Below are 56646 nucleotides of genomic sequence, written 5' to 3' on the forward strand. Positions count from 1 at the left end.
GGGCGAACCAGTCGCTGGCCGGCTTCTCCTCCGCCTTCGGCGGCTCCGCCGGAGCGGCCGCCGGGGCAGCGGGTGCCGGCGCCGCGCGCTCCGGTTCCGAGGGCGCCTCCGCGGACGGCGGGGCCGAGGCCCCGGCGTGGGACTCCGCGACCGGCTTGCGGACCACCACGGGCGGGATCGGCCGTGAACCCGGGATGTTGATCCGGATCCGGGTCGTCAGCGTGGTCTCGGTCTTCGGCTCCTCCGGCCGCTGCGGGGCGGGCGCGGCCGCGGTGTCGGCAGCGTCGTCGGTCCCGTCCTGCGTGGGGTGGAGCGACGGATACTGGCGCGTTCCGTACGGCGGTGTACCCGACGGGTACGCGGCTCCACCGCGCCCCTGGGCGCCGGAGGACGAACTGTCAGTCTCTCGACCAGTTTCACGACTCAAAGCAGGTTCTCCCGGTTGGCTCCACCGCCCGCTCTCTTGCTGGTGCTCGTGTACCCGGGCGGCTCGGCGGCGCGCACCACCATACTGTCCGCCGCCGCCACGCACCCGACGGCCGGGGATCGGGCACAGGGCATTCCGGCCGAAGTCCGGGCACCTCTCCGCTCAAGTCGGCCTGCTCACGGGGCCGGTCGCGTCAGCCGCGCCATGGTGGCACACATCACAGCGAGGGCCATACCTCCCAGGAGGTAGAGCATCTCCGCGAATCCACCGCCGAAGACACCGTCACCCTCCGGCCGTCCGAGGCTGAGCAGGATGATGGCGGCGAGCCAGCCGGCTCCGGGGGCCACGATGCCGAGCTGGGTGTCGGTGGCGCGCAGTCCGCCGTAGAAGACGGCCGCGGTGGCGAGCAGGGCGACGGCCAACCCCCCGGGGAACCAGGCGTTCTGGGCGAGCGAGCCCGCCGCTCCGACCAGCGCTCCGAGGACGAGCAGGAGTACGTACCAGACGATCCGGACACTCATGCCGTCACGCCCGCGAAGAGGTCGTTCTCGCGCGCGCCCGCCGGTGCGCCCGGCGTACCGCTGACCAACTGGTAGTACTCCGTGGTGAAGATCGGCTGTCCCAGGTCGTTCGAGAGGGCGAAGAAGGGGCCGTCGACGGCGATTTGCGTGGCGTGGGCGCGCATCGCGGCGGTCTTGCGCGCCGCCCAGACCGTTCCGCCGTCGATCTCGGTGGTGATGAGCGACGCGTCGACCACACCGGGCAGGTCGCCGATCTCCGCGACGCCGGGGAAGTCGGCGCCCTCGGCGCGCAGCCGGGCGAAGCCTGCCTCGGCGACCGGGCGGGGGATCCGGTTCCAGTAGATCTTCGTGAGGGTGTGGGCGGCGCCGAGATCGGGCCGGTAGGCGGCGTCGGCGGCCAGCTCGGCGGCGCGCATGGCGACCCGGTGGGCCTGGATGTGGTCGGGGTGGCCGTATCCGCCGTCGGGGTCGTAGGTGATCAGGACCTGCGGGCGGGTCTCGCGGATCACCTCGACGAGGTGCGGGGCGGCGGCGTCGACGTCCGTGTTCCAGAAGGCGCCCTCACGCCGGTTCTGCTCGGCGCCCATCATTCCGGAGTCGCGGAAGCGGCCGGGGCCGCCGAGGAAGCGGTGGTCGGTGACGCCCAGCTCCTTCATCGCGGCGGCGAGTTCACCGACGCGGTGGTCGCCGAGCCGGTCCTCCCGGTCGGGTGCGAGGTGGGCGAGTTCGGGCGGGATGACCTCGCCCTCCTCGCCGAGCGTGCAGGTCACCAGGGTGACGAGCGCGCCCTCTGCCGCGTACCTGGCCATGGTGGCGCCGTTGTTGATCGACTCGTCGTCGGGGTGCGCGTGCACCAGGAGCAGACGACGGGCTGGGAGATCCGTCATGGCCCCACCCTACGAGGCGGGGCCGGTGACCTGCACGGGGCTCAGAACTTGAGGCCGCCGATCATGCCCGCCACGTTCGTGGTGAGCGTGCTGATGGACGGGGCGATGGAGGAGCTCGCCAGGTAGAACCCGAGGAGCGCGCAGACCGCCGCATGTCCAGCCTTCAGCCCGGATTTCCGGATCAGCAGGAAGACGACGATCGCCAGCAGCACCACCGCCGAAATCGAGAGTGCCACGGCGGTTCACCTCCACACTTCTTCGGTCGGATATTCGGTCGGTCAGTTCGGCGAGCATGTGCCAGGTGTCCCCTACCCACCTAGCGCTACGGATCATAACTATGTGTGGCTCCGCATCGATGGTGTACGGGGGCACAAGGGGGCGCACAGGGCTAGGTTCGGTCGCATGACCTCCAGGCAACAGCGGTCGTTCCCGCTCTCGTTCCCTCGTCAGTACGCCCGGACGCAGCGCTTCACCCTGGGCGTCCCCCGCTCCTTCACCGTCTCCCCCGACGGTGAACGTGTGGTGTTCTTGCGGTCGTCGTCCGGCACGGACCGCTCGCACGCGCTGTGGGTCCTCGAACCGGAGAGCGCGGACGGCGAGGCGCGGGAGCGGATCGCGGCGGATCCGCAGGCGCTGCTCGCGGGCGCCGCCGAGGAGTTGTCGGCCGAGGAGCGGGCCCGGCGGGAGCGGAGCCGGGAGGGCTCGGGCGGGATCGTGGCCTACGCGGTGGACGGGGCCGTGGAGTTGGCGGCGTTCGCGCTGTCGGGGCGGCTGTACGTGGCGGAGCTGCGGGCGGGGACGGCGGGGGAGCTGCCGGTGCCGGGGCCGGTGATCGATCCCCGGCCGTCTCCGGACGGCCGGCACGTCGCGTACGTGGCGCGGGGCGCCCTGCGGGTGACGGGCGCCGACGGGGAGGGCGACCGGGCGCTGGCGGAGCCGGAGGACGGCCACACGACGTACGGTCTGGCGGAGTTCGTGGCGGCCGAGGAGATGGACCGCACGCGGGGCTTCTGGTGGTCGCCGGAGTCGGACCGGCTCCTGGTGGCCCGGGCCGACGACCGGCCGGTGCGGCGCTGGTGGATCGCGGACCCGGCGCATCCGGACCGGGAGCCGCGGATGGTGGCGTACCCGGCGGCGGGCACGCCCAACGCGGACGTGCGGCTGTATCTGGTGGATCTGGCCGGGGAGCGCACGGAGGTCGTGTGGGACCGGGAGCGGTACCCGTATCTGGCGCGGGTGCACTGGTCGCGGGGCGGGGCTCCGCTGATCCTCGTACAGGCTCGTGACCAGCGCACCCAGCTTCATCTGGCGGTGGACACGGTGACCGGGGCGACCCGGACGGTGCATGTGGACGAGGACCCGGTGTGGCTGGAGCTGCTGCCGGGGGTGCCCGCCTGGTCTCCGGAGGGACGCCTGGTGCGGATCGCCGACGAGGGCGGGGCGCGGGTTCTCGCGGTCGGGGACCGGGCGCTGACCGGGGCGCGGCTCCAGGTTCGGGCGGTGCTGGACATCGGGGAGAACGACGTCCTGGTGTCCGCGTCGGCCGGCGAGGAGGCGGCCGAGCCGGAGACCGGCGAGATCCATGTGTACCGGGTCGACGAGCGGGGGGTGGAGCGGGTCTCGTCGGAGACCGGAATTCACTCGGCGGTGCGGTGCGGTGCGGTGACGGTGCTGTCCTCCGCCGTGCCGGACGCGCCGGGGAGCGTGGTGCGGGTGCTGCGGGACGGCGCGGAGATCGCGGTGGTCGCCTCGCACGCGGAGAGGCCGGTGCTGTCCGCGCGGGTGCGTCTACTGGAGGGGGGCGCACGGCGGATTCCGTGCGCCGTCCTGCTCCCCTCGGGGTACGAGGAAGGTGACGGACTTCTTCCCGTCCTCATGGATCCGTACGGCGGGCCCCATGGCCAGCGGGTCCTCGCCGCGCACAATCCGCATCTGACGTCCCAGTGGTTCGCCGAGCAGGGCTTCGCCGTGATCGTGGCGGACGGGCGGGGGTCGCCGGGCCGGTCGCCCGCCTGGGAGAAGGCGATCAAGGACGATCTGACGCCGACCTTGGACGACCAGGTCGAGGCGCTGCACGCGCTCGCCGGGGAGTTCCCGCTCGATCTGGGCCGGGTGGCCATTCGGGGCTGGTCGTACGGCGGTTATCTGGCCGCGCTCGGGGTGCTGCGGCGGCCCGACGTCTTCCATGCCGGGATCGCGGGGGCTCCGCTCTCCGATATGCGGCTGTACGACACCCACTACACGGAGCGGTATCTGGGGATGCCGCAGGAGAGTCCGGAGGTGTACGCGGCGAACTCGCTGGTGACCGACGACGGTCTGTCGGCGCCGGGGAATCCGGCGCGGCCGCTGATGATCATCCATGGTCTGGCGGACGACAATGTCGTCATGGCCCATACGCTGCGGCTGTCCTCGGCGCTGCTGGCGGCGGGCCGGCCCCATGAGGTGCTGCCGTTGACGGGCGTGACGCACATGACGCCGCAGGAGCAGGTGGCGGAGAACCTGCTGCTGCTTCAGGTGGACTTCCTCAAGCGGTCGCTCGGGCTCACCTAAGGGCTCCCGCCGGATCACCACCCGGGTGGAGGCGGGGACGGCGGGGCGGGCGGCCGGGCCGGGGTCCAGGGCGGGGCGGGGGCGGCGGGCTGTTCGCCCCGGCCGGCGAGGACGGCGAGCACCGCGGCTCCGGCGAGCAGGTCGAAGAGCGAGGTGAGAAGGGAGAGCCGCTCGACGCCGTAGAGCCCGGGGAAACGGCCGAGGAGCTCGTACCGGGCGGCCAGGGCGAGGCCCATGACGCCCCAGCCGCACAGCAGCGCCCCGGCGACCAGCCCGAGGGGGCGGGCGTAGGGGGGACGGGCGAAGGCGCTGGCCCCCGCGGTCAGGGCGAGCAGGACCAGGACGGCGGTCAGCCAGCCGGGCGGGGGCGCGAGCAGCGGCGCGAGGACCGAGCGGCCGCCGGTGAACCGGTCGACGGTGATCTCGGCGGGGAGTTCGAGCGCCCAGTGGACCTCCCAGGCCGCCCAGACGAGGCCGGAGAGGAGGAGCAGGACGCCCGCGGCGACGGCGGGTCCCGGGCGGGGACGGGTCGGGAGGGGCTCGTACGCCGAGTCGGCGCTGCGGCGGCCGGCGGCGGCGGTGACGAGGAGCGCGGCGCCGATGGCGAGTTCGAGCAGCGTGGTGACCAGCGCGGCGGAGCCCGTGGCGGCAGCCCAGAGCCCCGGCAGCCGTACGGCGAGGGTGACGGCTCCGGTGGCGGCGAGCGCGGAGGCGGCGACCGGGGAGCGGAGAGCGGCGACGGCCGTGGTCACGTAGACGACGATCAGGACCGGATCGAGCCCGGAGGTGGCGGACCGGCCGCGCAGCGGCAGACGATGGTCCCCGGCCCAGTACCAGGCGAGATCGGCGGGCGAGCCGGTGGTGACGGCGAGGTCCCGGAGGATCCAGCCGACGGCGATCAGGGCGAGCGCGACACAGAGGGCGGCTCCGGTGAGACGTGCTGCGCGAGTCACTGTCACCACACCGATACTCACGGTCGCGGTCTGCCGAAACAAGGCATTCCGCATACGCCCGCGAACGGCCGGCCGGCCGGGACGACATGGCGCGTCCCGGCCGGCCTACGGCACCCGCACGGCCGTACGCTGACGAGCTTGCCTTGTTCGTATATCGGAGCAGGGTCGGTGAAGTTGCCTGTGCGTTAACGAATCTGACGGTCGTTCGCGTGATGCCGCGACCGGTTCCTCTGCGGCTACTTCCCTTCGTCCTCCGTCGGGACCACGTGCTTCTCCTCGGCGAAATGGCAGGCGGAGTCGTGCTTCGCCGGGGAGTCGGTGAGCCGGAAGACGGCGGGGACGGCCAGCGCGGGGACCTCCAGGGCGCAGCGCTCCTGGGCCTTCCAGCAGCGGGTCCGGAAGCGGCAGCCGGAGGGGATGTTGGCCGGGGAGGGCACGTCACCGGTGAGGATGATGCGCTCACGGTGGGCGCGGGCCTCGGGGTCGGGGACGGGGACGGCGGAGAGCAGCGCCTGGGTGTAGGGGTGGGTGGGGTGGTCGTAGATCTCCGCGTCGGTGCCGATCTCGACGATCCGGCCGAGGTACATCACCCCGACCCGGTCGGAGATGTGCCGCACGATCGACAGGTCGTGGGCGATGAAGACGTACGACAGCGAGAACTCGGCCTGGAGATTCTCCAGGAGGTTGACGACCTGCGCCTGGACGGAGACGTCGAGCGCCGAGACCGGCTCGTCGGCGACGATGATCTCCGGCTGGAGCGCCAGGCCGCGGGCGATGCCGATGCGCTGCCGCTGACCGCCGGAGAACTGGTGCGGGTAGCGGTTGATGTATTCGGGGTTGAGGCCCACGACGTCGAGCAGGTCCTGGACCTTCCTGCGGCGCGAGCCCTTGGGGGCGACCTCGGGGTGGATCTCGTACGGCTCTCCGATGATGTCGCCGACGGTCATCCGGGGGTTGAGCGAGGTGTAGGGGTCCTGGAACACCATCTGGATGTTGCGCCGCACCGCGCGCAGGGCCTTCGCGGACATCTTGGTGATGTCCTCGCCCTTGTACGAGATGGAGCCGGCCGTCGGGCGCTCCAGGTTCACCAGCATCTTCGCCACGGTCGACTTGCCGCAGCCGGACTCGCCCACGATGCCGAGGGTCTCGCCGGGCGCGAGGTCGAAGGAGACACCGTCGACCGCCTTGACCGCCCCGACCTGCTTCTTGAACAGGATGCCCTGGGTCAGGGGGTAGTGCTTGTACAGATCCCGGACCTGGAGGATGGCCTCGCGCTGGAGGCTGGCCTCGCCGCGAGCCTCAGCCATGGAGGCACTCCTTCCAGTAGTGGCAGGCGCTCGTGCGCGGCACCGGGGACTCGGTCACCTCGTAGAGCGGCGGTACGTCGGTGCGGCACCGGTCCTGGGCCAGGGGGCAGCGGGGGTTGAAGGCGCAGCCGGGCGGGATGGCGAGGAGGTTCGGCGGCAGGCCCTTGATCGCGTACAGCTCCGAGCCCTTCTGGTCCAGGCGCGGAATCGATTCGAGCAGGCCCTTGGTGTAGGGGTGCGCGGGCGACTTGTAGATCTCGTGGACCGGGGCGTGCTCGACGATCCGGCCGGCGTACATCACGGCGATCTTGTCGGCGACGTCGGCGACCACGCCGAGGTCGTGGGTGATGAGGATGAGGCCCATGTTGAGTTCACGCTGGAGCTCGGCGAGCAGATCCATCACCTGGGCCTGGACGGTGACGTCGAGGGCGGTGGTCGGCTCGTCGGCGATGATCAGGTCGGGTTCGAGCGCGAGCGCCATCGCGATCATGATGCGCTGGCGCATGCCGCCGGAGAACTGGTGCGGGTACTGGCCCACCCGTTCCTTGGCCGCCGGGATGCGGACCCGGTCCATCAGCTCGACGGCCTTGGTGCGGGAGTCCTTCCTCGACATGCCCCGGTGGACCTGGAACATCTCCCCCAGCTGGTCGCCGACGCTGATCACCGGGTTCAGCGAGGAGAGCGCGTCCTGGAAGATCATCGCCATCTTCGCGCCGCGGACCCTGCGCCGCTCCTCCTCCTTGAGTTTCAGCAGGTCCTGCCCCTGGAAGAGGATCTCGCCGCTGGTGATCCTCCCCGGGGGCATGTCGAGGATGCCCATGACGGCCTGGGCGGTGACGGACTTGCCGGAGCCCGACTCGCCGAGCACGGCGAGCGTCTCGCCCTCGTCCACGGAGTAGTCGACACCGTTGACCGCCTTGGCCACCCCGTCCCGGGTGTGGAACTCCACGTGCAGGTCGCGGACTTCGAGCAGCATGGGCGTCTACCTCAGCTTGGGGTCGAGGGCGTCGCGCACCGCGTCGCCGAGCATGATGAAGGCGAGCACGGTGACGGCCAGCGCGCCCGCCGGCCAGAGCAGCATGTGCGGGGCGTTGCGGATGTACTGGGAGGCCGAGGAGATGTCGATGCCCCAGGACACGGTCGGCGGCTTGAGGCCGACGCCGAGGAAGGAGAGGGTCGCCTCCAGGGCGATGTAGGTGCCGAGGGCGATGGTCGCCACGACGATGACGGGCGCGAGCGCGTTCGGTGCGATGTGGCGCAGCAGCATGCGGGAGTTGGAGGCGCCGAGGGCGCGGGCCGCCTGCACGTAGTCGTTCTGTTTGGCGGTGATGACGGAGCCGCGCGCGATGCGGGAGAGCTGTGGCCAGCCGAGCAGGACCATGAAGCCGATGACGGGCCAGACGGTGTTGCTGGTGACGACCGAGAGCAGGACGAGTCCGCCGAGGACGACGGGGATGGCGAAGAAGACGTCGGTGATCCGGGAGAGGATCCCGTCCCAGCCGCCGCCGAAGAAGCCCGCGAGTCCGCCGAGGACGGAGCCGAGGACGGCGACGCCGAGGGTGGCGAGGACGCCGACGGTGACGGAGGTCCTGGCGCCGTAGACCGTACGGGTGTAGACGTCGCAGCCCTGGCCGTTGAAGCCGAAAGGGTGGCCGGGCTGGGAGCCCTCCTGGGCCTTGCCGAGGTCGCAGTCGAGCGGGTCTCCTGAGGCGATCAGGGAGGGCCAGATCGAGATGACGACCAGGAAGAGGATGACGAGCGCGGAGACGATGAAGACGGGGTTGCGGCGCAGGTCGTGCCAGGCGTCGGACCACAGGGAGCGGGGTTTGCCGGCGGGTCCTGTGCCCTGCGGGCCGCCGGGGACCTTCTCCAGGGTCTCGCCCTCGCTCATCGCGAGGTCCACGGCGCCACCGGCGCCGGTGGGCGCGATGGCGGCTCCTTCGTCGTAGTTCGGCTCAGGCATAGCGGATCCTCGGGTCGAGTACGGCGTACAGGAGGTCGACGAGCAGGTTGGCCACCAGGAACACCAGGACGAGGACGGTCACGAAGCCGACCACGGTCTGGGTGTTCTGGCGGACGATGCCCTGGTAGAGCTGGTAACCGACGCCGTGGATGTTGAAGATCCGCTCGGTGACGATGGCACCTCCCATCAGCGCGCCGACATCGGTGCCGATGAAGGTCACCACGGGGATCAGCGAGTTGCGCAGCAGATGGCGGGTGATGACCCGGCGGCGCGGCAGGCCCTTGGCGACGGCGGTACGGACGTAGTCGGCGCGCTTGTTCTCGGCGATCGAGGTCCGGGTGAGCCGGGTGACGTACGCCAGCGAGACGGAGGCGAGGACGAGGCCGGGGACGATGAGCTCGTCGACGGGGGCCTCGGGCGAGACGGCCGGTCTGATCCAGCCCCATTTGACGCCGAGGAGGAGCTGGAGGAGCAGGCCGGTGACGAAGGTCGGGACGGAGATGACGACCAGGGTCAGCAGCAGCACGCCGGTGTCGACGGGGCGGCCGCGGCGCAGACCGGTGACGACGCCGAACGTGATGCCGATGACGATCTCGAAGACGATCGCGACGAGGGTGAGGCGGATGGTGACCGGGAAGGCGTTGCCCATCAGCTCGGTGACGGGCTGGCCGTTGAAGGCGGTGCCGAAGTCGCCGGTGAAGACGTTGCCCATGTAGGTCAGGTATTGCTGCCAGACCGGCTTGTCGAGGCCGAACTCCTTCCTCAGCTGGGCGGCGGTGGCCGGGTCGCAGGCGCGGTCGCCGCAGAGTCCGGCGACGGGGTCGCCCATCACGTTCACCATCAGGAAGATCAGCAGGGTGGCGCCGAAGAAGACCGGGATCATCTGCAGCAGACGCCGGATCACATAACGACCCATGAGGGGCTCCGGGGGTGTGAGGAAGGCGTACGGCCCGGCGCGGGGGGACGCCGGGCCGTGTGCCGCTTCCCTTGCGTCAGTCGACCTTGATCTCGTTGTAGACGGGGACGCTGAACGGGTTCAGGGCCACGTTGGAGACCCGCTCCGAGTAGCCGGCGCTGCCGTTCTGGTACCAGAGCGGAATGGCACCCATGTCGTCCCGCAGGACCTCCTCGGCCTTCTGGAAGGTCTCGATGGCCTTCTTGGTGTCGGGCTCCGCGTTGGCCTGGTCGATGAGCTTGTCGAACTCGGGGTTCGTCCACTTGCCGTCGTTGGAGGAGGCGTTGGTGTAGTACAGCGGCTGGAGGAAGTTCTGGATGAGCGGGTAGTCCATCTGCCAGCCGGCCCGGAACGGCCCGGTCATCTTCTGGGTGGTGACCTGGTTGCGGTAGTCGGCGAAGGTGCCGACGGGGTTGCCGACGCAGGCCCTGTTGTTGCCGAGGGCGTTGTTGATGGAGTTGCAGACGGCGTCCACCCACTCCTTGTGGGAGCCGGTGTCGGCGTTGTAGGAGATCTTCATCGTGCCGCCGGGGATGCCGCCGCCCTCGGCGACCAGCTTCTTCGCCTCGGCCGCGTCGTACTTGCAGAAGTCTCCGCAGATGTCCTTGTAGCCGCCCTCCTCGCCCAGGACCGGGGAGGTCCAGTCGACGGCGGGGGTCCGGGTCTTCTGGAAGATCGTCTCGGTGATCTGCTCGCGGTTGATCGCCCGGGAGATGCCCTTGCGGACCTTGTCCCCCTCGGGGGTGTCCCATGCCTTGTCGTAGAACGGGATGGACAGGGTCTGGATGATGCCGGCGGGGACGTTGATGTACCGATCGCCCAGGTCCGCCTGGACGTTCTTGAGCTGGGAGGCGGGCACGTCGTCGACGAGGTCGAGGTTTCCGGCCGTCAGGTCGGTGTAGGCGGTGTTGTTGTCGGTGTACACCTTGAGGGTCACGCCGCCGTTCTGCGCCTTGTCCTCACCGGGGTAGCCGTCCCACCGCTTCAGGGCCATCTGCGAGCCCTTGGAGTACGAGTCGACGGTGTACGGGCCGTTGCCGACGGGCTTGGAGAGCCAGGCGGCGTGGTCGTCGAAGAACGCCTTGGGCAGCGGGGCGAAAGCGGCGTAGCCGAGCGTCTCGGGCCAGGTGGAGAACTTCTGGGAGAGCTTGACCGTGAAGGTCCTGTCGTCCACGACCTTCAGGCCGGACATGGTCTCGGCCTTGGCCTGGCCCTCCTCCGGGTGGACCTGGTCGTACCCCTCGATCTGGCCGAAGAAGAAGGCGTTCTTCTGGTTGTTCTTCAGATGGGCGCCGTAGTTCCAAGCGTCGACGAAGGACTTGGCGGTCACCTTCTCGCCGTTGGAGAAGGTCCAGCCGTTCTTGAGGGTGATCCTGAAGTTGGTCGAGTCGGTCGTCTCGATCTTCTCGGCGAGCATGTCCTTGGCCTCGCCGGTCTTCGGGTCGTACTGCTTGAGGCCGCGGAAGATCATGGCGAGGACCTTGCCGCCCTGGACCTCGTTGGTGTTCGCCGGCTCCAGCGGGTTCTGCGGATCACCCCAGGAGGAGCTCACGATCCCGTCGGCGCCACTGCCGCCGCTGTCGTCGCCACCGCCGCAAGCGGTCGCCGCGAGGGCGACCGCGACGGCCGTGGCCGCCCACTTGGCGTGCGTGGCTCCGCGCATCAGGTGCCTCCTGAGTGTCCCAACCATGACTGAGAGTTCAATATCACCAGTTATGGGGTGGAATGCACGTCATTGACGCCCGTACGAGTCCGGATTTCCGGCCCGGACACACGGCGAGGGCGCCCGGACCGATGTGGTCCGAGCGCCCTCGTCATCGACAGCGGGGAGAACTACGCCGCGTGGACGACGTCCTTCTCCTCGGCGAAGTGGCACGCCGACTCGTGCGCGGCCGGGGTGTCCTGGCCCTGGAAGCGCTCCGGGATCGCGAGGAGCGGAACCTCGGTGGAGCACTTCTCCTCGGCCTTCCAGCACCGGGTGCGGAAGCGGCAGCCCGACGGCGGGTTGGCCGGCGAGGGGACGTCACCGGTGAGGATGATCCGCTCGCGGCCCTCACGGGCCTCGGGGTCCGGAACCGGGACCGCCGACAGCAGCGCCTGGGTGTAGGGGTGCGTCGGGTGGTCGTAGATCTGCGTGTCCGTACCGATCTCGGCCATCTTGCCGAGGTACATGACGCCGACCCGGTCGGAGATGTGCCGGACGATCGACAGGTCGTGCGCGATGAAGACGTAGGAGAGGTTGAACTCGTCCTGCAGCTTCTCCATCAGGTTGATGACCTGCGCCTGGACGGAGACGTCCAGGGCCGAGACCGGCTCGTCGCAGATGATGATCTCCGGGTTGAGCGCGAGGCCTCGGGCGATGCCGATGCGCTGGCGCTGACCGCCGGAGAACTGGTGCGGGTAGCGGTTGATGTACTCGGGGTTCAGACCGACCACATCGAGCAGCTCCTGCACCTTGCGGCGCCGGTCGCCCTTCGGGGCCACCTCGGGGTGGATGTCGAAGGGCTCGCCGATGATGTCGCCCACCGTCATACGCGGGTTGAGCGAGGTGTACGGGTCCTGGAACACCATCTGGATGTTGCGGCGAACGGCCTTCAGGGCACGGCCGGACAGCCGGGTGATGTCCTGGCCCTTGTAGAAGACCTCGCCCGCGGTCGCCCGCTCCAGGTTCATCAGCAGCTTGGCGACCGTGGACTTGCCACAGCCGGACTCGCCCACGATGCCGAGGGTCTCGCCCTGGTAGAGGTCGAAGGAGACCCCGTCCACGGCCTTGACCGCGCCGACCTGCTTCTTGAACAGGATGCCCTGGGTCAGCGGGAAGTGCTTGACCAGGTTGCGCACCTGGAGGATCGGCTCCCCGCGCTCGACCGGTGCCTCGAGGGCGGCTACGGCCTCCGCCTCGGTGGCCGCTTCGACCGTCTCCACCTCGGTGACGTTCGGAGTCGCGTCCGCGGCCGGGCCCTCGGCCGAAGGTGCAGCCTTGCTGAGCTCAGCCATGGATCGTCTCCTTCCAGAAGTGGCAGGCGCTGCCGCGGCCGGGCAGCTCCGTGCCGTCCTGCTCGGCGACCGGCGCGAGCGCCGGGATCTCCGTGCGGCAGATGTCGTCGGCCTTCGGGCAGCGCGGATTGAAGGCGCAGCCGGTCGGCACCCGGAGCAGGTTGGGCGGCAGACCCTTGATCGCGTACAGCTCCTGGCCCTTCTGGTCCAGGCGCGGGATCGAGTCGAGCAGACCCCGGGTGTACGGGTGGGCCGGGCGCTTGTACAGCTCGTGGACGGGGGCGGTCTCGACGATCCGGCCCGCGTACATGACCGCGATCTTGTCCGCGACGTCGGCGACGACACCGAGGTCGTGGGTGATCAGGATCAGGCCCATGTTGTATTCCTGCTGGAGCTCCGCGAGGAGGTCCATGACCTGGGCCTGGACCGTCACGTCGAGCGCCGTGGTGGGCTCGTCCGCGATGATCAGGTCGGGCTCCAGGGCGAGCGCCATGGCGATCATGATGCGCTGGCGCATACCGCCGGAGAACTGGTGGGGGTAGTCGTCGACCCGGGCCGCGGCGGCCGGGATCTTGACCTTGTCCATCAGCTCGACGGCCTTGAGCTTGGCCTCCTTCTTGGAGAGGCCGTGGTGCACCCGGAACATCTCGCCGAGCTGGTAGCCGACGGTGAGGACCGGGTTGAGGGAGGACAGCGCGTCCTGGAAGATCATCGCGATCTTGCGGCCGCGGATCCTCCGGCGCTCCTCGTAGGACATCTTGAGCATGTCCTCGCCGCGGAAGAAGATCTCGCCCTGCGGGATCTTGCCCGGCGGCATGTCGAGGATGCCCATGATGGCCTGCGCGGTGACGGACTTGCCCGAGCCGGACTCGCCGAGCACGGCGAGCGTCTCCCCCGCGTTCACGCTGTAGTTGACACCGTTGACCGCCTTGGCCACACCGTCTCGGGTGTGGAACTCCACATGCAGGTCACGGACTTCGAGCAGGGGACCGTTGTAGTCGTCGCCGTCGCGCGGCGCGGGAACGGTCGCGGTCTTGTCGATGATGCTCACGTCTTACGCCCTCCTCAGCGCAGCTTGGGGTCGAGGGCGTTGCGGACGGCTTCGCCGAGCATGATGAACGCCAGAACGGTGATGCTCAGCATGATCGACGGGTACAGCAGGATGTGCTGTGCCGTACGGATCTGCTGGACACCGGCGGAGATGTCGACACCCCACGAGATGGTCGGCGCGGAGAGACCCAGACCCAGGTACGACAGGGTCGCCTCGGCCGAGATGTAGCCGCCGAGCGCGATGGTCGCGACGACGATCACCGGGGCCATGGCGTTCGGCAGGATGTGCCGGAAGAGGATCCGGGTCGTGCCGGCGCCGAGCGCCTTCGCCGCGTGGACGTAGTCCGCCTGCTTGACGGTGATCACCGCACCGCGCATGACGCGGGTGATCTGCGTCCAGCCGAGGAACGCGAGGGCGAAGACGACGACCCACACGGTGCGCTCGGTGAAGGACTGCAGGACGACCATGGCGCCGAGCAGGAACGGGATACCGAAGAAGATGTCGGTGACCCGGGAGAGGATCGCGTCCGTGATGCCGCCGAAGTAGCCGGCGATCATGCCCATGATGCCGCCGATGACGGTGACGATCGCGGTGACGCAGATGCCGACGATGACCGAGGCACGGGTGCCGTGGATCAGGCGGGCGTACACGGAGCGGCCCTGGCCGTCGTAACCGAGCCAGCCCTCGGAGCCGATCTTGCCCAGCTCCGGCTGGCCCAGGTAGTGGTGGACCAGGTCGCCGGTGGTGGGCGAGGCCCCCGTGAAGAGGGTGGGGAGCGCGGTGATGACCAGCAGGATGAAGATCAGCACCGACGAGACGAGGAAGTACGGGTTGCGGCGCAGGTCCACCCAGGCGTCGCCCCAGAGGCTGCGAGCCTTTTCCTTCTTCTGCTCCGGAGCTGCGGGCTCCGCCGCGGAGGGGGGCGCGATGGCGTCCTCGACGGCGGTCACGGCGGTCTTGGTCACGTCAGGCATAACGGATCCTCGGGTCCAGGACCGCGTACAGCAGGTCGATGATCAGGCTGGTGGCGAGGTAGACGAGCACCAGGATCGTCACGAGGCCAACCAGTGTGGTGCCCTCGCGGCGGATGATCGACTCGTAGATCAGGCCGCCGACGCCCTTGACGTTGAAGATGCCTTCGGTGACGACCGCACCGCCCATCAGGGCGCCGATGTCGGTACCGAGGAAGGTGACGACGGGGATCATCGAGTTGCGCATCAGGTGGACACCGATGATCCGGCGCTTGGGCAGGCCCTTGGCCACGGCGGTGCGCATGTAGTCGGCGCGCAGGTTCTCCGCCATGGAGGTACGGGTCAGCCGGGCCACGTACGCCAGCGACAGACCACCGAGGACGATGGCGGGCGCGATCATCTCGGACAGCAGCTGATCGTTGCTGACGTTCGGCGCGATCCAGCCGAGCTCGAACGCGAAGACCATCTTGATGATGAAGGCGAGGACGAAGACCGGTACCGAGATGATCAGCAGCGTGAAGATCAGGACCGCGTTGTCGGCCATGCGGCCGGCGCGCAGACCGGCGACGACGCCGAGCGTGATGCCGAAGATCAGCTCGAACGCGAAGGCCAGCGCGGCGAGTTGAAGCGTGACCGGGAACGCGTCGCCCAGGACCTCGGTGACCGGGCGACCGTTGCGGATCTGGTTGCCGAAGTCGAAGTGAGCGATGATGTTCCACATGTAATTGGCGTACTGCTGCAGGATCGGCTGATCCAGCCCCAGTTCGTGTCTGATCTTGGCCACGGTCGCCGGGTTGGCAGCCTTGTCGCCGAACAGACCCGCCACGGGGTCGCCGGGCAGGCTGTAGACCATGAGGAAGATCAGCAGGGTTGTCCCGATGAAGACCGGGATCATCTGGAGCAGTCGTCGTACGACATAGCGCCCCATCATGCCTCCGTTGAGATGTGACAGCCGCAGCGCTATGGGCCCTCCCCCGGCAACCGCGCCCCTGTGGGTACGCGGATGTCGTGGAAGGGCCCCCCAGCCACTGCGTATCGCCTTCGGCGGGGGCCGGCGGACGGTGTGTGGCCGTCGGCCCCTCGCCTTACGGCTAGCGGACTACGCTTGGGTGATTACTTCTTGTTGACCGTGATCTCTTCGAGAACCGGGTCGCCGTCCTGCGCGTAGCGGACGCCGTTGACGTTCTCGGAGTAGCCCGCGTTGACCTTGTAGTACCAGAGCGGGATGGAGGGCATCAGGTTGACGAGCTCCTTCTCCACCTCCTGGTAGGCCTTCACCGACTCCTCGAGGGAGGCCGCGGAGTCGGCCGCCGCGATCTTCGCGTCGAGCGCCGGGTTGGAGAAGTCACCCTGGTTGCCGGACGCGCCCGTCTTGAACAGGTCACGGAGGAAGTTGGCGTTCACCGGGTAGTCGAGCGTCCAGGCCGAGCGGTACAGGGACTTGACCTGCTTCGCCTTGCGGGCGGCCAGGTCGGCCTGGAAGTCGGCCTTGCTGTCACCGACACACTTCACGCCGGTGGACTGGGTGATGCTGTTGCAGACGGCGTCGACCCACTCCTTGTGGCCGCCGTCCGCGTTGAACTGGATGGTGATGGCGTTGTTGGGAACGCCACCGCCGGCCTTGATGAGCTCCTTGGCCTTGGCCGGGTCGAACTTGGTGATGTCGCCCGCGGCGTTCGGCTGGAAGCCGAGGACGCCCTTGGCGACCCAGCCGGTCGCCGGCTCACGCGTACCCTGCAGCACCGTCTTGGTGATGGTGGCGCGGTCGATCGCCATCGAGAGGCCCTGGATGACCTTCGGGTCGACCTTCTTGGGCTTCTTCCACTGGTCGGCGTAGAACGCGACCGCGATGGACTGGATCGCCGACTGGTCGGCGTCCACGGCACGGTCACCGAGGTCCTGGTGGTAGACCGGGAGGTCCTTCGGGCCGACCTGACGGATGACGTCGAGGTTGCCGGACTTCAGGTCCTCGTAGGCGGGCTCGAGGCCGGTGTAGTTCTTGAAGATCACACCGCCGTTCTTCGCCTTGTTCTCACCCTTGTAGGCGTCGTAACGGACGATCTTGATCTGCTTCTTGTGGTCCCACGACTCGAACTTGTAGGGACCGTTGCCGACCGGCTTCTCGCCCGCAGCCTTCGGGTTCTTGTAGAAGGACTCCGGCAGCGGCGAGAAGACCTCGTAGCCGAGCTTGTAGGCGAAGTACGGGACCGCGCCCTTGAGCTCGATGGTGAAGGTCGAGTCGTCGACGATCTTCAGGCCGGTGAGCTTGTCGGCGGTGGGCTTGGCGCCCTCCTTCTCCGGCAGCAGGGCCTCGGAGCCCTTGATGTCGGAGAACCAGGAGGCGTTGCCCTGCTGGTTGTTGACGTTGGCGGCCCAGTTCCACGCGTCCACGTAGGACTTGGCGGTCACCGGGGTGCCGTCGTGGAAGGTCCAGCCCTTCTTGAGCTTGACGGTCCACAGCTTGCTGTCCGTGGTCTCCACCGACTCGGCGTTCACCATGGTGAGCTTGCCGTCGGCGGTGTAGTCCACCAGCTGCGAGAACAGACCGGACAGGACGATCGAGCCGTTGGACTCCATCGTGTCGGCCGGGTGCAGGAGCTTCTCCGGCTCGCCCACCTCGATCGAGAAGATCCCGTTCGGGTCAACCTCACCCTTGGCGTCGCTGCCGCCGCCGTTACCCCCGCCACAGGCGGTCGCTGCCAGGGCGACGACGATCGCGCCCACTACCCACTTGGCGCTCTTGGCACCGCGCATGGGTTCCTCCTCATGAGTCCACTTGTCACTACAAGAGGGGCACTTCGAGTCTGCCGACACCCCTGACGGCGATGCACTCAAGTGCCCCGAGTGTGCTCGTGAGTCGGCACTCCCCACAGTGCGTGACCCATTGACCCGAGCTCAATGGAGCCAACTATTAAGTACGTCCGGGCTGTAAACCACACTTAAGTGGTCTCGTTTTGGCAACATCACCAGGGGCCCTAAAACCGAAATCCGGACAAACTGATCACAGACAGACACCCCCGAAACGGACCGTTAACACACGTTCCGGAGAGCGACGACCGATATCCGGACAGCCCGCCCATGAAATGGATTTGACGAAAGGCCCGGGCCCCCACAGTGACTGTGGGGGCCCGGGCCCTGTCCTGACACTACGTCAGCTCGATGCGGCGGAGATCACCGATCGGCCGCGCGCGAGTGACCTCAGTTGTTCTTGGCGCGCGAGGCCGTACGGCCGCGCTCCTTCTGGTCCAGGACGACCTTGCGGATACGCACGGCCTCCGGGGTCACCTCGACGCACTCGTCGTCGCGGCAGAACTCCAGCGACTGCTCCAGCGACAGCTTGCGCGGCGGGACGATCGCCTCGAAGGAGTCGGCGGAGGAGGAGCGCATGTTGGTGAGCTTCTTCTCCTTGGTGATGTTGACGTCCATGTCGTCGGCGCGGGAGTTCTCGCCGACGATCATGCCCTCGTACACCTCGGTGCCGGGGTCGACGAACAGCACGCCGCGCTCCTGCAGGTTGGTCATCGCGAAACCGGTGACCGCGCCGGCCCGGTCGGCGACCAGGGAGCCGTTGTTACGGGTGGTCAGGGTGCCGAACCACGGCTCGTGACCCTCGTGGATCGAGTGGGCGATGCCCGTACCGCGGGTGTTGGTCAGGAACTCCGTACGGAAGCCGATCAGGCCACGGGACGGGACGACGAACTCCATGCGGACCCAGCCGGAGCCGTGGTTGGACATGTTGTCCATGCGGCCCTTGCGGACACCCATGAGCTGCGTGACCGCGCCCATGTGCTCCTCGGGCACGTCGACCGTCAGACGCTCGACCGGCTCGTGGACCTTGCCGTCGACCTCCTTGGTGACGACCTGCGGCTTGCCGATGGTCAGCTCGAAGCCCTCGCGGCGCATCTGCTCGACCAGGATGGCGAGCGCGAGCTCACCACGGCCCTGGACCTCCCAGGCGTCCGGCCGCTCGGTGTCGAGGACACGCAGCGAGACGTTACCGATGAGCTCGCGGTCCAGGCGGTCCTTCACCTGGCGGGCGGTGACCTTGCGGTCCTTGACCGCGGACTTGGCGTCCGCGCCCTTGCCGGTGCCACCGCGGCCGACGAGCGGCGAGGTGTTCGTACCGATGGTCATCGAGATGGCGGGCTGGTCGACCGTGATCAGCGGCAGCGCGATCGGGTTCTCCGGGTCGGCCAGCGTCTCACCGATCATGATGTCGGGGATACCGGCGACGGCGCAGATGTCACCGGGGCCGGCCACCTCGGCCGGCTTGCGGGTGAGCGCCTCGGTCATCATCAGCTCGGTGATGCGGACGTTGGAGATCGTGCCGTCCCGCTTGATCCACGCGACCGTCTGGCCCTTGCGCAGCTCGCCCTGCTCGACGCGGAGCAGTGCGATACGGCCGAGGAAGTTGTCGGCGTCGAGGTTGGTGACGTGGGCCTGGAGCGGCGCGGCCTCGTCGTACACCGGGGCCGGGACGTGCTCGAGGATGGTGGAGAAGAACGGCTCCAGGTTGGTGGAGTCCGCCGGGACCGTGCCGTCCTCCGGCTTGGTCAGCGAGGCGACGCCGTCACGGCCGCAGGCGTAGACGATCGGGAACTCGATCTGGTCCTCGTCCGCGTCCAGGTCGAGGAAGAGGTCGTAGGTCTCGTTGACGACCTCGTCGATCCGGGAGTCCGGACGGTCGGTCTTGTTGATGCAGAGGATGACGGGCAGGCGCTGCTGGAGCGCCTTGCGGAGCACGAAGCGAGTCTGCGGAAGCGGGCCCTCGGAGGCGTCGACGAGAAGGACGACCGCGTCCACCATCGACAGACCGCGCTCGACCTCGCCACCGAAGTCGGCGTGGCCGGGGGTGTCGATGATGTTGATCGTGATCGGGGCCCCGCCGTCCTTGGGGTGGTACTTCACCGCCGTGTTCTTGGCGAGGATCGTGATGCCCTTCTCACGCTCCAGGTCGTTCGAGTCCATCATGCGGTCGTCGAGGTGCTGGTGGGCGGCGAAGGCACCGGCCTGCTTGAGCATGGCGTCGACGATGGTCGTCTTGCCATGGTCGACGTGGGCGACGATGGCGACGTTACGGATGTCGTGGCGCGTGGGCATGGGTGCTTGCGCTTCTCTCGGATCGTGGGATGCGGCGTCAGTTCCTCTTACGCCCGCCGGGCGGACGCGCCACGGCTACGTCCTATGGTACGGGGCTGCCGCGCAAGGGGCTTCCCCACCCGGATTCGAGAGGGTCTACTGGAGGTTTTGGGATGCCTCGGTGGAGGCTTTGGGATGCCTCGGTGGTGCGATGCGCTGGGGGTCGCGCGGAGAAACCAGCCGGGTCAAGGGGCCGGACGTGATCCTGCCCGCCGGGATCACCGGCGGGCAAGGAACTTGAGCTGCATCTGAGGTTGTGACCTGCTCTTTCCGTTATTTCTCGGTGTTGCGCTCCGCGCCCTTGGCCGTTTCGGGCTTCTTGAACCCGATGTCCTGGTAGCGGGGGGCCGCGAAGCCCCAGGCGCCCGCGTTCACCACTTCGGGCTTGGCGGCCACCAGCTGGGGGCGCTGATAGAGGGGAATCGATCCGGCGGCGGCCCAGATCCGGGCGTCCGCCTGGCGGACGAGATCGCGGGCCTCCTCCTCGTCGAGCGCGACCACCGCCTGTTCGAACAGTTGATCGATACGGTCGGTGCCGACCCGCGAGTAGTTCTGCTCGACCAGGAGGGAGCCGTCCGAGGCCGGCTCGGGCTTGGCGTAGATCGGCCGCGCGTCGGTCGCGGGGAAGGCGGTGGCCGGCCAGGAGTAGAGGGCCAGGTCGTAGTCGCCGGAGGCGATGTGGTCCTTGAAGAAGCTGTCGTCGGCGACCTTGGTGATCTCGGTCTGGATGCCGACCGCGTCGAGCATCCGGACGATCCTGTCCCCGACCGCCCGGAGCGACTCCGAGCCGGGGCCCGAGGGAAGGACGAAGCGCAGGCTGAGCGGCTTGCCGTCCTTGCCCAGGCCCTGGGGGGCGGCGGCCGGGACGGCGGGGGCGGCGGTGCCGCGGGGGGCGTAGGCGCCGGCGACGCCGCGGTCGGACAGGCCCGCGTCCGGGGCCTTGGCCTCCATGGCGGCACCGCGGTCGGTGTCGAGGGAGGCCGCCTGGCGGAGCAGGGCCACGTTCTGGAGCGCGGCGCCGGGGGCCGGGGCGAGGATGGTGGTGCCGCTCTCGGGGCCCGCGGGGCCGATGGCGGGCTCGCCGGCCTTGCCGTCCACGCGGGCGGCGGTACCGCCCGGCTTGTCGTCGCCGACGATGTAGAGGCCGTCGTTCGAGGCGACGTCGGCCTCAGGCTTCCCGGCCTTGTCGGACGTGCCCGCGGGCTTCTTCTCGGCCGTCCCCTTCTTCTCGGCCGTCTCCTTCTTGTCGGCGGCCGTCTCGGCGCCCTGCTTCTCGGCGGCCTTCTTCTCGGCCGCCTCCTTCTCGGCGGCCTGCTTCCCCGCCTCACTGCCGGCCTTCGTCCCGGCCGGCTTCTTGTTCGCGCCGCCCGGCACCCACCCCGCGTCCGCGAGCAGCGCCCGCGCCTCCTCGGTGTCCTGGTCGCCGAGAGCGTCGCTGCTGTCCGCGTACGCCGCCTGTCCGGCCAGCGCCAGATGGCTGCCCGGCGGCTTGGCCGGCAGCCCGAGCGGCTTGAGTACGGATTCGGCCAATTCCTGCCGGTCGATGGCCCGGGCCACCGCCCTGCGCACCCGCTCGTCGGCCAGCGGACCGGACTCTCCGTTGAGCGAGAGCTGGGTGTACGCGGGCTCCAGCGACTTGCGCACCACGAGCCTCCCGAGCCCGCTCTGCTCGGTCGCGTACCGCGCGATGGCCTGCTGGTTCTTCTCCCGGGCGGCCCGGACGACCTCCGCCCGCTCCTCGTCGGACCCGTACGCCAAGGCCCACGACCTGAGCGCCGCCGAGGGGGTGATCGCCGCGCCGGGGCCGTGTGCGAGCGCCTGTCCGCCGCTTTTTCCGGCGCGGGCGTCCCGTACCGCGAGCGCGATGCGCTCCGCGGCGGCCCGGTCGATCTCGGCCAGATCGAGGGTGCCGGCGGCGAGCGCGGCGACCCGGTCGGCGCGAGGCACCGCCCTGAGGACGAGCTCGTCGAGCTTGGCGGGCTGACCCCACCACCGCGGGTTGCGGGCCAGCGTGACGGTGCCGGCCTTGCGATCGGCCGCCTTGAGGAGGAACGGTCCTGCGGTCGACTTCAGCGTGGTGCGCGCGCCGTCGTTGAAGCTGTTCGGGGCCCCCATCACCTCCTTCGGGTAGAGAGGGGTGAAGAGGGACTGCCAGTCGGCGTAGGGCTTGGCGAAGGTGACCCGTACCTCCAGGTCGTTCTTGCCGCGCTCGATCTTCTCGATCCGCTCGTAGCCGGCGTTGCGCGCGGTCCAGTAGGCGGTGTCCCGGCCGTTCAGCGCCCGCCACTGCGCGACGAAGTCGGGGGCGCCGATCTCGCGGCCGTCGCTCCAGACCGCCTGCTGGTTGAGCTTGTAGAGGACGACCTGCTTGGGCTCGGTCTCGACCACCTGGGCGGACTCCAGGTAGTCCGGGTTGCGCTGCGGCCGCCCGCGCCCGTCGAGGGTGTAGAGCGAAGGGAGTACGGCTCCGGCGACGCGGGAGGTGGATCCGTCGGCGTCGGCCTGGAAGGCGTTCAGGGTGGTGGGCATCGCGTCCATCGCCCAGCGCAGCGTGCCGCCGTCGGCGACCCTGTCCCGCGCGGCGGGCGCGTGGTCCGGCCCGGCGGCCGGGGCCTCGTCGGCTCCGTCCGCGGAGCTGCAGCCGGCCAGGACGGAGACGGCGAGCACCGCGCTGGTGAGGGTGGCGGCGGAGCGGAGCGTGCGGGAGCGGGGGCTCCTGGAGCATGTCCTCCCGCGAGGGGCGCCGACCTGGGCCATGACTTGTACCCCTTCGTCCAGTTTTATGGCATATGGCGATGATCACACCTATTGCTCATACACTGAAAAGGAAGAAGCGGGCCCGGCGACGGCGACACGGCGGCACGGCGGAGAAACGCCACCCATGCGGCCGAACCGGCGGACGGCGGGCGCCCCGGACGGGTGGAATCCGTGCACATGGCTTCACAAGCGGGATGTGACGCGCAACACTCTCCCCCAAGGTCGGCTTCGCTCGGCCGAGGGGGACCCCCAGCGCGTGTTCGCCACCCGCAATCGCGGAAGTGAGGGCAATCGATGTCCCTTCAGGACGATCTGGCGGCCGTCAAGCGCTGCCTCGAGGACCTGGTCCGCACGGTCGGACAACTGGAACGCAGCATCACGGCGGAAGGGGGCGTCGTCCCCTCGTCGCCGACCACGAGCCGGCCCGAGAATCTCGTGACGATCCCCGACACGCCCTACGACAGCGGGCTGTGGACCGACACGGATGACGAGGGTCTGGGAGCACGCGACCGGCACGCGCCCTAGGAGACCTCGTTGGCCACAGGAACCGAACCACCCTCCACCGGAAGGGGGGTGTCCGCCTCCGGGGTCCACTCCCCCACCCGTGCGGCCATCGCCCCCCGCCATCTGCGGACCGACCGCTGGTGGCTGGCTCCCGCCGCCACCGCCGCCGGACTGCTCGCCTTCATCGCCTACTCCACCTGGCGCGCCTTCGCCAACAGCGACTATTACGCCGCGCCCTACGTCTCGCCGTTCTACTCGCCGTGCCTGGCGGAGAACTGCGTCCCGATGAAGGACGGGCCCAACTGGGAGATCTTCGGCAGCTGGTGGGGCCTCTCCCCCGCTCTGCTGATCCTGGTCTTCCCGCTCGGCTTCCGGCTGACCTGTTACTACTACCGCAAGGCGTACTACCGCGGCTTCTGGGCCTCGCCCCCGGCCTGCGCGGTCGCCGAACCGCACTCCGCCTACACCGGCGAGACGCGCTTCCCGCTGATCCTGCAGAACCTCCACCGCTACTTCTTCTACGCCGCCCTCCCGGTCGCCGCGATCCTCACCTACGACACGGTGCTTGCGTTCCGGGACGCCTCCTACGCCTGGGGCCACGCGGGGCTCGGCACGGTCGTCTTCCTCGTCAACATCGTGCTGATCTGGGCGTACACCCTCTCCTGCCACTCCTGCCGGCACATCGTCGGCGGCCGGCTGCGGAACTTCTCCCGCCATCCCGTGCGCTACCGGATGTGGAGCCTCGTCGGGCGGCTGAACGCCCGTCATATGCTCCTCGCCTGGTCCTCGTTGATCAGCGTCGCGCTCTGCGACCTGTACGTGTATCTGCTCGCCACCGGTACCTTCGACGACCCGAGGATCTTCTGACATGACGCAGGTCGAACGGCAGCAGTGGGACGTGGTCGTGGTCGGCGCGGGCGGCGCGGGGCTGCGGGCCGCGATCGAGGCGCGCGAGCGGGGCGCCCGTACGGCCGTGATCTGCAAGTCCCTCTTCGGCAAGGCCCATACGGTGATGGCCGAGGGCGGCATCGCCGCCTCCATGGCCAACGCCAATCCTCACGACACCTGGCAGATCCACTTCCGCGACACCATGCGCGGCGGGAAGTTCCTCAACCAGTGGCGGATGGCGGAGCTGCACGCGCGCGAGGCCCCGGACCGGGTGTGGGAGCTGGAGACCTGGGGCGCCCTCTTCGACCGTACGGCCGACGGCCGGATCTCCCAGCGCAACTTCGGTGGACACGAGTACCCGCGGCTCGCCCATGTCGGCGACCGGACGGGCCTGGAGCTGATCCGCACCCTCCAGCAGAAGACCGTCGCCCTGCAGCAGGAGGACTTCCACGAGACCGGGGAGTACGACTCCGGCCTGAAGGTCTTCCAGGAGTGCACGGTCACGCGCGTCCTGAAGGACGAAGCGGGCCGGGTGAGCGGGGTCTTCTGCTACGAGCGGGAGACCGGGCGCTTCTTCGTCCTGGAGGCCCCCGCGGTCATCCTCGCGACCGGCGGGATCGGCAAGTCCTTCAAGGTGACGTCGAACTCGTGGGAGTACACCGGCGACGGGCACGCGCTGGCGCTGCTGGCGGGCGCGCCGCTGGTGAACATGGAGTTCGTCCAGTTCCATCCGACCGGCATGGTCTGGCCGCCGTCCGTGAAGGGGATCCTGGTCACCGAGTCCGTACGCGGCGACGGCGGCGTGCTGCGGAACTCCGAGGGCAAGCGGTTCATGTTCGACTACGTCCCCGACGTCTTCAAGGACAAGTACGCGCAGACGGAGGAGGAGGGCGACCGCTGGTACGAGGACCCGGACAACAACCGGCGCCCGCCCGAGCTGCTGCCGCGCGACGAGGTGGCGCGGGCCATCAACGCCGAGGTGAAGGCGGGGCGGGGATCGCCGCACGGCGGGGTGTTCCTCGACGTGTCGACACGGATGCCGGCCGAGGTGATCAAGCGGCGGCTTCCGTCGATGTACCACCAGTTCAAGGAGCTGGCGGACGTGGACATCACGGCGGAGGCGATGGAGGTCGGGCCGACCTGCCACTACGTGATGGGCGGTGTCGCGGTCGACTCGGACACGGCGGCGACGGTCGGCGTGCCGGGGCTCTTCGCGGCCGGTGAGGTCGCGGGCGGCATGCACGGCTCCAACCGGCTCGGCGGCAACTCGCTCTCCGACCTGTTGGTCTTCGGGCGGCGGGCGGGGCTCCACGCCGCCGAGTACGCGGCGGGGGCGGGGCGCCCGGCGGTCTCCCCGGCCGCGGTGGACGCGGCGGCGGCCGAGGCGCTGGCCCCCTTCGGGGCGGGTGAGGCGGCCGTGGCCGAGGGCCCCGTGGAGAACCCGTACACCCTCCACCAGGAGCTGCAGCAGACCATGCACGACCTCGTCGGCATCATCCGGCGCGAGGGCGAGATGACCGAGGCCCTGGAACGGATCGCCGAGCTGCGCCGGCGGGCGCGGCGGGCCGGGGTCGAGGGGCACCGGCAGTTCAATCCCGGCTGGCACCTGGCACTGGACCTGCGGAACATGCTGCTGGTGAGCGAGTGCGTGGCGCTGGCGGCGCTGGAGCGCACCGAGAGCCGGGGCGGACACACCCGTGAGGACTGTCCCTCGATGGACCGGGCCTGGCGTCCGGTGAATCTGCTGTGCCGCGCGGGGGACGACGGTGTCGTCCTGGAACGGACGCGTACCGACCCCATCCGTCCGGACCTGCTCGCCCTCTTCGAGAAGGAGGAGCTGGTCAAATACCTCGCCGAAGAGGAGCTCTACGAGTGAGCAGCTATCAGGCCGCCTTCAAGGTGTGGCGGGGCGACACGGACGGCGGCGGACTCAGGGACTTCACGGTCGAGGTGAACGACGGCGAGGTCGTCCTCGACATCATCCACCGGTTGCAGGCCACACAGGCTCCGGATCTGGCGGTGCGCTGGAACTGCAAGGCGGGCAAGTGCGGTTCGTGCTCGGCCGAGATCAACGGGCGGCCGCGACTGCTGTGCATGACCCGGATGTCGGTCTTCGACCGGGCGGAGACGATCACCGTGACCCCGCTGCGGGCCTTTCCCGTGGTGCGCGATCTGGTGACGGACGTGTCCTTCAACTACGCGAAGGCGCGGGAGGTCCCGGCGTTCGTGCCGCCGGAGGGGCTCGCCCCGGGCGAGTACCGGATGGGTCAGCGGGACGTGGAGCGCTCGCAGGAGTTCCGCAAGTGCATCGAGTGCTTCCTGTGTCAGGACACCTGTCATGTGGTGCGGGACCACGAGGAGAACAAGACGGCGTTCGCCGGGCCGCGTTTCCTGATGCGGGTGGCGGAGCTGGACATGCACCCCCTGGACGCGGCCGCGGAGGCGGGCCTCGACCGGAAGCGGACGGCGCAGGAGGAGCACGGGCTCGGGTACTGCAACATCACGAAGTGCTGTACGGAGGTGTGCCCGGAGGGCATCAAGATCACCGACAACGCGCTGATCCCGCTGAAGGAGCGGGCCGTGGACCGGAAGTACGACCCGCTGGTGTGGCTGGGGAACAAGATCCGGAGGCGGGGCGTGTGAACCGGGCGCGTAGGCGCGGCGTGTAGACCGGGCGCGCGGGCAGGGCGTGTGAACCGGCGTGCAGGCGGGGCCGGCCGGTCAGTGCCAGCCCTCGCGGTAGGCCTGCCAGTCCCCCTCCTTCGCGGCGAAGTCGACGTAGAGCGCGACGCCGAAGCGTTCGCGTGCGGGGTCCGTGCGGCCCAGGCCCAGCCGGGTGCCGCGGACGGCGGCCGCGACCGTCTCCGCCGACTCGTGGTGGCCGAGGTCGTCCTCGTGGAAGAACGGCAGCCCCATCAACAGGTCGGTGGACTCGGGCGTGACTTCGAGGGCGAGGCTGGTCTGTTGGGCGACATAGCCGCCATACAGGCTCTCCAGCGGCATCCAGGTGTCGTACGACATCACGGCGATCTGGTCCACGCGGCGGGCGACCTGCCCGAAGAACTCCTGGGACCACCACTTCTCGCTGTCGCTCACCGCGCCGAGGGCCGAGTGCGCGCCCGGCAGCGGGTCGATCTGGTGGGCGGCGACGGAGAGCGGCGCCCTGCGGGCCCTCGTCAGCTCTCCCAGGTCGTCGAGGAGGGAGAGGTAGTGGCGGTCGTCCGAGTGGAGGGGCTCCAGGTCAAAGTGGACGCCGTCGAAGCCGGCGTCCAGGATCTGCCGGGCGGAGACCACGACGGCCGCCCGGGACGCGGCGTTCTCCAGGCGCAGTCCGTCCGGGCCCTCGGTGGCCAGGATGTCTCCCAGCCACGCGTGCACCCGTATCCCCGGCATCGTCCGGTGCACGGTCTCGATCAGCCACTTCGCGCGCGGGTAGCGCGTCGCGGGGAGCGTTCCGTCGTGCTCCAGCGGGCCCGCGTGGACGTAGAGGTCGCGTATCCCGGTCCCCTTGATCCGGGCCGCGAAGGCGGTGAGGTCGGCGTCCTTCTTCCGGCCGTCCACCCAGGCGTGGCCGAGCCAGATGGCGTCCTTCCCGCGGGTCTTCGTCCCTTCGCGGAGATCCCCCGCGTAGTTCACCCGCAGGGCGAGGGCGCTGCCGGCCGGCGGCACGACCAGGAGAAGGACGAGGCCGAGAGCGACCCACCGCCCCCGCCGCCACCAGCCCCGTACGCGTGCGTTCACCCGAGCCCCCACGTTCTCCGTCGTCGTGATCCCCACCGTAGAGGCGGCCACCGACAGTGACGCCGGGGACCTGTACAGGGGTTCCGCCCGGTCGCGAGTGAACAGATCGGGACATAACCTCCCCATGTGACGCGAACAGCCACCCGAGCCCCTCTCCGGGTCCTTCTCGCGGTGCTGGTGGCGGCGTGGTGGCCGGCCGGGCCCGCCGTTCACAGCGCCCATGCCGACGACCCCGTCGTGCTCTCCCGCGAGGGGCAGGTCACGGACAGGGTGGGTGCGCTGGGCGACCGCCGCAGCGCGGTCACCCAGGCTCTGGACCGGCTCTACGACGACCGGCGGGTCCAGCTCTTCGTCGTCTACGTACGGGACTTCTCCGGGCGATCGGGCCAGAGCTGGGCCGACGCCACGGCCGAGCGCAACGGTCTGGGCACCAACGACGTCCTGCTCGCGGTGGCCACCCACGACCGTCAGTACGGCTATTCGGCCGATCCCGCCTCGCGGTTCACGCAGGCTCAGCTCGACGACGTGGCCCGGACCGCGATCGAGCCCGCGCTGCGGCAGAACGACTGGGCCGGTGCCGCGATCGGGGCGGCGAACGGCGTCGACGCCGTCCTCGCCGGCCTGCCGGTGCCCGTTCCCACGATCACACCCGGCGCCGCGGACCCCGGCGGCGCGGGCGACGGGGGAAGCTCGGCGACGGACTTCATCCTTCCGGTCGTCCTCGTCGGCGGGGCGGGGGCCGTGGCGGCGTACGCGTACACCCGACGGCGCCGGCGGACCGAGACCCGCACCACACCGGGTGGCGGACAGGGCTGGGGCGCGCCGAAGGAGCCCGCGCTCCCCCCGCTGGGCGAGCTGGACGGACGGGCCCGGCAGGAGCTGGTGACCACGGACGACGCCGTCCGTACCAGTCAGGAGGAACTCGGCTTCGCGACCGCCCAGTTCGGCGAGGAGGCGGTGAAGCCGTTCACGGAGGCGGTCGGGTTCGCGCAGGCGGAGCTGACGGCCGCGTTCCGGCTGCGGCAGCAGCTCGACGACGCCTTCCCTGAGGACGACGCCACCCGCCGCTCGATGCTCGACGAGATCGTCAGGCGGTGCGGCGCGGCGAACGCGCGGCTGGACGCGGAGGCGGAGGACTTCGACCGGTTGCGGGCGCTTGAGCGCAATGCCCCGGAGGCGCTGACCGCGGCCGAGGCCGCGTTCCGCGAACAGACCGGTCGGGTCGGCACGGCGGAGGCGACGCTGGCCGCGATGCGGGGGCGGTACGCCGAGTCCGCGGCGTCACCCGTCGCGAGCGACGTGGAACAGGCCAAGGACCGGCTGGTCTTCGCGACGACCCATCTCGACCGGGCGCGGCAGAGCGTCGACGCGGGCGACAACGGCGCCGCGGCCGTCCACATCCGGGCCGCCGAGGGCGCCGTCGACCAGGCGGCCCGGCTCAGCGAGGCCGTGGACCGGCGGGCCCGGGAGCTCGCCGAGGCGGTCGGCAGGCTGCCGACCGCGCTCAGCGAGACCGAGGCCGACCTCGCCGATGCGCGCGGGCTGCTCCAGGGCACGGCCGAGGGGGTCCCCACCGCCGATCTCCAGGGCCGTATCGCCCGGGCGGAGGCCGTCGTGGCCGATGTCCGCAGGACCGTGGACGCGGGCCGCTACGACCCGATCGACGCGCTGCGCCGGGTCGAGGAGGCGGACGGCGCGCTCGACGAGGCCCTGGAGGGCGCACGGGAGCGCGAGTCGGGCACGCGGCGAGCGCGTGCGCTCCTCGACCAGGCGATGCTGACGGCCCGTTCGGCGATCGGCGCGGCAACCGACTACATCACGACGCATCGCGGGGCCGTCGGCAGCGAGGCCCGTACCCGCCTGGCCGAGGGCCGGCGCCGGCTGGAGGAGGCGGAAGCGCTCGCCGCCGCCGAGGACCCGCAGGGGGCGCTGGCCGAGGCCCGGCAGGCGGACGCGCTGGCCCGGCGGGCGCAGGACCTCGCCGAGCAGGACGTACGGACGTATGGGAACCCGAACGGCATGGGCGGTGTAACAGGGGTGGGAGGAGGAGGTGGCGGCGGGCTCGGCGGTGCGGTGCTCGGCGGCATCATCCTCGGCGGACTGTTCGGCGGCGGAAGGGGAGGCGGCCATGGCGGGGGGTTCGGTGGGGGTTTCGGCGGCGGTGGCGGATTCGGGGGCGGCGGGTTCGGCGGGGGCGGCGGACCCGGCAGTTTCGGCGGCGGGGGGACCCGCGGCCGGCTGGGCGGCGGCGGCCGTTTCTGACCCTGACAGGCCCTTCGCGTTCAAGGAGAAGAAGCATGACCAAGCAGACCGTCCTCGGCCGTGTCGCCCAGCTGGCGAGGGCCAACATCAACGCCCTGCTGGACCAGGCAGAGGACCCGCAGAAGATGCTCGACCAGCTGATCCGCGACTACACGAACAACATCGCGGAGGCGGAGCAGGCGGTGGCGACGACCATCGGCAATCTGCGGCTGATGGAGCAGGACCACCGGGAGGACGTGGACGCGGCCGAGGAGTGGGGTGTCAAGGCCCTGGCCGCGAGCCGGAAGGCGGACGGCTTGCGGGCCGGTGGGCAGACGGCGGACGCGGACCGGTTCGACAACCTGGCGAAGGTGGCGCTGGGGCGCCAGCTCCAGTCGGAGAAGGAGGCGAAGGCGGCGGAACCGACGATCGCCTCGCAGACGGAGGTCGTGGAGAAGCTCAAGAGCGGCCTGGACCAGATGAGGACCAAGCTGGGCGAGCTGAAGGCGAAGCGCGACGAGCTGGTGGCGCGGGCCAAGTCCGCGCAGGCGCAGAACCAGATGATGGACGCGGTGAAGAACATCGACGTCCTGGACCCGACGAGCGAGCTGAGCCGGTTCGAGGACAAGGTGCGGCGCGAGGAGGCGAGGGCGATGGGCAAGCAGGAGCTGGCGGCCTCCTCGCTGGACGCCCAGTTCGAGCAGTTGGACGCCCTCGGCGACAGCGCGGAGGTCGAGGCCCGGCTCGCGGCGCTCAAGGGGTAGGCGCCCCGCGGCCCTCCCCGCGGGCCCGGGCTGCGACGGTGCTCGGCCGGGCCCGCGGGGTGGTGCGGCGGTGGTCAGAACATGCTCAGCAGCTGTTCCACGGTCGGTTCGGTGCTGCCGTCGCCGTCCGGCAGGGGCAGTTCGAACCAGACGGTCTTGCCGCGGGGGGTGCGGCGCGAGCCCCAGGCGGCGCTGAGGAGCCCGACCAACTGCAGTCCGCGTCCGCCCTCGTCGGTGTCCCGGGCCCGGCGGCGCCTGGGCTGGACCAGTCCGGCGTCCCAGACCTCGCAGACCAGGGTGCGGTCGCGCAGCAGCCGCAGCCGTATCTCACCCTCGCCGTAGCGCAGGGCGTTGGTGACCAGTTCGCTGACGAGCAGTTCGACCGTGTCCACCAGCGGTTCGAGGTCCCAGGCGGTGAGCTGGGCGCGGGCCAGTTCACGGGCCCGGCCGACCGAGCGGGGTTCCCTCGGCAGCCGCCAGTCCCCCACCGCGTCGCAGGGAAGCCCCTGGATGCGGGCCATGAGCAGGGCGATGTCGTCCTCGCCGTGCTGGGTGTCGAGGGTGGTCAGGACGTGGTCACAGACGTCCTCCAGGGGGCGGGCGGGGTCGGTGAGCGCGCTGCGGAACGCGCTCAGTCCCTCGTCGAGGGGGTGGTCGCGGGACTCGACCAGTCCGTCGGTGTAGAGGGCGAGCAGCGAGCCCTCGGGCAGCTCGACCTCCACCTCCTCGAAGGGTTCGCCGCCGACGCCGAGCGGCATCCCGGGCGGCACGTCGAGGAGGAGGGCCTGTTCGCCGGGTTCGACGAGGACCGGCGGCAGATGGCCGGCGTTGGCGAAGGTGCAGCGCCGGGTGACGGGGTCGTAGACGGCGTAGACGCAGGTGGCGAGGTAGACCTCGGAGAGTTCCGGTCCTCGGGCCTTGTGGGCGCGGGCGCTCTGCTGGGCGCCCGCGGGGGCGCCGAGGCCGCGGGCGATCTCGTCCAGGTGGGAGAGGACCTCGGCGGGTTCGAGGTCGAGCTGGGCGAGGGTGCGGACGGCGGTGCGCAGTTCGCCCATGGCGACGGCGGCGCGCAGCCCGCGGCCCATGACGTCGCCGATGACGAGCGCGGTGCGGTGGCCGGGGAGTTCGATGACGTCGAACCAGTCGCCGCCGACCTCGGTGGCCGTGGTGCCGGGGAGATAGCGGCAGGCGATGTCCAGGCCGGCCGCCTCGGGGTCGCCGGGCGGGAGCAGGCTGCGCTGCAGGATGAGGGCCCGCTCGTGCTCGCGGCGGTAGAGGCGGGCGTTGTCGATGCAGACCGCGGCGCGGGCGGCCAGTTCGACGGCGAGGGCCCGGTCCCGCTCGCCGAAGGGCTCGCTGCCCTTGGTGCGGGAGAACTGGACGAGGCCGACGACGGTGTCGTGGGCGACCATCGGGACGACGAGGGTGGACTGGACGAGGCTGCCGTCGGCGCCCGGCACCGTCCGTACGCGTCCGGTGCGCAGCGCTCCGGCGCAGGGGGAGTTGAAGGGATAGCGGTGGACGGACCCGACCTCGACGGGGCCGGTGCCGGTGGGGCCGGTGCCGCAACAGCTGTCGTCGGAGCCGGGGACCGTGGGGGTGCCCGGGTTCCTGAGCGGGGTGTCGGAGACGGCGCTCGCGAAGGCGACCCGGCGGAGTTCGGCGCTGCCCGCTCCGTAGCCCACGTCGTGGGAGCTCCCCCAGCGTCCGGGCGGGGCCTCGTCGCCGGTGAGCAGGCCCTGGTAGAGGTCGACGGAGGCGAGGTCGCAGAAGCCGGGGACGGCGACGTCGAGGAGTTCGCGGGCGGTGGCCTCCAGGTCGAGGGAGTTGCCGATGCGGGCGCCCGCCTCGTTGAGCAGTGCCAGGTTGCGGCGGGCGTTGGCGGCCTCGCGGGCGGCGTTGTGGCGGCGGGTCACGTCGATGCCGAGTCCGGCGACGCCGATGGGCCGGCCGGTGCCGCTGTGCACGCGGTAGAGGTTGATCGACCAGTGGCGCCGGTCGTGGGAGCCGGGCGGGGCGCCGACGATCTGGAGCTCGGTGACGGCGTCGCCGGTCTCCAGGACGCGCTGGAGGGCGGCGGTCATCCGCTCGGCCTCGGGGCGCGCGAGGTAGTCGTGGACGGTGCGGCCCCGGTGGTCGTCGGCCGAGCCGCCGAAGACGGTGGCGAAGCGCTGGTTGGCGCGCTGCACGGTGAGGTCGGTACCGAAGAGGAGAAACCCGAAGGGCGATTGGCCGAAAATGGCCTGCGAGGCGGCGAGGTCGGTCTCGATGCGCCGCAGGGCGCGTACGTCCACGACGATGCACAGCGCGGCCCGCTCGCCTGCCGGTGTCTCGCTCGGCATGACGTACATCTCGGCGATCCCCTCGCGCCGGGTCTGGCCCGGGATGCTGAAGGGGACGAGGCCCGTCCATTCCTTGCCGTCGAGGATCTCCGCGACCTGGCGGCGGCCACGCTCGCGCAGGTCGGGAGGCATGAAGGCCTCGACCGGGTCCTTGCCCATCGCCTCCTGGGCGGGCACACCGAAGAGGTCGACGGCCCGTCGGCTCCACTGGTCGACGAGCCCGTCGGGCCCTATCGAGAAGGAGGCGACACGGATGTAGTCATAGATCGAGCCGGGCGGGCTGCTCTGCCACACGACGCCGCTCGCCGACTCAGGTATCTCGCTCACGCGACCGTCCCCTCCAGCTCACCGCACCGGACCGGCCATGCCCGCAGTATTCAGCACTACGGCCCCCGACGGCACGACGTTCACGATCACAGGGTGGTCTCGTTCATTTCAAGCCGAGCCCGTGGTGATCGTCCTTACCTTCCTTTACTCACCAGGGAGGGCCAGCTCGAACCACACCGTCTTGCCCGTTCTGCCTTTGCGCGTTCCCCAGCGGCGTGCGGAACAAGCCACCAGCTGGAGTCCGCGGCCCCCCTCGTCATCGGGTCCGGCGGCGCGTTCGGTGGGCGGATCCGGAAGCGGATCGGAGATCTCCACGAGCAGGGCGGGGCGGTGGGCGGTGTCGCCCCCCTCGGGCTGGAGGTGGACCAGCCGGACCCCGATCGGGCCGGAGGCATAGCGCAGGGAATTGGTCACCAGCTCGCTCACCAGCAGAACGGTGACGTCCCCCACGGCGGCGTCGATCTTCCACTCCCGGAGAGTGTCGCGCACCACGTGACGTGCCGTGCGTACGGCATTGGCCTCCGCCGGGAAGTTCCACTCGGCGCAGTCGCCTTCGGTGTCGATCACGCCCGATCACTTCCCAGCCGAGCACCAGCAGATAGGCCCGCGTCCTATTTCGTGGGGTTAATCAGGACATACCCGATATTCAGGGCGGGATATCGCTGGGAGGGAAGGAGGGGCGCACGGTGGCACGAACGGCGTACGCCTTCAGCCGCGCACTCCGTCCACCGGGACGGCCGGCAGTCGCAGGCCGGCCTCGGCCACGGCGGGCCGGTCCTGGTCGAGCCAGTCGACGGAGTCCAGCTCGTGCCGGGACAGCCAGCGCAGTTCGTCGTGGTCCTGCAGCGGGCGCGGCTCGCCGGAGAGCAGTCGGGCGGTCCACACCTGGAGGACATAGCCGGGCTTGAGGGGCCACTCGCCGGGGATCCGCTCCAGCGGCTCGGTCTCCACGCCGAGTTCCTCACGCAACTCCCGGACCAGGGCTCCCTCGGCGCTCTCGCCCGGCTCCAGCTTGCCGCCGGGCAGCTCCCAGCGGCCCGCGAGCTCGGCGGGGGCGCTGCGGCGCGCGGCCAGCAGGCGCCCCCGGTCGTACACGGCTCCGGCGACCACGACGACGTGGTCAGCGCTGCGATCTGTCATGGACCGGAGCGTAACCCGCGCGGGTCAGAGCGCGGGCTGGCCGATGCGCTCCACCCAGTAGAGCTGCTTGTGTCCGCGGTCGTCGAGACTGTCGGCGACCTTCTGGGCCTCGTCCTTTGTCGCGTACCGCCCGACCCGATAGCGGTTGCCGTTGTCGTCCTGCCGTATGACCAGCCAGGGCAGGACAGGGCCACTGTCGGTCATCAGGCTTCTCCCTCCGCCGGTACGGGCATCTCCAACGATCTCCAGGAAACCGCGATGCGCATATGCCGGAGCTTACGCCTGACCTTTACACAGCGGATACGGATTTTCACAAAGAGGTACGGATCCGGCTGGGAAACGACGGAGGGAGGCCGAAGGGCGGGCCCCGGAGGCGGCCTTGGGCGCGGCCGGGACCGACACCAGGACGGGGTCGGCGATGCCCGGACGTCCCTTCGCCGTCGGGCAGGCCTCGCGGACCTGAGACGCCGTCACGTCGCACGGGGGCAGGGCGGTGCACCGCAGTCCGGGATCGCCTCAGGGTGTCGGGCGTGGGCGCACCATGACCCCCGGATCACACGGCTCGGGCGTACCCGTAGCGCCCAGCGGTCACCGCACCGGCAGGTGATAGGCGATGCGGTAGCGGTCGGCGGGGACGACCACGTCGGCGGTCTCCACCGCCCTCCCCGAGGCGTAGTACGTCCGCTCGACCACCATCACCACATGGCCGGGTACGCCCCCGAGCGCCAGGAGCTCTTCCGCGAGGCCGGGGCGGGCGCCGACCTCCTCCACCACGTTGTCGACGACGACATCGATGGCCGCCATCCGCTCGACGACCCCGCAGCCGCCCAGCGGCCCCTCCTCGGGGAGCATCACCGGCGTGCGGCCGGTGACCGAGAGCGGCTCCCAGGAGGTGGAGAGCATCATCGGCTCACCCGCGTCCCGGTAGACGTACCGCGTGCGCATCACCCGCTCCCCCGGCTCGATGCCGAGCCGGGAGGCCACGACGGCGCTGGCCGGTTCCTGCTCGCTGCTGGACTCCCAGGTGCCCCGCGCCCCGTCGGCCGCCTGCTCCTGCCGGAAGGGGTTGGCCCCGGTCGGCGGGCGGTATCCGGAGCGCGCGATCCGGCGCGGCACCGGCCTCTCCCGTACATACGTCCCCGAGCCCGAGCGGCCCTCGACGAGCCCCTCGGCCATCAGGACCTTGCGGGCCTCCAGCGCCACCGTGTCCGAGACCCCGTACTCCTCGCGGATGCGGGCCTGCGAGGGGAGGCGGGTGTGCGGCGGCAGCGAGCCGTTGGCGATCTTCTCCCGGAGATCGCTCGCCACACGCAGATAGGCGGGCTGCTCACCGAACGTCACTGGACACTCCCCTCAGGTTGACGGACAGCTACAGATTGACAACCGTCGGTCGCCACCCGCAAGCATGGGCCAAAGTTTCACTCGAAGTGATGAGTTGCCTGTACGTCAGCTCTTACCGCAGGTATAGCCGCCGAACTCGCAGCCGAAGCCTTGACCGTAATGGTCCAGACCAATACTTTCCTGTGAGCACAGCTCCCTTCCGGCACCCGCACAGGAACGAGCCTCATGCGTCGACGAACCCTTTCCCGGCTGACGATCGCCGCGGTCTCCCTCGGCCTCGTGGCCGCCCTCGCCCCCTCCGCCGGCGCCGACCCGGCCGCCGGACCCACCGCCAGCCGCGCCGCCGGAGCCGCCTCCCGCGCCGACGGCGCCGCACAGGCCGGCGACCAGGGACGCGCGCCGTACAAGCGCGTCGGCTACTTCACCCAATGGGGCGTCTACGGGCGGAACTTCCAGGTCAAGGACCTGGAGACCAGCGGCACCGCGGCGAAGCTCACCCACATCAACTACGCCTTCGGCAACGTGAGTCCGCAGGGCACATGCTTCACCGGCAACATCCCCGGTGAAGCCGACGCCTGGGCCGACTACGCCCGCCCCCTCGACGCGGCCGGCTCGGTGGACGGCGTCGCCGACACCGCCGACCAGCCCCTCGCCGGCAACTTCAACCAGCTGCGCGAGCTCAAGGCCAAGCACCCCGGCCTGAAGGTCATGATCTCGCTGGGAGGTTGGAGCTGGTCCACCCACTTCTCGGATGCCGCCCGCACCGCCGCCTCCCGCAAGGCGTTCGTCTCCTCCTGCATCGACCTCTACATCAAGGGCAACCTGCCCGTCGACGGCGCCAGGGGCGGCGCGGGAGCCGCCGCCGGGCTCTTCGACGGCATCGACCTCGACTGGGAGTGGCCCGCGTCCGCCGGTGACGCCGACACCGTCTTCCGGCCGGAGGACAAGCAGAACTTCACCGCTCTCGTACGGGAGTTCCGCATCCAGCTCGACGCGTACGCGAAGACCGGGCGGCGGAACGGCGGTGGCGAGCGCAAGCACTACGAGCTGACCGCCTTCGTCCCGACCGCCCCCGCCAAGATCGACGCGGGCTTCGAGGTCCGCAAGATCATGCGGGACCTGGACTTCGTCAATCTGCAGGGGTACGACTTCCACGGCTCCTGGGAGTCCACCACGGCCCAGCAGTCCGCCCTGTTCGCGCGGGACGACTTCAGCGTCGACCAGACCGTCGGCGACTGGCTGCGGCGCGGCGCTCCGGCCCGCAAGCTCGTGGTCGGCATGCCGTTCTACGGGCAGGGCTGGACGGGCGTCACGGGCGGCGGCGACGGCCTCGGCCGGCCCGCCACCGGTCCGGCCCCGGCCACCTGGGCCAACGGCTACGAGGACTACAAGGCGCTCAAGAAGCTCGCCGACTCTGGCTCGTACGCCGTGCACCGCGACCGGCGGAACGGGCACGCCTGGCTCTTCGACGGCACGACCCTGTGGACGTACGACGATCCGCAGGTACTGCGGACGAAGTCGGCGTACGTACGGGCCAAGGGGCTCGGCGGCGCGATGTTCTGGTCGCTGGACGGGGACACCCCGGACGGCGAACTGATCACGGCCGTCGACCGGGGTCTCGGCCGCCGCTGAGGCGCGTGACCTCACCGTCGACCGGGGTCTCGGCCGCCGCTGAGGCGCGTGACCTCACCGTCGACCGGGGTCTCGGCCGCCGCTGAGGCGCGTGACCTCTGACGTGCCGTGACACGGCCCGGGGCCGGGCCTCCCCCAGGAGACCCGGCCCCGGCCGCGTCGCACACCCGCGAGGTGACTCAGACCGAGGTGCCGTCCCCCGAGGGGCCACCCTCCGCTGGGCCACCGTCCGAGGACCCCGAGCGCTGCGCCGTGAGCCCGAGCGCCTCGCGCACGTCGGCCCCGAGGTCGGCGCGCAGGACCTCGAACGCCGTGTCGTAGTGCTCCCAGTAGGCGTCGGCGTCAGCGGCTTGGGCCAGCGCCTTCCACTCCTTGGCGGCGGCGTCCAGCTCCTTGAGCAACTCGGCGACCGGAGCGGCGGACGCGCCGGTCCAGTGATGCGCCCGAAGGTCCTTGCCGGCCTGCTCGACCGACGCGTGGACCTCCGTCGCCCACGCCTTGTTGGCGGCCGGATCCGCGTCGACGTCCTCCTCGGGCTCCGCCGTCACGGCGATCTCGATCGGGTTGACGGCCTTCAGGAAGCGCACCTGGTCGGCGCCGAGCTTCGACCCGTCGCTGCGCAGCGAGCCCTTGATCGGCTCACCGCCGTCGACGACGTACGAGCAGGTCACCGTGCGGTCACCGGCCCGCCAACTCTGGCTGGTCGGCAGGAAGTAGTAGGTCCAGACGTCGTCGGGGATCGCCCAGGTGTCCAGCGCGTACGCGTTGCCGATCTCCTCGCAGCGGTCCTCCGCGATGTCGTCGATCCGGTCCTCGCCCGGCCACTTGTCGTAGAGGGTGATCAGGAAGGTGCCGGTGACCTCGCCCTCGTGCGGCTTCACGCAGTCGACGACCTCGACGTCCGAGGTGACGGCCTCCAGTTCGCCGTCGACGTCGTAGCAGTCGCCGGTACGCAGAGAGAAGGCGGACGACGAGCGGGACGCCTCGTCCATGCCCTTCCTGAAACTCTTCCACGCCTCGCCGAAACCACCGGTCACCAGGCCGACGACCAACAGGAGACAGCTGATCGAGGACAGGACGATGCCCGCGATCGCCAGTCCCTTGCCGGTCTGGTTCTTCTTCCGGATCTGCGGCAGCGCGATCAGCCCGAAGACCAGGCCGAGGGGTGGGAGACAGCAGACGACGCCGGAGACCAGGGAGGCGATCGCCAGTCCGTTGGTGGTCCGCGGCGGGGTCCCGTAGGGCCCCGGGCCGAGGCCTGGTCCGAGACCGGCTCCAGGGCCGTACGGGGCGTAGGGGCCGGGGTTGTACGGCCCTGGCCCGGGAGCGGGCCAGCCCTGCTGCGGCGGCTGGGAATCCTGAGGCGGTGGCGTGGGCTCCACGAGTACGGTGCTCCTGTTGGGGGCGGGCGGTACGAACATGCGAACGGGCGCGCGCATCGTACGCGGTGAGGGGACGGGGACGGTATGCGGGTGGCAACCCCGACGATTCGGGCGGTGAACGGGCTGACCGCGCGATGGGCCGGCACGCTCGCCGGTGAGGGCGGCGTCCTGTCCGCGACCGGCGTCTGGCCGCTGCTCGCCTTCCTCGCGGACGGCGCGGCCGGCCCGGCGCGCACCGAGCTGGAGGACGCCCTCGGCATGCGGGCGGCCGAGGCGGCGGAGGGGGCGCGCGGGCTGCTCGGGGCGCTGGGCGCGATGCGCGGTTCGGCGTCCGCGATCGGCCTGTGGGCGGGGCCCGATCTCGCTCTGCACGAGCGGTGGGTGACGGGCCTCCCGGAGGCAACCCTGGGCCGGTTCACCGGCGACGCGCAGAAGGACGGGCAGATCCTGGATGCCTGGGCCTCGGAGCGTACGGGCGGGCTGGTCCCGGTGATGCCCGTCGTCGTGGACGCGGGCACGAAGCTGGTGCTGGCCGCCGCCCAGGCCGTGCGGACGCGCTGGCTGCAGCCCTTCGTGGAGAGCGACATGGCGCCGGAGTACGGCCCTTGGGCCGGCCGCTGTCTGGCCGGTCTGCGGCGCGGGACCTCACTCCTGGACCGGGTCGGGGTGGCTCGTACGGCTGCCGGCCCACTCACCGTCCTCAAGGTGCTCGGCGACACGGGCGTCGACGTCCACCTCCTCCTCGGAGAGGAGGAGACACCGCCGGGCGCGGTCCTGCGGGGCGGGCTGGACGCCCTTGCGGGCGGCTGCCCGACCGTGCCGGGCGACCTCCTCCCCCTCGGCGAGCCCGGCCCGGGTCTGAACGTCCGTAACATGCGCAGCTCCCACCGCGAGCCCACCCTCTCGGTCACCACCTCCCCCTTCTCTCTGACCGCCGACCACGATCTGCTGGCGAACGCCGGGCTCTTCGGGCTCACCGCGGCCATGGACGACGGGTACGGTCACTTCCCCGGTGTCAGCGGCTTTCCCCTCGCGATCGCTTCCGCCCGCCAGACGGCGCTGGCCCGGTTCGACGCGACGGGCTTCGAGGCGGCTTCGGTGACGGCGATGGAGGCGGTCGCGGGCGGCATACCGGACCTGCCGTACGTGACCCGGAGCATCGACCTCGACTTCGACCGGCCTTTCGGCTTCCTGACCGTGCACCGCACCTCACGGCTGGTGCTGACGGCGGGGTGGGTGGCCGAGCCGGTGGAGTACGTCTTCGAGGACGACGACGCGGCCTGACCTGGGTGACACATGACGGGGGGCGGTCGCCCGCCGGCGACCGCCCCCCGCTCCACTGACACTCAGTCAGTGATTCGCTCACTCACTCACTCACTCACTTACTCACTGACTGACTCACTCACTCACTTGCTCACTCGCTCAGAACTGCAGCGCCCAGGAGTCGATCTTCCCGGTGTCGTAGTTCGCGTTGTCGCTGACCCGCAGCTTCCACGTGCCGTTCGCGACCTCGGAGGAGGCGTTGACCGTGTACGTGGTGTTGATGTTGTCGGCGCTGCCGCCGGTGCCGTAGCCCTTCAGCGTGTACGCCGTGCCGTCGGGGGCGATCAGCTGGACCTGGAGGTCACCGATGTAGGTGTGAACGATGTTCACAGGCACCTGCAGGGCGGAGGGCGCGTTGCCGGTGATGCCGCTGACGGTGACCGGGGACTCGACGGTCGCGTTGTCGGCGATGGCGTAGTCGGCGGTGTTCTCGAACTTCTTGCCGGGCGGCGGGGTGGTGCCGCCTCCGACGAAGAGCAGCTTGTTCGGGGAACCGGTGCCCGGGCTGGTCACCACGTTCGGGGTGGCGGCGTTGGTCAGCGCGGTCGAGACCTGGGCCGGGGTGGCCGTCGGGTTGTCGCCGAGGTAGACCGCGGCGGCGCCGGCGACGTGCGGGGTGGCCATCGACGTACCGGAGATGGTGTTGGTGGCCGAGTCGCTGGAGTTCCAGGCCGAGGTGATGGAGGAGCCGGGGGCGAAGATGTCCAGGACGCTGCCGTAGTTGGAGAAGCTGGAGCGGGCGTCGGAGCTGGTGGTCGAGCCGACCGTGATGGCCTCGGAGACCCGCGCCGGCGAGTAGTTGGAGGCGTTGGAGCTGTCGTTGCCCGCCGCGACGGCGTACGTGACGCCCGAGGCGATCGAGTTGCGGACGGCCGTGTCGAGGGCGGAGTCGATGCCTCCGCCGAGGCTCATGTTGGCGACGGCCGGCTTGACGGCGTTGCGGGTCACCCAGTCGATGCCGGCGACGACCTGCTCGGTGGTGCCGGAGCCCGAGTTGTCGAGGACGCGGACGCCGACGATCTTGGCCTTCTTGGCGACACCGTAGGAGGATCCGGCGACGGTGCCGGCGACGTGCGTGCCGTGGCCGTGGCCGTCCTGCGCGGTGTTGTCGTTGTCGATGGCGTCGTAGCCGTTGGCGGCCCGCCCGCCGAAGTCGCTGTGGGAGATCCGTACACCGGTGTCGATGATGTACGCCGTCACGCCCTGGCCGGCGGTGTCCGGGTAGGTGTAGCTCTGGTTGAGCGGAAGAGCCTTCTGGTCGATCCGGTCCAGGCCCCAGGACGGCGGCGAGGGCTGCGTGCCGCTGATCTTGAAGACGCGGTTCTGCACGACGGACTCGACCGCCGGGTCGGCGGCGAGCTTCTTCGCCTGCGCCTCGGAGAGCTCCACGGAGTAGCCGTTGAGCGCCGAGGTGTACGTCTTCTTGATCTTCGCGCCGTACTCGGCCGCGACCGCCCGGCCCTTCGAGGTCTCCGCCTGGGCGGACTCGTCGAGGGTGACGATGTAGCTGCCCGCGATCGTTCCGGGGGCTCCGGCGTTCTGGATGACACCTTCCGGGGCGGCCTCGGCCGCGGTGGCCGGGAGGGCGGAGGCGGCGCCGAGAGCCATGGCGGCGACGGCTATGGCACTGGCCACGGCGAGTCTGCGCCGCGAGTCACGCATCACTGACATGTGAGGGATCCTCCTCATTGGTGGTGCGTTGCTGTGGGGGTAGGCAGGGGCATGTCAAAGCAGCGTGAGGTGTCCACGCCGTTTCGAACGTCCGGCTGCCGAGCGAAAGATTGGCGGATCCATAGGAATCGCACAAGAGTCACGAGCGTTCCGCAACACTCACGCCACCCCGCTGCCATGCTGACGTCCATGACGGCCTATGTGTGTCCCCGATGCGGTGTTCACGCCCCGGCGGATGCCCTCACCTGGTGTTGTCCGCAGTGCCGCGGCCCCTGGGACCTGGATTTCACCAGTGCGCCGATGTCACTCACGTCCCTTGCGTCACGTGTGAATTCATTGTGGCGTTACGAGGAGGCGCTGCCGCTGGCGACCGAGATCCCCCATGTGACGCTCGGCGAGGGCCGCACGCCCCTCGTCCCGCTCGACGCCACGGCCACCGGATCGGTTTCGGCCAAACTCGACTTCCTCATGCCGACGTTGTCCTTCAAGGACCGCGGCGCGGTCATGCTCGCCGAGCTCGCCCGCCGTCTCGCGAAGGGCGGGGGCGGCGTGCGCCGCGTACTCGCCGACAGCAGCGGCAACGCGGGAACGGCGATCGCCGCGTACTGCGCGCGGGCGGGCCTCGACTGCGCGGTCTACGTACCGGAAAGCACCTCACCCAAGAAGCTGGAGCAGATCCGCGCGCACGGAGCCCGCCCGACCCTCGTCCCCGGCGACCGGGAGGCCACCGCGCGGGCGGCCCGGGCGGCCGCCGACGAGCCCGGCACCTTCTACGCCTCGCACGTGTACAACCCGCACTTCCTGCACGGCACGAAGACGTACGTCTATGAGCTCTGGGAGGAGCTCGGCGGCCGGCTCCCGGACACGATCGTGGTCCCGGTGGGCAACGGCACGCTGCTGCTGGGGGCCGCGCTGGCGGTGGACGAGCTGTACGGCCACGGGCTCGTCGACAGGCGCCCGCCGCTGGTCGCCGTACAGGCCGAGGCGGTCTCGCCGCTGGCCGCGGCCTTCCACGCGGGTGCCGACGAGCTCCTCGCGCCGGCAGCCGCCCGCCCCACCCTCGCCGAGGGCATCGCGATCCCGAATCCGCCCCGCGCCCGCCAGATCCTGCGGGCGGTACGCGGGTCGGGCGGGACCTTCCTGACCGTGACGGAGGATCAGCTCCGGGCCGCCCAACGGGACCTGGCCCGCCGCGGACTGTTCGTCGAGTCGACGGGGGTGGCCTGCTGGGCTGCCGTACGCGCGGCGCCGCAGCCGGGCCTGACCGTCGTACCGCTGTGCGGGGCGGGCGCCAAGACGGGCCTCAGTCCGTCCAGTACGTATCGTGCTTGAGGAAGAACGCGGTCCGCTCCTCGTCGGTCATCTGCGCGACCGTCCCGACCTTCTCGAAGTACTCCTCGCGGGGCGCTCCCGGCGCGAAGAGGATCAGAAACGACGCGGGATCGTCGGATTCGTTGTGGAAGGCGTGCAGCCCTCCGGTCGGCACGTAGAGGAAGTCCCCCTTCTTCGCGTCGACCCACCGGTCGCCGTCGTAGAGCCGGACGGTCCCGTCGAGGATGAAGAAGCTCTCGGAGATCGTCTTGTGGAAGTGGGTGGAGGGGCCACCGGCCCTGGGGGTCATGTCGACCCGGTAGAGGCCGAACTCGCCGCCGGTCGAGGCGGTGGTGGCCAGATAGTGCGTCTGCGTCCCGTTGGCGACGGTGAGCTCGGCGGGGGCGTCGGCGGGCCGGAAGGAGGCGCTGATCTCGCCCTTCTCGCCGTGGTAGCGGGCTTCGGGGTAGGACATGGTGATCTCCGTTCGTCGTCATCGACTCTCGGCCATGACTCCCCGATGAGAAAATGGGAGAACCGGACAACAGCAGCACACCACCCGGATCCGAACCACGGAGGTGGATCATGGGAGAGGCACGCGAGGTCATGGACCGCCTGACCGAGGCGCTGACCACGAAACCGGACCTGGAGGCCATCGCCGACCTCTTCGCCGAGGATGCCGTGGCGGTCACCCCGGACGGCGGCGAGATGGAGGGACGCGAGGCCATCGTCGCGTACTGGCGCACGATGACCGAAGCGATACCGGAGGCCACGTTCACGACGCTGTACAGCTTCGAAACCGATGACACGGCCATCGACGAAGGCGTCTTCAGCGGCCGGAACACGGGCCCGATCCAGTTCCCGACCGGCGAGACCCTGCCCGCCACCGGCAAGGAGATCCGCATCCGGGGCGTCGATCTCGCCCAGGTCGCGGACGGTCGGATCGTGAGCTACCGGCTCTACTTCGACCAGATGGAGTTCCTGGGCCAGCTGGGCCTGCTCCCGGAGGCATAGGCCCCGGCCACGCCGGTTCCTCCCCGGAGGCATGGCTCGACCGCGCCGGTTCCTGCCCGGAGGCGCCCCCGGGGAGGAACGGCGCTGCTCCGCCTGCCTGCGAAGTGGTGGGACCGGCCACCGCTGCTCCGCCGGTCCCGCGAACGTGGCGCGGACTGGCCACCGCGATGGAGATACCCCGATCCCGCCCTCACCGTCCCGGATCTGCACATGGTGGTGAACCGTGCGCTGTGCACCGTCACCTGTGCGCTGTGCTGAGCGGCTGTGTGATCGGGGAATCGAACCCCTGCGCTGCTCTCCACGCGCCAGGCAGGACCGGATTGACCGCCGGTCCACGGCTTGTGCACGCCTCCGTGACGACTACCTGCTCCCCATCGAGCACGCTGCTCGGTCCAGTGCTCAGTCCAGCAGATCGACCTCCCAGTTCGACCGCTGGATCAGTACGTCGATCTCGCGGATCTCCCGGGCCAGCACATCCGCCTGCGCGCGCAGCTCCGCGACGGGGAGCGCCGAGAGCATCTTCAGCTCGGACCGCAGCTGCCGGACCATGCCGTGCTGATCCCGCCCGGCGGCCGCGTCGGCCGCCGCGTTGATCACGGCGTGCCGCAACCGCAGCACGTCCCTCCGTGCCAGCGCGTCCGTGAGGGTGCCGCCGCCGTCGATGACCGCCTGGGCGTTGGTCCGGTTGATCCGCCGGATCAACGCTTCGAGGTCGTCCAGCACCTCCCCGGCCTCGGCCAGCAGCCGGGCCGCGTCCTCCGCCGGCGCTTCGCCCTCCTGGTACCGGGCGTTGCCGACCACGCGGGCCCGCAGCTGCTCCACCCGACGGGCCGCGTCCGCACGCAGCGCCAGCGCCTCGGCAAGCTTCAAGGGTCCGTACCTCCGTCACGTTCGGTCCGGACGAGGTATGCCCTGCGCGCCTCGACCCGCTGCCTGGGGCCGCCACCTGAACGGCGCCGCCGGACGCGGTCCGCTTGCCCCACATGGGCGGGCCACCGCGATGGCAGGGTGTTTTATCCCGGTAGGCAACAATCTTGCGGTGATAGTGCGGGCACCTTCTGGAACCCGTCGTGGACCACCGCGCCCGGAGCGGTCATCACCACCCACATCTGTGACCTGGCCCGCTCGGCGCAGGCCATCGGCAGCGGCGAACTCCTCTCGCCCCGCTCCTACCGCACTCTGCTGAACCCGGGCACGGTCGGCCTCGGCCAGGCGACCGCCACCTGCCCCGCCACGATCTGCCTCCGGCAGACCGAGGCCAGGCACTTCGGCCTCGGTGTCATCGTGATCAACGGCTGGGTGCTGCAGAACCCGTGGTTCTCGGCTACGCGGCGATCCAGGCGTATCTCCCGTCCGAACGCCTCGCCATCGCCGTCTCCGCCACCCAGACCGCGGACACCCCCGAGGGCAACATGGCCGAACAGGTCGCCCGGCGCATCGCGGCCGCACTCACCCCGGAGACCCCGCTGGCGCTCACCTGACTCCCCGGCATCAGCCGCGGACGTCCGATCCCAGGGTGAGCGACGTCTCGAATTCCACTCGGTTCAGCTTCTCCGGGTTGCGGACGTAGTAGAGGCCGGTGATCCGGGCGTCCTCGACACAGGCCGCCATGACGCCGTCCATCTCCCCGTCCAGGTGTACGAGGAGTGCCGGGTTGCCATTGACCACGGTGGGAGCGACGGTGATCGGGAGTTCGTTCCTGCCGAGACCGCCGAGCATGAAGCGGGCCACCTTGTCGGCGCCGGAGATCGGCCGCGGCGCGGCCTTCTTGAGGCCACCGCCGTCGCTCATGAGGACGACCTCGGGGGCGAGCACGTCGAGGAGACTCTGCGGGTCCCCGGTCGCGAGGGCGCGCTGGAACGACTCCAGAGCCGCCCGGGTCTCGCTCGCGGAGACCACCCGGCGGGGGCGGCGGGCATCGACATGCTGGCGTGCGCGGTGCGCGATCTGCCGTACCGCCACGGGGCTCTTGTCGACGGCGGCCGCTATCTCGTCGTAGCTGACGTCGAAGGCCTCACGCAGCACGAAGACGGCGCGTTCCGTCGGGGACAGCGTCTCGAGGACGAGCATCATCGCCATCGACACGCTCTCGGCGAGCTCGACGTCCTCGGCCACGTCCGGCGCCGTGAGCAGCGGCTCGGGCAGCCACTGCCCGACGTACGCCTCCTTGCGGCGCTTCATCGAGCGCAGCCGGTTGAGCGACTGGCGGGTCGTGATCCGGACGAGGTAGGCACGGTGGTCGCGCACCTGCTCCAGGTCGACCTTGACCCACCGCAGCCAGGTCTCCTGGAGGACGTCCTCGGCGTCGGCGGCCGATCCGAGCATCTCGTAGGCGACGGTGAAGAGCAGGTTGCGGTGGGCGACGAAAGTCTCGGTCGCCGGGTCGGTGGCGTCGTGGTCGGAGGCCTTCGGTCGTGGATCCACGGCAGATTCCTTTTCGTCTTCGGCGGTTCTAAGCGACCCGCCAGTTCGGTGCGATCGAGAGGGGCACCCGACCACGTGTGCCTCGCTATGCTGCCGGTTCGGCGAGGGCCGGGGCCTCGCCGCGCTCGCCCTGCAGCAGCCGCTGGCGCTGGTCGCCTCCTGAAACGCGGTGCAAGCCGTACGAACCGGGCTTGCCCGCCTCGTCGGCCAGGTGCTTGACGGTGCCCTTGCACACGAACTCCTTGAGCTTCGCGCCCGGGCGACCGTCGATGTGGAACCACAGGGCGACGTCGTTCCTGTGGGCGAACTGGAAGATACCGGCGCCCCGGCCCAGGCTGATGCACTGACCGGCGAACACCTGGTTGAGGGTCGAGGGCTGCTCTCCCGCAATCCGGCTGAGCACCGTGTCGGCGGCCCGCGCGCCCAGGGGCATCGCGGCCTGGCAGCTCATCCGCGCCGGCAGGTTCGACGGTGCGGCCGAGTCGCCGGCCGCGACGATGCGCGCGTCGTCCACGCTGGTCAGCGTCTCGTCCGTGACGAGGCGGCCCAGGGCGTCGGTGGTCAGCCCGCTGCGCGCGGCCAGGTCCGGCACGCCGAACCCCGCGGTCCAGACGGTCACGGCGCTCGGCAGCTCGCGGCCGTCGCCGAGCCGCACGGCATCGCGGGTCACCGCCGTCACCTTCGTGCCGGAGCCGTCGATGACCGTCACACCGAGCTTGGCCAGCCGCCTGGCGACGGAGCGGCGGCCGCGGGTGTGCAGGTACGGGCCGAGAACGCCGCCGCACACCAGGGTCACCGCGTGTCCGGCCTCCGCCAGCTCGGCGGCGGTCTCGATGCCGGTCGGACCGGCGCCGACCACCGTCACCGCCGCCTCCCCGGGCACCGCGTCGAGGACCGGCCGAAGCCGCTGCGCATCCTCGAGGGTGGCGATCGGGTAGGCGAACTCGGCCGCTCCGGGCACGCTCGGGTCGGCGCTGCCGCTGCCCACCGCGTAGATCAGGTAGTCGTAACGGACCGCGCCGCCGGCCGCCAGCGTCACACCGCGCCCGTCCGCGTCGATCCGCGTCACGGTGTCGACCACCAGCCGGACCCCCTGGCCCAGGACGTCCCGGTAGTCGACGACGGCGTCGTCGGACCCGCCCACCAGCTGGTGCAGGCGGATCCGCTCGACGAACTTCGGGCGCGGGTTGATCAACGTCACGGTCACATCGCCACGCTGCGTCAGGCGATTGGCGGCCATGACACCGGCGTATCCGCCGCCGATGACGACGACATCGGTGTTCTCGGTCATGGTGTCTCCTCCGATTGCAGGGGTTCGGCCTCAAGACACCGCATGACGGATCCCTGTGACATCACGTGACGCAGGTCACTCCACCTGGACCCGCGAGACCGACCGGAGAAACCAGGAAGGGCCCGGACCGGACGGCCCGACCCCTTTCCCCACCAAGCACGTCCAGCACCGCCATGCCGCAGCGAGAAGATCTCCAGCTACGGGCGGACCGTGATCCGGTCGACGTCGATCTGCTTCGGATACACCTTGCTGAACTCAGTGAAGGGGTCGGTCTCCGCGTACGTGTTCACAACTACCCGACCGAGGCGCTGACGGTCCGATGGGCCCAGCTCCTGCCAAGGACGGACGACTTCCAGGAACTGTCGGGTTCTGTTGTGCCATTCGGCCCACGGTTCGAGGGCCTCTTCCGTCTGGTCCTCCGTAAGCGCGGCGCACGTGTCGTTGACCCCCCACGCCAGACTTCGGTAGCTCGTAGGGTTGCCGCCGTAGAAGACATGAAAGGCATAACTGGATGACGTCCCTCCCCGAGAAGCCTTCACATTCACGGCGGGGCTCTGTTCCACGTCCTGGAACCGGGTCGCGCGGAGCGTAACGCGGGAATGGGCAGACCCATTGCGGAATGTGAAGGTCGGGCGGAAGTCCTCGTAGCACGAGGTGACAGCGAACGCCACACTCGCGCCGTCACTGTCAGCTACGACATCGACCCAATATTCCGGCCTGGGCGAGAACGTGCTGTAGGTGAGATCTCCGCCGTTGGGCGTACGGCGGTACAACGGCGCCCCGAGGACCGCTCGGAAGCTTTCCAGTGTGTGGCCGGCGCGCAGTCGCCCCAGCTTGGCGTACTCGATCGACCGCCAGTCGTCCTTGGCTCTCCATTCGACAACCGACACGACAGCAGTCGTGAGGGTGCTGATCGCGGTTACCAGCCCGGCGGCGAAGAGTACGACCTTAGAGGGGAGACTGCGCCCGGTCAGCCGGTCGAAGCGTTCCGCGAGACTGCCCTGGCGCCGCCGTCGTTCCTGGCCGTCGTCCGATCCCATGCCCGGAGATTAGGGGCCGACCAATCGGTCGGACGACGACGCTCCGATCTACTGTCCTGAGCTGTCCTGAGCCGAAGATCTCCTGACGGTTCAGGACAGAACACCTAGCCCTTCGAGTCCGGCTTCCAGTCCTGGGCGAGGAGCCCGAGCAGCACCTCGTCCAGGAACTCGCCCATCACCCAGGCCGAGGAGCGCAGCACGCCCTCGCGGACGAAGCCGTTGTGCTCGGCGGAGCGCAGCATCGCGGCGTTGTCCGACAGCGTCTCGATCTGCAGCCGCTGCAGGCCGCGCACGACGAAACCGTAGTGGCACAGCGCCCCGACCACGTCGGTGCCGTAGCCCTTGCCGCGCGAGGACGGCAGCAGCCCCAGCCCGATGTGCGCGGACCGGTTGTGATTGTCGATGCCCCACAGCGTCGCGGTGCCGACCAGCGTGCCGCCGTCCAGCTCCACCACGGAGAACGGGACGTGCCCCTGCTCCTTGTCGTCCACCACGAGCCGCGGATCCTTCGAGCCGGGCGTGATCGGCCGCCACGGGCCGCCTTCGGCCCGCGAGGCATTGACCACGTCGTCGTAGAGCTCGGCCCGCAGGACCGGGATGTCGTCCTCGTGCCGGGCCCTCAGCCCGACCTTGTTGCCCTTCAGCATGCAGGCTTCCTATCCGACCGGGCCGGCCTTCGGCAACCGAATAGGAGGCCGGCTCACTTGCCCGACGAACGCCAGGAAGTGCTCGACTTTGCCCTCGTAGCGCCTGTGCTGGCGGCAGCCATTGAGCCGGGACAGTAGGCCCGACGGGCTCAGTGGAAGCAGAGGCAGAACGGATGGCCGGCCGGGTCCGCGTAGACCCGCCAGTTGGCCCCCGGGCGGAGCTGGTCCGTCCGCTCCAGCACGGTCGCACCGAGGGCGAGCGCCCGCTTCTCCTCTCCGTCGAGATCGTCCACGTCGAAGTCCAGGTGGAGCTGCTGCGGGCGCTCGTGGCCGGGCCATTCGGGCGGTCGGTAGCCGTCCACCCGCTGGAAGGCCAGCGGGGTGCCCTCGAACCCGTGCACCTCGACCCAGTCGGCATCCTCCGGGTCCGCGACCACCCGGCCACCGAGCAGATCCGCGTAGAACTCCGCAAGCCGTACCGGTTCAGCGCAGTCCAGCGCGACCGCCTGCAGCTTTCGAATCACTTCCGACACCCCTCACTCTTCGGCCGCTTCCGCGACTCCAGTACGGGAGGGGTCGTACCCGCCACCGCGGCGGGCATGCGCGGCGACACGCGGACCGCCACCGGGCCCGAGCAAGGCACGGTCCCACCCCATGCCATCCCAGCACGGGAAAATCAGCGGCCCACCCCGAAAGGCCGGACCCCTTCCGATGACTGTGTACGACTGTCCTGCGGACTGAACGCGGACTGGCCGGCGTGCGGAGGCAGAGAAATCCATGGCGCACGGCCGGACCTGCAACGAGACTGCGCAGGTGAGCGACCGCTACCCCTGTCCCTGCTGCGGGCACCGCGTGCTGGACGAGATGCCCGGCTCGTACGAGATCTGCCCCGTCTGCTTCTGGGAGGACGATGGGGTCCAGTTCCGCTGGCCGACCATGGACGGCGGGGCGAACAAGGTCTCCCTCATCGAGGCCCAGCGCAACTATCAGGACTTCGGTGCCTGCGACCAGCACGGCCGACGGTACGTCCGCCCTCCGGCCGAGGACGAGCCGCTCGACCCTGCCTGGCGCCCCATCGACCTGACGCGCGACTCCTTCGAGGACTGGGAAGCCGACGACCGCGCCCCGTGGCCCGACGACCGCTCGGTGCTCTGCTGGTGGCTCCCCACCTTCTGGCGCCGCGACCACCCGGCGTCATGACCTCCCACATCGAGCGACTCGTCCAGCAGCTCGATGGCGAAGCCGGCGCGTCCAACCGGGTCGGCAGGGCCCTGTACACCCCGCTGTTCCTCACGGCCGCCCCGCGCCCGGTCAACATCGCCCGGTTCCAGTTTCTCGACCCCACGAGCCGGGATTTCTTCCCCGACTGGGAAGCCTCCCTGAACACCACCGTCTCGCCGTTACGGACGGAAGCCGGACGCGCCGCACGACGCGGAACTCACCACCTTGATCGGCGAACTGGTCATCCGCGACGACGAGTTCCGACTCGCCTGGGCCAAACACAACGTGCGGCTGCACCACATTTGGCCGCAAGCCCTTCCACCACCCGCCGAAAGGCAGCACGCGACGATCTGGAAGCTCACCTGGCATTACGCGGCGCTGTCATCACCCCGCCACGGACGACAGGAATCCAGCACGGTGCGAGTTCATCCAGCACATCCAGCACCAGGCGGCCTGACCAAGATGGTGTACACATGGCACACTCGGTACACTTGAGCGCATGACACAGCCGCTGCCCATAGAGTCCATCCGCGACGTGCGCGCACACCTGGCTGAGGTCGTGGAGCGCGCGGATCGCGACGACGTACCCACAGTGATCACGCGCCGAGGCAAGGAAGTCGCCGCCGTCGTCTCCATCGAGGTGCTGCGCAAGTACCAGGAGTGGGAAGAACGCGAGATCAACCGGATCATCGACGAGCGCATGGCCAACCCGGCTCCCGGCATCCCGATCGAGGACATCATGAGGGAGACGCTGGCGCGAGGTGAGTGAGTACCGAAGTGAGTACCGAACCGTCTTCCGGCCAGAGGCGCAGGCCGAACTTCGGAAGATCCCACGCGACATGGCGCTGCGCATCCTGGCCAAGCTGACCGACCTGGAGAGCGACCCCCTCGGCTTCAACACCACCGCGCTCGTGTCGCAGCCGGAACGCCGTCGACTGCGAGTCGGCGACTACCGCGTCGTCTACACGATCGACAACGGGGAACTCGTGGTGTGGGTCGTACACGTCGGGCGTCGCTCCACCGTTTACGACACCTGACGCCGACTGACTGGCGTCAGAATATCCAGCACCCATCCAGCACGGTGACGACAAAGGGGCCGACTCCGGGAGGAGTCGACCCCTTCTGACCTGCATGCTTGACGAATCACTTAGCGCGCAGTATCGAAACGACTACACATTGAAGCGGAATGCCTGCGAGCCGATCCTGACCTGCGACGGAGCCTCACTCGGGGCTCTGACCTGGGGTTTCCTCGTTGGCACGCGTTGACTCCAGACAGCTGTTCACGGGTGTCCCGCGGACTGTCTGCGGACCGTGGGACACCCTCACTCGGATGACGTGGGCCTCTCGTCCGTCATACCCAGACGAGCCTGTTCCTCCTCGACGATCCGACGTGCCAGCTCCGTGTCCGACACGTCGACCGCGTCCGGGGTGGCTTCGGCCACGGCGCTGCGGCGGGCATAGGCATCGAACAGGCGCGTCTTGGTTTCCAGCATCTTCACCATGCGTTCGTCCACGCCTCCGGTGGCGAGGAGACGGTGCACGCGAACCGGCCTGACCTGGCCCATACGGTGGGCCCGGGCCACCGCCTGATGTTCGATGGTCGGCTTGATCTGGGGTTCGCAGATGACGACGACGGAAGCGGCCTGCATGTTGAGGCCGACGCCCGCTGCCTGGATCTGCCCCAGGAGCACCGCCGGGCCCTGGACACCGGCGAAGTCGTCGACGATCTCCTGGCGGCGCTGGGCCGGGACGCCGCCGGTCAACGGACCGAACACGGGAGCGGCCCTGGCGGTTTCGGCCGCGAGGGCCTCCTTCACCACGGCCAGTACGTCCTTGAAGGTGGAGAAGACCACCGTCTTCTGCCCGTTCTCGCCGGCCTCCTGAACGATCTCCCGAAGCCGTTCCAGCTTGGCCGACTTCTCGGGGCGCATGTACGCGGCCCTGCGCATGGCCATGAAGTTGCCCGCGCGCACGGCTTCGCGGTACGCCTCCTCGTCCGAAGCACTCAGCTCCTCCCACTCGTCGGTCTGCTGAAGGCTCGGGAGTTCCGTCAGCACGTCCTCCTGGTTGCGCCGCAGGTAGACCGGGGCCACAGCCTTGCGAAAGGCGACCGATCCGGCCAACGCGTCCCGTTCACCGAGGGAGTCCGCGACGTCGCCGTCGAGCATCCGGACCAAGTTGCGGAACTCCACGACCCTGTTCTCCATCGGGGTTCCGGTCATGAAAAGGGTGCGCTCGCAACGCTCCGCCCACAGGCCGACCGCCTGGGACCGCTTGGCCTTCGGGTTCTTCACGGAGTGCGCTTCGTCGACCACCAGCAGCCCGACCTCCCCACCGCCCGGAGCGGGAAAGCCGCGCAGCGCGTCGAACGTGGTCACCCCGACGCCACCCCGCCCCTTCCAGTCGGCGAACGCGTAGTGCCGGTCGGGACCGTGGAGCACCATGACGCGCAGGGCGCTGCGGGCCTCGATCTCCCGTGTCCAGTTCACGAGGACGCTCGCGGGGCAGACGACCATGAAGTGACTCTGTCCCTCGGCGGCCAGGTGGGCGAGGACGGCGATCGCCTGGATGGTTTTCCCGAGGCCCATCTCGTCGCCGAGTATCACCTTGCGCTGCGCAAGCGCGAACCGTGCGCCGAACGCCTGGTAGCCGCGCAGGGAGACCCGCCGGTGCGTGTCGTCGAGGTGCTGGGTCCGTACCCGCTCTGCAACCTCGTCCGGCAAAAACCCCTCTGCGGCAGCCGCGTCCGGCGGCCGTCCGGAGATCTCGGCGAGCAGGCTGTAGTACTCGGCGGAGCGGAGTTCGAAGTCCACCCAGGCCGCAACGTCGGACGAAGGACCCCGGAGCAGGTCCACCGACGCCTGGGCGAGCAGCTCGGGCAGGCCGGCCTGCTCCGCCTCGTCCACCAGCGACCGGGTCGCGGCGACCGCCGCCCACGCGCGAGCCCTCTTCTCCCGGCCGGCCAGAAGCATACGGACCCTTCCGGCGGCCGGCCTCGCGTCGGCCAGCAACGGACCGAGCCGTTCCGTCAGGGCGGTGGCCTTGTCGACCGCACGCCGGGCCTCCGGGCCGGCCTCCACCAGTACGTGCGGGGCCATGACGAGCGCGGTGGTGCGCGGTTCCGGCCGGTCCACGTCGATGTGGACGGCCACGGTCTCGTGCACGGCCACGGAAAGCCGGCGGGCGGCGGCGAGCATCTGGTCGACGGTGCGCTGCCCGACACCGGGAATCTGCCGCAGCTGGTAGGGGCCCGCTTCAAGAACACTGCCCAGGGTGCGCAGTCCGCTCTTCTCGACGCTCCCCAGCCGCAGCCGCCCTTCGGTGACGTCCTGCAGCCGGGCGACGGGAAGGGCGTCGAGCTCCCGCTTCACCGCCGCATCGTGGAGCGGTTTCAGTGCTGCCCTTACCGCCCCCACTGCCCTTCCGTGGTCACCGACCACTGTCTGCGCCGCCTCGTACAGTCGCGCTCCCCTCTCGACCGTGTCCCGCTCGCCACGCCCCACGCTTCCCGCCCCTCTCCGGCCCTCCCCGCATCCTCCCACCGCCCCCGGCCTCGACGGGCGTTCGCAGCTCCCTGCGGACCGACCGAACCCCGGCTCGGTCATTCACACCCTCGGACTTGCGACCGCCGGTAGGATCGGCACCATGAGCGGTAGTAGGAAGTATTCGATCAGCCTGCCCGAGGATCTCGCCGAGGCCGTACGCGCCCATGTCGGGCCCGGCGGTTTCTCCGCCTACGTCGCCGAGGCTCTCGAACAGAAGGTCGCCATGGACAAGCTGCGGGAGATCGTCGCCGACTTCGAGACCGACAACGAAGCCCTCACCCGCGAGGAGGTCGAGGCGGCCCGGGCGCTGCTGCGCCACGACCACCGGCAGGCCGGCGGGGCCGCCGCCTGATGCCCGGAACCCTCCTGCTCGACAGCGAAGGACTCTCGAAGCTCTACCGCAAGGACCGCACCGTCGCGGCTCTGGTCCAGGCGGCGTCGGAGGAGGGCGTCCGCGTCGCCACGAGCGCCATGACCACGCTAGAGGCCGACTACGAGCGCATCCACCCGGCCCGCATCAAGTGGGTCCTCTCCCGTATCGACGTTCACGACGTCACCAAGGAGATCACCGACCAGGCCGCCGCGCTCCTGCGCGCCCATCACCTGCACGGCCACAAGTACGCCATCGATGCCGCCTTCGCCGTCATCGCCCGCAACGCACCCCGGCCGGTCACTCTCCTCACGTCCGACCCCGAGGATCTGACACTCCTTTGCCGCCCTTCCGTGGAGGTCGTCAAGGTCTGAGGCTGCCTCACGCCGACCAGACCTGCCGCCGCCCCACATCGCGGGCAAGGACTCCACACGGACAGACGCCTGTGCCCGACCCACCAACAGGCGGGTCGGGCACAGTTCTTGACGAGACGTCACACGTTGAAGCGGAACTCCACCACGTCGCCGTCCTGCATCACGTACTCCTTGCCCTCCATGCGCGCCTTGCCCGCCGCGCGGGCCTCCGCCACCGAGCCGGTCTCCACCAGGTCGGCGAAGGAGATGACCTCCGCCTTGATGAAGCCCTTCTGGAAGTCGGTGTGGATCACGCCGGCCGCCTCCGGGGCCGTCGCGCCCTTCTTGATCGTCCAGGCGCGGGACTCCTTCGGGCCTGCCGTGAGGTAGGTCTGCAGGCCCAGGGTGTCGAAGCCGACGCGGGCCAGGGTCGCCAGGCCCGGCTCCTCGGCGCCGACGGACTGGAGGAGCTCCATGGCGTCCTCCTCGTCGAGCTCGGCGAGGTCCTGCTCCAGCTTGGCGTTGAGGAAGATCGCCTCGGCCGGGGCGACCAGCGCGCGCTGCTCGTCCTTGAAGGAGTCGTCGGTCAGCTCGTCCTCGTCCACGTTGAAGACGTAGAGGAAGGGCTTCGTCGTCAGCAGGTGCAGGTCGTGCAGGAGCTCGGCCTTCTCCGAGCCCTGGAGGATGCCCTGCGAGAAGAGGGTGTCGCCCTTCTCCAGGATCTCCTTGGCCGCTTCGACCGCCGCGACCTTCGGGCCCACGTCCTTCTTGATCCGGGCCTCCTTCGCCAGACGCGGCAGGACCTTCTCGATCGTCTGCAGGTCGGCGAGGATCAGCTCGGTGTTGATCGTCTCGATGTCGTCCTTCGGCGAGACCTTGCCGTCGACGTGCACGACGTTCTCGTCCTTGAAGGCGCGGATGACCTGGCAGATCGCGTCCGACTCACGGATGTTCGCCAGGAACTTGTTGCCCAGGCCCTCGCCCTCGCTCGCGCCGCGGACGATGCCCGCGATGTCCACGAAGTCGACCGTCGCCGGGAGGATCCGCTGCGAGCCGAAGATCTCGGCCAGCTTCGTCAGGCGGGCGTCGGGGACCCCGACGACACCGACGTTGGGCTCGATCGTGGCGAACGGGTAGTTGGCCGCCAGCACGTCGTTCTTGGTCAGGGCGTTGAACAGGGTCGACTTGCCGACATTCGGCAGACCGACGATTCCGATCGTGAGCGACACGTTGGCGACTTCCCTAGCGGTGTGGAGGGGGTGTGGATGGTGGGCCGATCCCCCAGTTTACGGGCGGTGCGAACCGGCCGACGACGCGCTCTCAACGGCGGTCTTCGGCCGAAGTGGGCGGCAACGTCACCCAAAGGGCGTGTCCCGGGCCGGTACGCCGCCCCATCCCGACCTACGTTGGTGGGGTGGAGCAGCACAGGACAAGTCAGCCCCAAGGCCGCCGGCGGCCGCAAACCCCTCTCACGCCGCCCGGTGCACTCGTCGAAGGCGCCTCCGTCTATCGCGTCGCCGCCCGTACCGGGCAGCCGGGCCGCGGTCGGGTCGAGCGGGCCGTGCCCGTACGCCCCGTACGGGCACGGCCCGTGCCGCCCGTCGTCCTCGCCGTGCGGCGGCTGCCCAACCCGCGGCTGACCGGCCTCGGCGCTGG

Annotated in this window: 51 protein-coding genes and 2 pseudogenes (1 of these 53 only partly in view); 19 read left to right on the forward strand and 34 right to left on the reverse strand. The window is 70.0% G+C overall.

Annotation, left to right across the window (positions count from 1 at the left end):
- The 4 genes and pseudogenes from J7E93_RS01530 to J7E93_RS01545 form a co-directional block, all read right to left on the reverse strand.
- A pseudogene (locus J7E93_RS01530) lies at positions 1-427 on the reverse strand (hypothetical protein); the annotation flags it as partial.
- A 176-nt stretch (positions 428-603) separates the two neighbouring features.
- Positions 604-948 carry a DUF6113 family protein gene (locus J7E93_RS01535; protein WP_215065380.1) on the reverse strand — a complete coding sequence of 115 codons (345 nt, stop codon included), beginning with the start codon at positions 946-948 and terminating at the stop codon, positions 604-606.
- On the reverse strand, positions 945-1835 hold the full coding sequence (mshB, locus tag J7E93_RS01540) for an N-acetyl-1-D-myo-inositol-2-amino-2-deoxy-alpha-D-glucopyranoside deacetylase (protein ID WP_215065381.1): 891 nt from the start codon (positions 1833-1835) through the stop codon (positions 945-947). Before mshB ends, J7E93_RS01535 begins: the two co-directional genes overlap by 4 nt.
- Positions 1836-1876: 41 nt before the next feature.
- Positions 1877-2071: a hypothetical protein gene (locus J7E93_RS01545; protein WP_137993529.1), complete on the reverse strand. Its 195-nt coding sequence runs from the start codon at positions 2069-2071 to the stop codon at positions 1877-1879.
- Positions 2072-2237: 166 nt separating this feature from the next.
- Here J7E93_RS01545 and J7E93_RS01550 point away from each other — a divergent pair, with 166 nt between their 5' ends.
- Positions 2238-4385, forward strand: coding sequence for a S9 family peptidase (locus J7E93_RS01550; RefSeq protein ID WP_215065382.1), 2148 nt, complete (start codon positions 2238-2240; stop codon positions 4383-4385).
- Between the two features lie 14 nt (positions 4386-4399).
- Here the strand turns inward: J7E93_RS01550 and J7E93_RS01555 are convergent, their stop codons facing one another.
- From J7E93_RS01555 to J7E93_RS01615, 13 genes are all read right to left on the reverse strand, one after another.
- The gene (locus J7E93_RS01555; RefSeq protein ID WP_308367535.1) at positions 4400-5344 is read right to left on the reverse strand and encodes a hypothetical protein; all 945 of its coding nucleotides are present in this window, start codon (positions 5342-5344) and stop codon (positions 4400-4402) included.
- A gap of 230 nt (positions 5345-5574) precedes the next feature.
- Positions 5575-6645: an ABC transporter ATP-binding protein gene (locus tag J7E93_RS01560; protein WP_215065383.1), complete on the reverse strand. Its 1071-nt coding sequence runs from the start codon at positions 6643-6645 to the stop codon at positions 5575-5577.
- A complete protein-coding gene (locus J7E93_RS01565) occupies positions 6638-7621 on the reverse strand; it encodes an ABC transporter ATP-binding protein (protein ID WP_215065384.1) in 984 nt (327 codons plus the stop codon). The genes J7E93_RS01560 and J7E93_RS01565 overlap by 8 nt, the downstream gene beginning before the upstream one ends.
- 6 nt (positions 7622-7627) lie before the next feature.
- Positions 7628-8608, reverse strand: a complete 981-nt coding sequence (locus J7E93_RS01570; protein ID WP_215065385.1) for an ABC transporter permease — start codon at positions 8606-8608, stop codon at positions 7628-7630.
- Complete coding sequence (locus tag J7E93_RS01575; protein WP_215065386.1) at positions 8601-9524, reverse strand: ABC transporter permease; 924 nt, start codon at positions 9522-9524, stop codon at positions 8601-8603. Before J7E93_RS01575 ends, J7E93_RS01570 begins: the two co-directional genes overlap by 8 nt.
- A 76-nt stretch (positions 9525-9600) precedes the next feature.
- A complete protein-coding gene (locus J7E93_RS01580; RefSeq protein WP_215065387.1) occupies positions 9601-11226 on the reverse strand; it encodes an ABC transporter substrate-binding protein in 1626 nt (541 codons plus the stop codon).
- Between the two features lie 170 nt (positions 11227-11396).
- Entirely contained in the window at positions 11397-12560 is a 1164-nt protein-coding gene (locus J7E93_RS01585; RefSeq protein WP_215065388.1) for an ABC transporter ATP-binding protein, read from the reverse strand.
- Positions 12553-13611 carry an ABC transporter ATP-binding protein gene (locus J7E93_RS01590; protein ID WP_215065389.1) on the reverse strand — a complete coding sequence of 353 codons (1059 nt, stop codon included), beginning with the start codon at positions 13609-13611 and terminating at the stop codon, positions 12553-12555. The genes J7E93_RS01585 and J7E93_RS01590 overlap by 8 nt, the downstream gene beginning before the upstream one ends.
- Positions 13612-13625: 14 nt before the next feature.
- Positions 13626-14585 (reverse strand): ABC transporter permease, encoded by a 960-nt coding sequence (locus J7E93_RS01595; protein ID WP_215065390.1) that lies wholly within the window; start codon positions 14583-14585, stop codon positions 13626-13628.
- Complete coding sequence (locus tag J7E93_RS01600; protein WP_215065444.1) at positions 14578-15510, reverse strand: ABC transporter permease; 933 nt, start codon at positions 15508-15510, stop codon at positions 14578-14580. Before J7E93_RS01600 ends, J7E93_RS01595 begins: the two co-directional genes overlap by 8 nt.
- 185 nt (positions 15511-15695) lie before the next feature.
- Positions 15696-17336 carry an ABC transporter substrate-binding protein gene (locus J7E93_RS01605; RefSeq protein ID WP_215065391.1) on the reverse strand — a complete coding sequence of 547 codons (1641 nt, stop codon included), beginning with the start codon at positions 17334-17336 and terminating at the stop codon, positions 15696-15698.
- A gap of 444 nt (positions 17337-17780) precedes the next feature.
- Positions 17781-19682 carry a translational GTPase TypA gene (typA, locus tag J7E93_RS01610; protein ID WP_215065392.1) on the reverse strand — a complete coding sequence of 634 codons (1902 nt, stop codon included), beginning with the start codon at positions 19680-19682 and terminating at the stop codon, positions 17781-17783.
- 312 nt (positions 19683-19994) lie between these two features.
- Complete coding sequence (locus tag J7E93_RS01615; RefSeq protein WP_215065393.1) at positions 19995-22478, reverse strand: ABC transporter family substrate-binding protein; 2484 nt, start codon at positions 22476-22478, stop codon at positions 19995-19997.
- A 294-nt stretch (positions 22479-22772) separates the two neighbouring features.
- On the opposite strand from J7E93_RS01615, the gene J7E93_RS01620 reads away from it, so the two are divergent.
- From J7E93_RS01620 to J7E93_RS01635, 4 genes are read left to right on the forward strand one after another with little or no spacing between them, the layout of a single operon-like run.
- Entirely contained in the window at positions 22773-23003 is a 231-nt protein-coding gene (locus J7E93_RS01620; protein ID WP_215065394.1) for a hypothetical protein, read from the forward strand.
- Positions 23004-23012: 9 nt separating this feature from the next.
- Positions 23013-23849, forward strand: coding sequence for a hypothetical protein (locus J7E93_RS01625; RefSeq protein WP_215065395.1), 837 nt, complete (start codon positions 23013-23015; stop codon positions 23847-23849).
- Between the two features lies 1 nt (position 23850).
- Positions 23851-25746: a fumarate reductase/succinate dehydrogenase flavoprotein subunit gene (locus J7E93_RS01630; RefSeq protein ID WP_215065396.1), complete on the forward strand. Its 1896-nt coding sequence runs from the start codon at positions 23851-23853 to the stop codon at positions 25744-25746.
- Positions 25743-26513 (forward strand): succinate dehydrogenase/fumarate reductase iron-sulfur subunit, encoded by a 771-nt coding sequence (locus J7E93_RS01635; protein ID WP_215065397.1) that lies wholly within the window; start codon positions 25743-25745, stop codon positions 26511-26513. The genes J7E93_RS01630 and J7E93_RS01635 overlap by 4 nt, the downstream gene beginning before the upstream one ends.
- A gap of 78 nt (positions 26514-26591) precedes the next feature.
- On the opposite strand, the gene J7E93_RS01640 is transcribed toward J7E93_RS01635, so the two are convergent.
- On the reverse strand, positions 26592-27611 hold the full coding sequence (locus tag J7E93_RS01640; protein WP_215065398.1) for a hypothetical protein: 1020 nt from the start codon (positions 27609-27611) through the stop codon (positions 26592-26594).
- A 126-nt stretch (positions 27612-27737) separates the two neighbouring features.
- Here J7E93_RS01640 and J7E93_RS01645 point away from each other — a divergent pair, with 126 nt between their 5' ends.
- Both J7E93_RS01645 and J7E93_RS01650 read left to right on the forward strand, forming a co-directional pair.
- A complete protein-coding gene (locus tag J7E93_RS01645) occupies positions 27738-29873 on the forward strand; it encodes a TPM domain-containing protein (RefSeq protein ID WP_215065399.1) in 2136 nt (711 codons plus the stop codon).
- A gap of 35 nt (positions 29874-29908) precedes the next feature.
- On the forward strand, positions 29909-30616 hold the full coding sequence (locus J7E93_RS01650) for a PspA/IM30 family protein (protein WP_215065400.1): 708 nt from the start codon (positions 29909-29911) through the stop codon (positions 30614-30616).
- A 74-nt stretch (positions 30617-30690) separates the two neighbouring features.
- Here the strand turns inward: J7E93_RS01650 and J7E93_RS01655 are convergent, their stop codons facing one another.
- The 5 genes from J7E93_RS01655 to J7E93_RS01675 all read right to left on the reverse strand — a co-directional run bounded on the left by J7E93_RS01655 (position 30691) and on the right by J7E93_RS01675 (position 35766).
- Complete coding sequence (locus J7E93_RS01655) at positions 30691-33285, reverse strand: SpoIIE family protein phosphatase (protein WP_215065401.1); 2595 nt, start codon at positions 33283-33285, stop codon at positions 30691-30693.
- Positions 33286-33429: 144 nt separating this feature from the next.
- The gene (locus J7E93_RS01660; protein WP_215065402.1) at positions 33430-33852 is read right to left on the reverse strand and encodes an ATP-binding protein; all 423 of its coding nucleotides are present in this window, start codon (positions 33850-33852) and stop codon (positions 33430-33432) included.
- 141 nt (positions 33853-33993) lie between these two features.
- Entirely contained in the window at positions 33994-34425 is a 432-nt protein-coding gene (locus J7E93_RS01665; RefSeq protein ID WP_215065403.1) for a (deoxy)nucleoside triphosphate pyrophosphohydrolase, read from the reverse strand.
- A 24-nt stretch (positions 34426-34449) separates the two neighbouring features.
- On the reverse strand, positions 34450-34629 hold the full coding sequence (locus tag J7E93_RS01670; protein WP_215065404.1) for an SPOR domain-containing protein: 180 nt from the start codon (positions 34627-34629) through the stop codon (positions 34450-34452).
- 384 nt (positions 34630-35013) lie between these two features.
- Positions 35014-35766, reverse strand: a complete 753-nt coding sequence (locus tag J7E93_RS01675; protein ID WP_215065405.1) for a GntR family transcriptional regulator — start codon at positions 35764-35766, stop codon at positions 35014-35016.
- A 225-nt stretch (positions 35767-35991) separates the two neighbouring features.
- On the opposite strand from J7E93_RS01675, the gene J7E93_RS01680 reads away from it, so the two are divergent.
- Positions 35992-37398: a glycoside hydrolase family 18 protein gene (locus tag J7E93_RS01680; RefSeq protein ID WP_215065406.1), complete on the forward strand. Its 1407-nt coding sequence runs from the start codon at positions 35992-35994 to the stop codon at positions 37396-37398.
- 179 nt (positions 37399-37577) lie between these two features.
- On the opposite strand, the gene J7E93_RS01685 is transcribed toward J7E93_RS01680, so the two are convergent.
- Entirely contained in the window at positions 37578-38780 is a 1203-nt protein-coding gene (locus J7E93_RS01685) for a DUF4190 domain-containing protein (RefSeq protein ID WP_215065407.1), read from the reverse strand.
- Positions 38781-38894: 114 nt separating this feature from the next.
- On the opposite strand from J7E93_RS01685, the gene J7E93_RS01690 reads away from it, so the two are divergent.
- Positions 38895-40064 (forward strand): serpin family protein, encoded by a 1170-nt coding sequence (locus J7E93_RS01690; RefSeq protein WP_308367548.1) that lies wholly within the window; start codon positions 38895-38897, stop codon positions 40062-40064.
- A gap of 138 nt (positions 40065-40202) precedes the next feature.
- Here J7E93_RS01690 and J7E93_RS01695 read toward each other — a convergent pair whose 3' ends face one another.
- On the reverse strand, positions 40203-41774 hold the full coding sequence (locus J7E93_RS01695; protein ID WP_215065409.1) for a S8 family peptidase: 1572 nt from the start codon (positions 41772-41774) through the stop codon (positions 40203-40205).
- Positions 41775-41951: 177 nt separating this feature from the next.
- Here J7E93_RS01695 and J7E93_RS01700 point away from each other — a divergent pair, with 177 nt between their 5' ends.
- Positions 41952-43106: a pyridoxal-phosphate dependent enzyme gene (locus tag J7E93_RS01700; RefSeq protein ID WP_215065410.1), complete on the forward strand. Its 1155-nt coding sequence runs from the start codon at positions 41952-41954 to the stop codon at positions 43104-43106.
- On the opposite strand, the gene J7E93_RS01705 is transcribed toward J7E93_RS01700, so the two are convergent.
- Positions 43078-43560, reverse strand: coding sequence for a cupin domain-containing protein (locus tag J7E93_RS01705; protein ID WP_215065411.1), 483 nt, complete (start codon positions 43558-43560; stop codon positions 43078-43080). The genes J7E93_RS01700 and J7E93_RS01705 overlap by 29 nt on opposite strands.
- A gap of 110 nt (positions 43561-43670) precedes the next feature.
- Between J7E93_RS01705 and J7E93_RS01710 the strand changes: the two genes are divergently transcribed.
- On the forward strand, positions 43671-44099 hold the full coding sequence (locus J7E93_RS01710) for an ester cyclase (protein ID WP_215065412.1): 429 nt from the start codon (positions 43671-43673) through the stop codon (positions 44097-44099).
- A gap of 399 nt (positions 44100-44498) precedes the next feature.
- On the opposite strand, the gene J7E93_RS01715 is transcribed toward J7E93_RS01710, so the two are convergent.
- The gene (locus J7E93_RS01715) at positions 44499-44969 is read right to left on the reverse strand and encodes a DIP1984 family protein (protein ID WP_215065413.1); all 471 of its coding nucleotides are present in this window, start codon (positions 44967-44969) and stop codon (positions 44499-44501) included.
- A gap of 443 nt (positions 44970-45412) precedes the next feature.
- Between J7E93_RS01715 and J7E93_RS36655 the strand changes: the two genes are divergently transcribed.
- On the forward strand, positions 45413-45580 hold the full coding sequence (locus J7E93_RS36655) for a hypothetical protein (RefSeq protein ID WP_251065893.1): 168 nt from the start codon (positions 45413-45415) through the stop codon (positions 45578-45580).
- A 10-nt stretch (positions 45581-45590) separates the two neighbouring features.
- Here J7E93_RS36655 and J7E93_RS01725 read toward each other — a convergent pair whose 3' ends face one another.
- The 5 genes from J7E93_RS01725 to J7E93_RS01745 all read right to left on the reverse strand — a co-directional run bounded on the left by J7E93_RS01725 (position 45591) and on the right by J7E93_RS01745 (position 50025).
- Complete coding sequence (locus tag J7E93_RS01725; RefSeq protein ID WP_308367551.1) at positions 45591-46523, reverse strand: RNA polymerase sigma-70 factor; 933 nt, start codon at positions 46521-46523, stop codon at positions 45591-45593.
- A gap of 85 nt (positions 46524-46608) precedes the next feature.
- Positions 46609-47814 (reverse strand): NAD(P)/FAD-dependent oxidoreductase, encoded by a 1206-nt coding sequence (locus tag J7E93_RS01730; RefSeq protein ID WP_215065415.1) that lies wholly within the window; start codon positions 47812-47814, stop codon positions 46609-46611.
- A 197-nt stretch (positions 47815-48011) separates the two neighbouring features.
- Entirely contained in the window at positions 48012-48854 is an 843-nt protein-coding gene (locus J7E93_RS01735) for an ETEC_3214 domain-containing protein (protein WP_215065416.1), read from the reverse strand.
- Between the two features lie 104 nt (positions 48855-48958).
- Positions 48959-49501, reverse strand: coding sequence for a GNAT family N-acetyltransferase (locus tag J7E93_RS01740; RefSeq protein WP_215065417.1), 543 nt, complete (start codon positions 49499-49501; stop codon positions 48959-48961).
- A 149-nt stretch (positions 49502-49650) separates the two neighbouring features.
- Entirely contained in the window at positions 49651-50025 is a 375-nt protein-coding gene (locus tag J7E93_RS01745) for a VOC family protein (protein WP_215065418.1), read from the reverse strand.
- Between the two features lie 289 nt (positions 50026-50314).
- On the opposite strand from J7E93_RS01745, the gene J7E93_RS01750 reads away from it, so the two are divergent.
- From J7E93_RS01750 to J7E93_RS01765, 4 genes and pseudogenes are all read left to right on the forward strand, one after another.
- A complete protein-coding gene (locus tag J7E93_RS01750) occupies positions 50315-50701 on the forward strand; it encodes a CPCC family cysteine-rich protein (protein ID WP_215065419.1) in 387 nt (128 codons plus the stop codon).
- A pseudogene (locus J7E93_RS38265) lies at positions 50698-51217 on the forward strand (hypothetical protein). Before J7E93_RS01750 ends, J7E93_RS38265 begins: the two are co-directional and overlap by 4 nt.
- A gap of 4 nt (positions 51218-51221) precedes the next feature.
- Positions 51222-51491 (forward strand): type II toxin-antitoxin system Phd/YefM family antitoxin, encoded by a 270-nt coding sequence (locus J7E93_RS01760; protein WP_019434848.1) that lies wholly within the window; start codon positions 51222-51224, stop codon positions 51489-51491.
- On the forward strand, positions 51484-51759 hold the full coding sequence (locus J7E93_RS01765) for a type II toxin-antitoxin system RelE/ParE family toxin (RefSeq protein ID WP_215065420.1): 276 nt from the start codon (positions 51484-51486) through the stop codon (positions 51757-51759). Before J7E93_RS01760 ends, J7E93_RS01765 begins: the two co-directional genes overlap by 8 nt.
- Before the next feature lie 285 nt (positions 51760-52044).
- On the opposite strand, the gene J7E93_RS01770 is transcribed toward J7E93_RS01765, so the two are convergent.
- Complete coding sequence (locus J7E93_RS01770; RefSeq protein ID WP_374105347.1) at positions 52045-54138, reverse strand: DEAD/DEAH box helicase; 2094 nt, start codon at positions 54136-54138, stop codon at positions 52045-52047.
- Between the two features lie 229 nt (positions 54139-54367).
- Between J7E93_RS01770 and J7E93_RS01775 the strand changes: the two genes are divergently transcribed.
- Both J7E93_RS01775 and J7E93_RS01780 read left to right on the forward strand, forming a co-directional pair.
- Positions 54368-54619, forward strand: coding sequence for a hypothetical protein (locus J7E93_RS01775; protein WP_215065422.1), 252 nt, complete (start codon positions 54368-54370; stop codon positions 54617-54619).
- A complete protein-coding gene (locus J7E93_RS01780) occupies positions 54619-55011 on the forward strand; it encodes a DNA-binding protein (RefSeq protein WP_215065423.1) in 393 nt (130 codons plus the stop codon). Before J7E93_RS01775 ends, J7E93_RS01780 begins: the two co-directional genes overlap by 1 nt.
- Before the next feature lie 119 nt (positions 55012-55130).
- Here J7E93_RS01780 and ychF read toward each other — a convergent pair whose 3' ends face one another.
- The gene (gene ychF / locus J7E93_RS01785; RefSeq protein WP_215065424.1) at positions 55131-56219 is read right to left on the reverse strand and encodes a redox-regulated ATPase YchF; all 1089 of its coding nucleotides are present in this window, start codon (positions 56217-56219) and stop codon (positions 55131-55133) included.
- Between the two features lie 185 nt (positions 56220-56404).
- On the opposite strand from ychF, the gene J7E93_RS01790 reads away from it, so the two are divergent.
- Positions 56405-56646, forward strand: the start of a protein-coding gene (locus J7E93_RS01790) for a DUF6542 domain-containing protein (protein ID WP_215065425.1). The gene runs 382 nt beyond the window's last position; 242 of the gene's 624 nt are visible here — the first part of the coding sequence; it begins with the start codon at positions 56405-56407; its stop codon lies off the right edge, out of view.

Origin of the sequence: Streptomyces sp. ISL-36 (assembly GCF_018614205.1) — a bacterium.
Classification (GTDB): domain Bacteria; phylum Actinomycetota; class Actinomycetes; order Streptomycetales; family Streptomycetaceae; genus Streptomyces.

Excerpts from the sequence above, each read along its gene's own strand:
- J7E93_RS01535 (WP_215065380.1), bottom strand. The coding sequence starts at position 948 with ATGAGTGTCCGGATCGTCTGGTACGTACTCCTGCTCGTCCTCGGAGCG.
- mshB (WP_215065381.1), bottom strand. The coding sequence starts at position 1,835 with ATGACGGATCTCCCAGCCCGTCGTCTGCTCCTGGTGCACGCGCACCCC.
- J7E93_RS01550 (WP_215065382.1), top strand. The coding sequence starts at position 2,238 with ATGACCTCCAGGCAACAGCGGTCGTTCCCGCTCTCGTTCCCTCGTCAG.
- J7E93_RS01560 (WP_215065383.1), bottom strand. The coding sequence starts at position 6,645 with ATGGCTGAGGCTCGCGGCGAGGCCAGCCTCCAGCGCGAGGCCATCCTC.
- J7E93_RS01565 (WP_215065384.1), bottom strand. The coding sequence starts at position 7,621 with ATGCTGCTCGAAGTCCGCGACCTGCACGTGGAGTTCCACACCCGGGAC.
- J7E93_RS01570 (WP_215065385.1), bottom strand. The coding sequence starts at position 8,608 with ATGCCTGAGCCGAACTACGACGAAGGAGCCGCCATCGCGCCCACCGGC.
- J7E93_RS01575 (WP_215065386.1), bottom strand. The coding sequence starts at position 9,524 with ATGGGTCGTTATGTGATCCGGCGTCTGCTGCAGATGATCCCGGTCTTC.
- J7E93_RS01580 (WP_215065387.1), bottom strand. The coding sequence starts at position 11,226 with ATGCGCGGAGCCACGCACGCCAAGTGGGCGGCCACGGCCGTCGCGGTC.
- J7E93_RS01585 (WP_215065388.1), bottom strand. The coding sequence starts at position 12,560 with ATGGCTGAGCTCAGCAAGGCTGCACCTTCGGCCGAGGGCCCGGCCGCG.
- J7E93_RS01595 (WP_215065390.1), bottom strand. The coding sequence starts at position 14,585 with ATGCCTGACGTGACCAAGACCGCCGTGACCGCCGTCGAGGACGCCATC.
- J7E93_RS01600 (WP_215065444.1), bottom strand. The coding sequence starts at position 15,510 with ATGGGGCGCTATGTCGTACGACGACTGCTCCAGATGATCCCGGTCTTC.
- J7E93_RS01605 (WP_215065391.1), bottom strand. The coding sequence starts at position 17,336 with ATGCGCGGTGCCAAGAGCGCCAAGTGGGTAGTGGGCGCGATCGTCGTC.
- typA (WP_215065392.1), bottom strand. The coding sequence starts at position 19,682 with ATGCCCACGCGCCACGACATCCGTAACGTCGCCATCGTCGCCCACGTC.
- J7E93_RS01615 (WP_215065393.1), bottom strand. The coding sequence starts at position 22,478 with ATGGCCCAGGTCGGCGCCCCTCGCGGGAGGACATGCTCCAGGAGCCCC.
- J7E93_RS01620 (WP_215065394.1), top strand. The coding sequence starts at position 22,773 with ATGTCCCTTCAGGACGATCTGGCGGCCGTCAAGCGCTGCCTCGAGGAC.
- J7E93_RS01630 (WP_215065396.1), top strand. The coding sequence starts at position 23,851 with ATGACGCAGGTCGAACGGCAGCAGTGGGACGTGGTCGTGGTCGGCGCG.
- J7E93_RS01650 (WP_215065400.1), top strand. The coding sequence starts at position 29,909 with ATGACCAAGCAGACCGTCCTCGGCCGTGTCGCCCAGCTGGCGAGGGCC.
- J7E93_RS01665 (WP_215065403.1), bottom strand. The coding sequence starts at position 34,425 with ATGACAGATCGCAGCGCTGACCACGTCGTCGTGGTCGCCGGAGCCGTG.
- J7E93_RS01670 (WP_215065404.1), bottom strand. The coding sequence starts at position 34,629 with ATGACCGACAGTGGCCCTGTCCTGCCCTGGCTGGTCATACGGCAGGAC.
- J7E93_RS01680 (WP_215065406.1), top strand. The coding sequence starts at position 35,992 with ATGCGTCGACGAACCCTTTCCCGGCTGACGATCGCCGCGGTCTCCCTC.
- J7E93_RS01695 (WP_215065409.1), bottom strand. The coding sequence starts at position 41,774 with ATGTCAGTGATGCGTGACTCGCGGCGCAGACTCGCCGTGGCCAGTGCC.
- J7E93_RS01700 (WP_215065410.1), top strand. The coding sequence starts at position 41,952 with ATGCTGACGTCCATGACGGCCTATGTGTGTCCCCGATGCGGTGTTCAC.
- J7E93_RS01705 (WP_215065411.1), bottom strand. The coding sequence starts at position 43,560 with ATGTCCTACCCCGAAGCCCGCTACCACGGCGAGAAGGGCGAGATCAGC.
- J7E93_RS01710 (WP_215065412.1), top strand. The coding sequence starts at position 43,671 with ATGGGAGAGGCACGCGAGGTCATGGACCGCCTGACCGAGGCGCTGACC.
- J7E93_RS01730 (WP_215065415.1), bottom strand. The coding sequence starts at position 47,814 with ATGACCGAGAACACCGATGTCGTCGTCATCGGCGGCGGATACGCCGGT.
- J7E93_RS01735 (WP_215065416.1), bottom strand. The coding sequence starts at position 48,854 with ATGGGATCGGACGACGGCCAGGAACGACGGCGGCGCCAGGGCAGTCTC.
- J7E93_RS01740 (WP_215065417.1), bottom strand. The coding sequence starts at position 49,501 with ATGCTGAAGGGCAACAAGGTCGGGCTGAGGGCCCGGCACGAGGACGAC.
- J7E93_RS01760 (WP_019434848.1), top strand. The coding sequence starts at position 51,222 with ATGACACAGCCGCTGCCCATAGAGTCCATCCGCGACGTGCGCGCACAC.
- J7E93_RS01775 (WP_215065422.1), top strand. The coding sequence starts at position 54,368 with ATGAGCGGTAGTAGGAAGTATTCGATCAGCCTGCCCGAGGATCTCGCC.
- J7E93_RS01780 (WP_215065423.1), top strand. The coding sequence starts at position 54,619 with ATGCCCGGAACCCTCCTGCTCGACAGCGAAGGACTCTCGAAGCTCTAC.